This is a genomic window from Micromonospora sp. BQ11, from assembly GCF_052068135.1.
In the GTDB taxonomy this organism is placed as follows: domain Bacteria; phylum Actinomycetota; class Actinomycetes; order Mycobacteriales; family Micromonosporaceae; genus Micromonospora.
The window spans coordinates 112778-169285 of sequence record NZ_JBQHDB010000011.1; the positions used below are offsets into that span (position 1 = coordinate 112778).

A 56508-nucleotide genomic window follows, 5' to 3' on the forward strand; every position below is an offset into this window, starting at 1 on the left:
CCGCACGTACAGCGACGGCGGGGTGAGCAGGGTCCCGTCGGCGAACAGGCAGCGGGCGTCGTACCCGTCGTGGGCCAGTTCCCCGCCCACCAGCACCCGGCCGTCGGGCAGGTGTGCCGGGGTGCCCGGGATCGGCTCCACCCAGCGGGGGTCGGCCAGTTCGGCGTGCACCTGGGTCTCGCCGGTGCGCGGGTCCACCGCCAGCACCAGCCCGTGCTGCTGGGACCGGCGGAGCACGGTGATCAGCGGGCCGCCGTCGGCCCAGTGCGCGGCCGTCAGGTACGGGTAGGTCTCCCGGTCCCAGTGCACGTCCACCCAGCCGCCGTCGAGGTCGAGCAGGTGCAGGCTGACCTCGGCGTTCGGCCCGCCGGCCACCGGGTACGCGACGCTGACCGGCTCACTCGCCGGGTCGGCGGGGTCGTGCAGGTGCCAGCGCCCCAGCCGGGACTCGTCCACCCGCGCGGCGAGCACCGAGCGCCCGTCCGGCGCCCACCAGTAGCCCCGGAAACGGTCGAACTCCTCGGCCGCGACGTGTTCGGCGAGCCCCCAGGTCACCCCGGAGTCCTCGCCGGCCAGCAGGTTGTCGGTGCCGTCGGCCTCGACCACCCGGAGCTGCCCCCGGCGGACCCCCTCGGCGGCGTCGGTCACGTACGCCAGCCGTTGCCCGGTCGGATCGGGGCGCGGGTCCAGCACCGGGCCGACGGCGACGACCTCGACCACGTCGCCGTGCACCAGGTCCGCGCGGAACACCCGGCCGGCGAGCGCGAAGACCGCCACCCGGCCGGCGTCGTCCAGGGCGTACGAGCCGATGCCCGACGCGCTCAGCCGCCGCCGCTCGCGCAGCGCCCGCTCGCCGGGGCTCAGCGCGGCGGGGTCGCCGTCCGCGCCGAGCAGCACCGCCGGGTCGGCGACGAGCCGTTCCTCCCCGGACGCGACGTCGAGGAGCCAGAGCGCGTCGGCCGGGTCCTCCGGACCGGCCGAGCGCAGGAAGACCACCCGGGATCCGTCGTCGGCCACGGTGACGGCGCGCGGTGCCCCGAGCCTGAACCGACGGGTACGTGCGGCCAGCTCCGGAAAGTCCACAGCTGTAGATCGTAGGGCGACCGCCGAGGTGATGTGGGCGACCTGCGCGGACGCGTCGGCACGGGGTGCCACGGAACCGCCGGTTAGAGTGACGGTCGTGACGACGCTGCCCGACCGCCGGCTTCTGCTGGTCCACGCGCACCCCGACGACGAGTCCATCGGCACCGGCTCGACGATGGCGCACTACGCCGCCACCGGTGCACACGTCACGCTCGTGACCTGCACTCTCGGCGAGGAGGGCGAGATCCACGTGCCGGAGCTGGCGCAGCTCGCCGCCGCCGAGGCGGACCAGCTCGGCGGCTACCGGATCGCCGAGCTGGCCCACGCGTGCCGCGAGCTCGGCGTCACCGACCACCGCTTTCTCGGTGGGGCCGGCCGCTACCGGGACTCCGGCATGATGGGCCTGGCCACCAACGACCATCCCCGGGCCTTCTGGCAGGCCGACCTCGACGAGGCCGCCGGTCACCTGGTGGAGGTCATGCGTGAGGTCCGCCCGCAGGTCATGATCACGTACGACGGGAACGGCTTCTACGGGCATCCGGACCACATCCAGGCCCACCGGGTGGCGATGCGGGCGGTGGAGCTGGCCCGCGCCGAGGGCTGCGCGCCGGCGAAGGTCTACTGGACGGCGATGCCGCGCAGTGTCCTGGAGGCCGGCCTGATCCACTTCACCGAGTCGTCGGACAACCCGTTCGCCGGCATCGCCAGCGCCGACGAGCTGCCCTTCGGCACCCCCGACGAGCAGATCGCAGCCCGGATCGACGCCACCGAGCACCACGGCGCCAAGGAGGCGGCGATGCGGGCGCACGCCACGCAGATCCCCGCCACGTCCTGGCTCTACTCGATCGCCGGCAACTTCGGCGCCGAGTTCATGGGGGTGGAGTACTTCACCCTCGCGGTGGGGGAGAAGGGCCCCGGCTTCGGGCCGTACGGCTGGGAGGAGGATCTCTTCGCCGGGCTGTCATCCGTCGACGGCGCGGACCGGTCCCCGGTCGGCGCGGCCGGCGCCCGGTGACCCTGCCCGCCGCGCCGATGTCGGTCGTCCCGGACGAGAGCGCGCCGCCCGACCCCGGACGGTCGCGGGAGTCGCTCGACCTCGTCCTCCGAGTGGTCGGCGGGGCGTTCGCCGTGCTCGGCGGGCTGCTGAGCGCGGTCCTGGAACTGCTGCTGGCGCCGCTGCGCGTCGGCGGCCACCTGATCGGTGTCGCGGTGCTGGTGGCGGTCGGTGTGAACCTGCTGCTGGGCTGGTTCGCGCACCGGACGGTGTCCCGGCGCTGGGCGGTGGCGCTGCCCGCCGTGCCCTGGTTCCTCCTGGTCGCCATCGCCGGCCTGCGCACGGACGAGGGGGACCTGCTGCTCGCCGGCACCTGGGTCGACCTGGGGATGATCGTGGGTGGCGCGATGACCTTCGCGGTGGTGGGTTTCCGGCAGGTCCTCGCCGCCCCGCCACCGCCGCCGCGCCTTTCGTCGCCGCCGGCTCCGTGACGGGGTACTGACGACACACAGGTCGCGGTGGTACATATTCCTGCCAGGAGGCCCGCCAGCGGGGCGAGCGGTACGGCGGGAGGCGTGCGATGAGGGAGCGGTGGCGCGCGATCGGGGTTCTCGCGGTCGCGCTGTTCGCGGTCAACGTGGTCGCTCGGCTGATCATCCGGCTCGGCTTCGACGGCGACGAGGCTGCCGCCGACCGGGTGACGCTGGGAATGTTCGTGGTGATCGGGCTGATCCTGGCCACGGTCGCCTTCCGGTGGGGCCGGCAGCGGCCCGTCGCCGAGTGGAGCGGTGACCTGGTCGGCGCCGTCGGCGCGGCGTTGCTGCTGACCGTGCTGGTCGGGCCGCTGCTGGTCGGCAACGACCCGTTCGCCGGTGGCGCGGGCACGTTCTTCGCCCAGATCTGGCTCTACCTGGCCGCCGCCGGCGCGGGCGTGCTGCTGGGCTACCTGCTGCTCACCGCGCTCGGCCTCGACCACCGCTCGCAGAGCCTCAAGCGGTACACCGAGATCAGGGCCGCAAAACCCCGCCGCCCCGTCCGCCGCTGACCCCCACCCCCACCCCCACCGATGTCGATCAAGGAGTTCGCGTCAGCGAACGCGTTCCTGCTGACGCAAACTCCTTGATCAACGGGGCTAGCGGGTGGGGGAGGAGGCCGGGCCGGGTAGGGGTGGGGTGGCGACCGCCACGTCGGGCGAGCCGGATCCGGCGGTCAGGACGGTGCCCTCGGGGGTGACCACCTCGTCCACCGGGTCCATCTCCCCCGGCACCATCTCGGTGAGGACGCGGTCCGCCGTCTCCAGCGTCAGTGCGGGTCCCGACCCGGCGGGCCCGGGGGGCGTACGGACGGGCTGGTTGTCCGATCCGCCGGCGTCCCGGGCACGGGGAACCCGGGCCGTGCCCGACGAATCGGCCTGCGCGGGCCCGTCGGCGGGCGCGGCCGGTAGCGCGGGCGTGTCGGATGCCGGGTCCGCGGGCAGCGCCGTCCCGCCGGCCACGGCCGTCTCCAGCTCCGCCGCCCGCCGCTCGACGTCCTCCACCTCCGGAGCCTGCGGCGTCACGTCCTCCAGTTCCGCCGCCCGCCGTTCGAGGTCGGCCAGTGCCGCCACCGGGGGAGACTCCGCCCGCGCCGGTCCGCCGCCGTCCCGGCCGCGCGAGCCGGAGCCGCCACCGGAGTCCGAGCCGTCGCGTGACGCGGAGCTGCCGCGGCGCGAACGGGAGGCGTCGCCGCCCGTCACGGATCGCGAGCCGTTCTGCGACCGGGTGGTCTTCCGGCCCTCGCGGAGGGCCTTGATGAGGGCGTCGACCAGGTCGTCCTTGCGCAGGTCGGCGGTGCCGGTGACGCCGCGCCGGCGGAGGCGTCCGCGGAGCTGGTCGACCGTGAGGCGGCGGATCTCGCTCTCGTTGATGTCCGGGGTGTTCGGCGTCTGGTTACCGGGGACGTCCTTCGTCGCCGTCGAGCCGCTGGCGCGCCCGGAGGCGCTTCGCGTGGCCATCGGATCGCCCTTCCTTCCTGGGCCGGGGTCGGGGGTCGGCACGCCGCGCCGCGTGCCGCGTGCCCCCCTCCCGTACCCCGAAGGACCTGCGCAAACCCTTCCGCGCGGTCAGGCCGGCGGGGCCACCCGGGTCAGGTAGGTGTGGTGGGTGGTGAAGCCCAGGGCCCGGTAGAGGGTCACGGCGGGACTGTTGCGCTGCTCGACCTGCAGAAAGGCGTGGCTGGCACCCTCCGCGGCGCCCCACGCCGCCAGGCCCCGGACGACCCGCCCGGCCAGGCCCTGGCGTCGCGCCTCCGGCACCACCTCGATCAGGCTCAGCCCGAGCCACCGGCCTTCACCGGTCACGGTTCCCCGACCGATCGCGACGAGCGTGCCGTCGGCGTACACCTGGGCGAAGCGGACCCGGTCCACGGCGGTGAGCACGTGCCGGGCGGCGTCCGGCAGGCCGCCCTTGCGGCCGGCGGCGATCGCGAGCCAGTCCTCGGACGGCGCCGTCGCCAGCTCGATCGGCGGTGACCCGGCACCGACGGTGTGCGGTTCGACGGCCGGGGGGATCGCGGACAGCGGGACGGTCTGCACCAGCACCGGTGGCCGGGTGTCCCAGCCCCGGGCGTCCAGCTCGGCGCCGACCGGCGCGGCGAGCGGGAGCGGAGTGTTCACCATCGCCGGCTGACCCCGCTCGGCGTACCAGGACTCGATCGCGTCCACGGCGGCCGGCAGCGGCCGGTCCGGATCGCCGACGGGGAGCGCGGAGTTGGCCCGGCCGCTCCAGCCGGCCGCGGAACGCAGCAGCCAGTCGCCGAGCCGGCCCCGGACCGCGGCGGGCCACGCCTCGTCGGCGGCCAACTCCAGCGCGACCACCGCGGCGGCCGTCGGCCGTCGGGTCGGTGGCACCCGCTTGGCGCGGTGCACCTCGTCCCGGGGCACCCGGAGGCGGCCCTGCGCGGTGGCCAGAGTGACATGGGTCTCGCTGAGCTCGACCAGTTCGCCGAGGGCGTCCGAGAAGAGCGGTCGGCCTTCGCGAATCCCCACAATCCGGCGAACCACGATCCGGTGTCCCACATCCTGCTGTCGGAGCACGATCGACCCCCTCCCCGGCGAGATACTAGGCTCTTACCGTCGCGGTGATCGCGACGTGTCTTGCGGAGGAGAAGACCGGTGACCTACATCATCGCCGAGCCGTGCGTGGATGTGCTCGACAAGGCATGCATCGAGGAGTGCCCGGTCGACTGCATTTACGAGGGCAACCGGATGCTCTACATCCACCCCGACGAGTGCGTCGACTGTGGTGCCTGTGAGCCCGTCTGCCCCGTCGAGGCGATCTTCTACGAGGACGACGTCCCGGAGCAGTGGAAGGACTACACCGGCGCCAACTACGAGTTCTTCGAGGACCTCGGCTCGCCCGGTGGCGCCTCCAAGGTCGGCAAGGTGGAGAAGGACGCGACCTTCGTCGCCGCCCAGCCGCCGCGCGGAGAGGGTCACTGAACCGGTCCGCGCCGGTCTCGGCTCGGCTGCCCGAGTTCACCTGGGACTCCCTGGACGCCGCGGCCGCCCTGGCCGCGGCGCATCCGGAGGGCCTGGTCAACCTCTCGATGGGCACGCCGGTCGACCCGGTCCCCCCGGTGATCCGGGCGGCACTGGCCGACGCGTCCGACGCGCCGGGCTACCCGTTGACCGCCGGCACGCCGGCGCTGCGGGACGCCATCGCCGCGTGGGTGTCACGAGCCTGCGGTGCCCGCCCCGACGGCCTCGGCGTGCTGCCCACGATCGGCTCCAAGGAGCTGGTCGCCTGGCTGCCCACCCTGCTCGGGGTGGGTCCCGACGACGTGGTCGTGGTGCCCCCGATCGCCTACCCGACGTACGCGGACGGCGCCCTGCTGGCCGGTGCGACAGTGGTGCGCGCCGACTCGCTGACCGCGGTCGGCCCCACGTCCCGGGTCCGGCTGGTCTGGATCAACTCGCCGGGTAACCCGACCGGTCGGGTGCTGCCCGCCGCCCACCTGCGCAAGGTGGTCGACTGGGCCCGCGAGCGGGGCGCCTTGGTCGCCAGCGACGAGTGCTACCTGCCGCTGGGCTGGTCCGCCGAGCCGGTCTCGGTGCTCTCGCCAGAGGTGTGCGGCGGGTCGTACGAGGGCGTGCTCGCGGTGCACTCGCTGTCCAAGCGCTCCAACCTCGCCGGTTACCGGGCCGGTTTCGTGGCCGGTGACCCGGCCCTGGTCGCCGAGCTGCTGAAGGTGCGCAAGCACGCCGGGATGATCGTGCCCGCGCCGGTGCAGGCGGCCATGGTGGCCGCGCTCGGCGACGAGCGGCACGCCGACGCGCAGCGGGAGCGCTACCGGGCCCGGCGCGAGGCGCTGCACGCCGCGTTCACCGCCGCCGGCTTCACCGTCGAGCACTCCGAGGCCGGGCTCTACCTGTGGATAACCCGGGGCGAGGACTGCTGGGCGACCGTCGACTGGCTGGCCCGCCGCGGCATCCTGGTCGCCGCCGGCGCCTTCTACGGCCCCGGTGGCGGGCAGCACGTCCGGGTGGCGCTGACCGAGTCCGACGAGAACGTCGCGGCGGTCGCCGGCCGGCTGACCGCCTGAGGCCGGGCGGGGCGCGGCCATGACCGACGAGACCGGCTCCCCGAACGGGTACGCGGACCTGTCCGCCGCCGTCGTCGGCACCGGCCTGATCGGCGGCTCGGTCCTGCTCCGGCTGCGTGACGCCGGCCTCGACACGGCCGGGTGGGACCCGGACCCGGCGACCCGGTCGTACGCGCGGTCGCAGGGCGTCACCGCGCCGGACACGCTGGACGAGGCGCTGCGCGGGCGGGACCTGGTCTTCCTCTGCGGACCGCTGCCCAGCCTGCCGGAGACCCTGCTACGGGTGGCCGATGCGACGCCGCCCGGCTGCGTCCTCACCGACGTGGGCAGCACCAAGGGCGAGCTGACCCGCTTCGCCGCGCGGCACGGGCTGCTGGACAGGTTCGTGCCGGGGCACCCGATGGCCGGCGCCGAGTCCGCCGGTCTCACCGCCGCCGCGCCGACGCTCCTCGATTCCGCGGCGTGGGTGCTCTGCCCGTCGCCCGGGGCGGGCACGCTCGCCTTCCGGTGGCTCGCCGGGCTGCTCGTGGGCCTGTTCCGGGCCCGGGTGGTGCCGATGGACGCCGAAGACCACGACGATGCCGCCGCCCTGGCCTCGCACGTGCCGCACCTGCTCGCCGGTGCGCTGGCCGGAGCGGTGCACCGGGCGCGGCTGCGCGACGCGGTGCTCGCGCTGGCCGCCGGCAGCTTCTCCGACGGCACCCGGGTCGCCGGCACCCCGGCCCGGCGCACCGCCAGCATGCTGCTCGGCAACCGGGAGCGGGTGCTGACCGAGCTGGCCGGGGTGACCGCGTACCTGGGTGAGCTGGCCGACGCCCTGCGGGCCGGCGACGCGGACGCGCTCACCGCGCTGCACGCCGATGCGGGGGCCGCCCGGGCGGCGCTGTCCGGCCGGTCGTACGCGGTCGAGACCCGGGACTTCCCGGTGCGCGGGGAGCACGCCGACGAACTGGCGTGGCTGCGCGAACTGGGCGCCGCCGGCGGGCACCTGAGCGGCTGCGCGGTCGGCGCCGACACCGTCTCCTACACCGCCCAGCACCCGGTCCCGCTCACCACCTGACCACCCCGGTGGCCGGCACGACCGGCGGACGGGAGGCCACGCCGCTAGGGTGAGGGCATGGTGGACGGACCGGTGGTGTCGGTGCGCGGTGAGTCGTACCGGGAGGTCGACCCCGAGATCGCCCAGTTCACCGTGACCGCCCTGGCCCGGGACCGGGACCGGGAGGCCACCCTGACCCGGCTGGCCGAGCGGGCCGCCGCCGTCCGGGTGCTCCTCGACTCCCACGCGCCGGTGATCCACCGGCGGGAGACCGGTGAGCTGCGGGTCCGGCCGGAGACCCGGCGCTCCGGCGAGCGCGTCGTCGCGTACCACGGCAGCGTCTCCACCACCGTGACGGTCACCGACTTCACCGCGCTCGGCGAGCTGATGCTGCGCCTGGCCGACCAGGACCAGGTCGAGGTGGCCGGGCCGTGGTGGTCGCTGCGACCGGACAGCCCGGTCCACCGCGAGGCCCGGCGGGCCGCCATCGACGACGCGCTGTCCCGCGCCCGCGAGTACGCCGAGGCCCTCGGCGCCCGCGTCACCGCGCTGATCGAGCTGTCCGACACCGGCGACATGGACCGGCCGCTGTTCGCCCGGATGGCGTACGCGGGCGGCGCGGAGGCCGGTGGGGCACCCGAGCTGGAACTCGACCCCCGCCCCCAGGAGGTACGCGCGGCGGTGCACGCGCGGTTCGCGATCAGCGAGCCGGTCCTGCGCTGATGCCTCCCGCCCGTGTCCTCACCGTCGACGACCTGGTCGCGCGGGCCCGCGCGCTCGCCGACGCCGGTTCCCGGCACCTCCTCGGCATCGCCGGCGCACCCGGTGCCGGCAAGTCGACCCTCGCCGAGCAGGTCGTGGCGGCCGTCGGTCCCACCGCCCGGCTGGTGCCGATGGACGGCTTCCACCTGGCCCAGGCGGAGCTGGAACGGCTGGGCCGGACGGATCGCAAGGGCGCGGCGGACACCTTCGACGCCAACGGGTACGTCTCCCTGCTGCGCCGTCTGCGCCGGCTGGAGCCGACCTCGGTGTGGGCGCCGACGTTCCGCCGGGACCTGGAGGAGCCGGTGGCCGGGGCGATCGAGGTGCCGCCGGAGGTGCGGCTGGTGGTGACCGAGGGCAACTACCTGCTGGTGCCCGACTTCCCGTGGGAGGAGATCCGCTCACTGCTGCACGAGGCGTGGTTCCTCGACCTGGACGTGGAGCTGCGGCTGCGGCGGTTGACCGCCCGCCACGAGGCGTACGGCCGCTCGCCGGAGGACGCGCGACGGTGGGCGCGGGGCAGCGACGAGGCCAACGCGGCCCTGGTCACCGCCACGGCGGACCGCGCCGACCTCGTCGTACGCCTGGCGGAGCCACCGCCGGCCTGACCCTCGGACGCCCCGGCGGCCGGCGGTGGCCCTGCCCGGGGCACCACGGGTCAGTCGAGCTGTCGCACGGGCCGGGCCGGGTTGCCCACCGCGACGACGTTCGGGGGAAGGTCCTTCGTCACGACGGCGCCCGCGCCCACCACGGTGTTCTCGCCGACGGTGACGCCGGCCAGGACGATCACCCCGCCGCCGAGCCACACGTTGTCGGCCAGGGTGATCGGCCGCGCCGACTCCCACTTGGCCCGGCGGGGTTCCGGCTCCACCGGGTGCGTCGCAGTGAGCAGCTGCACGTTCGGACCGATCTGGACGTCGGCACCGATGGTGATGGCGGCGACGTCGAGGAAGACCGCCTGGTAGTTGACGAAGCTCCGCGGCCCGATGCGGATGTTGCTGCCGTAGTCGCAGTGGAAGGGCGGCCGGATCAACGTGTCCTCGCCCAACTCCCGGAGTAGCTCCCGCAGCGCGGCCAGCCGGCCCTGCGGGTCGTCCGGCGGGCTGGTGTTGAAGCGGTGCATGAGCCGGACGGCGCGATCGAGGTCGGCGATGATCTCGGGGTCGTCGGCGACGTACGGCTCGCCGGCCAGCATCCGTTCCTTCATGGAGGCCATCAGCCGATCCTGCCCGACGAGGCGGGCGGTCCGTTGGTGACTTCGTCATCTTCCCGACTTCCCTGTGCATACGCGGTACGTAACACTGACTTCCGTCAATGCAGATCACTCCTGACGAGGAGGCTCCGTTGCACAGGAGAAGACTGGCCGCGTACGGCCTGGTGGTCGGCCTGATCGTCGGCCACCCGGCGGCAGCCGTCGCCCGGACACCCGGCACGGCCCCCGCGAACCACCCCACCGTCGTCGACCAGGCGATCCGTCGCCCGGCCGGCACCGATCGGCCCACGACCGTCACCCTGCTCACCGGCGACCGGGTAACGGTGACGTCGACGGGGGCCAGCGTGCGCCCCGCCCCGGGCCGGGACGACATGCGCTTCCTGACCCGCCGCGACCAGGGACGGCTCAGCGTCGTACCCCTGGATGCCGTGCCGCTGATCCAGGCGGGCCGCGTCGACCGGCGACTGTTCGACGTGACCGGGCTGATCGCCGCCGGCTACGACGACGCCCACCGCGACGACCTGCCGGTGCTGGTGGACGCCGGTCCCCGCGCCGCGCGACGGGCGGCGCCCCCCACGGGCCTCGTCGTCACCCGGGAGTTGTCCGCCCTCGGCGTCACCGTCGCGACGGCACCCAAGCGGAGCACCGGCGACGTCTGGGCGGCGATCACCCGCCCGGGGAACGCCCGGGTCGGCGCGGCGGGGGACGCCGACCGGATCTGGCTCGACAGCCGTCGACGGACCACACTCGACCACAGCGTGGCGCAGATCGGCGCCCCCGCCGCGCACCGGGCGGGTCTCACCGGTCGTGGCGTCCGGGTCGCGGTGCTCGACACCGGTGTGGACACCGCCCATCCCGACCTGGCCGGGCGGGTCGCCGAGTCCCGCAACTTCACCGAGGAGGCCGAGCCGGGCGACGTGATCGGCCACGGCACCCACGTCGCCTCCATCATCGCCGGCAGCGGTGCCGCCTCCGGCGGTCGCTACCGGGGCGTCGCCCCCGACGCGACCCTGCTCTCCGGCAAGGTGTGCGAGGAGTTCGGCTGCACCGACTCGGCGATCCTCGCCGGCATGCAGTGGGCCGCGGTCGAGCAGCGGGCCGACGTGGTCAACATGAGTCTCACCGGCTTCGACACCCCCGAGGTGGACCCGCTGGAGGAGGCGATCGCGACGCTGACCGCGGAGACCGGTGCGCTGTTCGTCGTCTCGGCCGGCAACGACGGGACGTTCGCCCCGGTCGGCTCGCCCGGTACCGCCGACGCGGCGCTCGCCGTCGGCGCGGTCGACCGGGACGACCGGCTGGCCGGCTTCTCCAGCCGGGGCCCGCGGGTCGGGGACGAGGGACTCAAGCCGGACCTCACCGCGCCGGGCGTGGAGATCGTCGCCGCCCGCGCCGCCGAGGGCGTCATCGGCACCCCGGTCGACGACCGGTACGTCTCGCTCTCCGGCACCTCCATGGCGGCGCCGCACGTCGCCGGCGCGGCGGCGATCCTTGCACAACAGCGCGCGGACTGGGCGGCCGGGCAGCTCAAGGCCGCCCTGATGGGCTCGGCGCGGCCGCACCCCGAACTGACCGCGTACGAGCAGGGCGCCGGCCGGGTCGACGTGGCACGCGCCGTCACCCAGACCGTGACCAGCGACCCGGTCAGCGTCTCCTTCGGCCGGGCGCGGTGGCCGCACGGGGACGACACCCCGCTGACGCGCACGGTGACCTGGCGCAACACGGGCTCCGGCCCGATCACCTTGGACCTGGCCCTCGAGGTCACCGGGCCGGGTGGCGTGCCGGCCCCGGCCGGCATGTTCGTGCTGGGCGCCCGGCGGCTGACGGTGCCGGCCGGCGGCACGGCCCGGACCACCGTCACGGCGGACACCCGGGTCGACGCTCCAGACGGGCTCTGGACCGGCCGGGTCGTGGCCCGCTCCGGCACGGCCGTGGCGGTCACCCCGGTCGCCGTGCACCGGGAGGTGGAGAGCTACGACGTCACCGTCCGGCACCTGGACCGGGACGGCCGGCTCACCGGTGAGCACTTCGGAGCGCTGATCGACGCCGGCTCGTCCGAATCGATCGACGTGTACGACCCGGACGGCACGGCGGTGGTGCGGGTGCCGAAGGGTCGTTACGGTCTGGCCACCTTCGTCTCCGAGATCGAAGGCGGGGAGTACGTCGGGGCCAGCATGATCACGCGGTCGGAGCTGGTGGTCGACCGGGACCGGACCGTCACGGTCGACGCCCGGCAGGCGAAGCCGGTGCGGACGAGGGTCCCGCAGCGGTCCGCCACTCCGGTGCTGGTCGACGTCACGGCGAACTTCCTCACCGACCAGGGTGGACACTCCTTCACCCTGCTCGGCTTCGACTTCAGCGGTCTGACCAACCACCACTCCGGCCCGGTCCTGCCGGCGCACCGCTTCGTCGGCACGATCAGCAGCCAGTGGGCCGATCGGGAGGTGGCCAGCAGTCCCTACCTCTACGCGCTGGCCGAGGCGTTCCCCGGCCGCCTGCCGACCGGCTTCGACCGTCGATACCAGCCCCGCGACCTGGCCACCGTCACCCACCGATTCCACAGCGGGTACGCCGGCATGGTCGCCGAGCGTACCGTCTTCCCGCAGTTGCCGAACGACCTCGGCACCTGGGCCGCCATCCTGCCCACGGCCGCCCCCGGCCAGCGGATCGAGTACTACAACAGCGCCCCCGGCCTGCGCTGGGCGTCCGATCTGATCTTCGGCGTGCCCACCGACGAGGGCTGGACCGACGTCAAGACCGTCCTCGCTGCACCGGCGCGTGCCTACCGTGCGGGTAAGCGGTACGACGACACCTGGAACCGGGCCCCGTACGGACCGTCGTTCCCGGTGCCGGCGCAGCCGGGAACGGGGATCGCCCGGTACGGCGACCAGATCCTGGTCGACCTTCCCCTGCACAGCGACGCCGACAACCACCCCGGTGGGTCACTGCCGGACACCGCCCGCACGGCGCTGTACCGCGACGGGAAGTTGGTGGACGAGAACCCCTACCCGGGCTACGGCGAGTTCGAGGTGCCCGGTGCAAGCGCCGACTACCGACTGGAGGTGCTCAGCCGGCGGAGCTTCACCGACCTGAGCACGGAGGTGGCCGCGGAATGGCGGTTCCGGTCGGGGCACGTGTCCGGTGACGGGTTCACGGCACTCCCGGCGTCGGCGGTCCGGTTCGCGCCCCGACTGGACCGGGACAGCGCCGCGCCGTCGGGTCGGTGGTTCTCGATCCCGGTGCGGGTGCAGCGGCAACCCGGCGCGCCGCCCGCGCGGACCGTCGCGCTCACCGTCGAGGTCTCCTACGACGGCGGGAAGACCTGGCGGTGGGCACGGGTCCGGCACGGCGGTGACGGGTGGACGGCCACCGTCCGGCACCCCGCCGGTCCGGGTCACGTCTCGCTGCGGGCCACCGCCCGGGACAGCGACGGCGCCACGGTCACCCAGCGGATCACCCAGGCGTACCGCCTGCGGTGAGGCGTACCTCCTCCGGGTCCGCGCGCCGAGCGGACCCGGAGGAGGGGCCGTCAGTCGTTGGCGTGCAGGGCGGCGTTCAGCTCGATGCCCCGGCCGGTACGCGGCCTCGCCTCCAGCGCGCCGGTCACCGAGTTGCGCCAGAACAGCAGGCCGTCCACGCCGGACAGCTCACGGGCCTTGACCACCCGGCCGTCCGGCAGGGTGACCTTGGAACCGGCGGTGACGTAGCAACCGGCCTCCACCACGCAGTCGTCACCGAGCGAGATGCCGATGCCGGCGTTCGCGCCGACCAGGCTCCGCTCGCCGATGCGGACCTTGTCGGTGCCGCCGCCGGAGAGGGTACCCATGATCGAGGCGCCGGCACCGACGTCGGAGCCGTCACCGACCACCACGCCCTGCACGATCCGCCCCTCGACCATCGAGGTGCCCAGCGTGCCGGCGTTGAAGTTGCAGAAGCCCTCGTGCATGACGGTGGTGCCGGCGGCCAGGTGCGCGCCGAGGCGGACCCGGTCCGCGTCGGCGATCCGCACGCCGGACGGCACGACGTAGTCGGTCATCCGCGGGAACTTGTCCACTCCGTACACCGCCAGGTGGCGGCCGGCGGCCCGCTCGATCACCCGCAGCTCGTCGACCCGCTCCGGCGGGCAGGGCCCGGCCGACGTCCAGGCCACGTTGGCCAGCTTGCCGAAGATGCCGTCGAGGTTGAGCTCGTTCGGCCGCACCAGGCGGTGGGAGAGCAGGTGCAGCCGGAGGTACGCGTCGGGGGCATCCTTGATCGGGTCGTCCAGCGCGCCGATCACGGTCACCACCTGGACCGTACGCAGACCCGGCAGCGCCCGGTCGCCGACCGCTCCCGGTGGCAGGTCGAGGACGTCCGCCTCGTCCTCGCCGGCGACCAGCGGCAGGTCGCCGAGGCCCAGCTTGCCGGTCGGGTACCAGGTGTCGAGCACCTGGTCGTCGGCGGTCACGGTGGCCAGACCGATGCCCCAGGCGGATTCTGCAGTCGTCACGAGTCTGACGGTACCGTGCGATCCATGGAGAACCCGCTGACCCCCGAGGTCCTCGCCGATCCGGTGGCGTTGACCCGCGCACTGGTCGACATAGAGTCCGTCTCCCTCAACGAACAGGCGATCGCCGACCACGTCGAGCAGGCGCTGCGCGGCGTGCCGCACCTCACCACCTTCCGCCACGGCAACACCGTGATGGCACGTACCGACCTGGGGCGGGCCCAGCGGGTGGTACTGGCCGGGCACCTGGACACCGTTCCGCACAACGACAACTTCCCCTCCACGCTGCGCGGTGACCTGCTGTACGGCTGCGGCACCTCCGATATGAAGTCCGGGGTGGCGTACGCGCTGCACCTGGCGGTGACCCTGCCGGAACCTCGGTACGACGTCACGTACTTCTTCTACGAGGCGGAGGAGATCGAGTCGACGTACAACGGGCTCTTCCTGGTCTCCGAGGCGCACCCGGAGTGGCTGCGGGCCGACTTCGCGGTGCTGCTGGAGCCGACGTACGGCGTGGTCGAGGCGGGCTGCCAGGGCACCATGCGGGCGATCGTCACCACCCACGGCGAGCGGGCCCACTCGGCGCGGTCCTGGCGGGGCGTGAACGCCATCCACGGCGCGGGGGAGGTGCTGCGCCGGCTCCAGGCGTACGAGGGCCGGCGCGTCACCATCGACGGCTGCGCGTACCGCGAAGGGCTGAACGCCGTCCGGATCGTCGGCGGGGTGTCCGGCAACGTGATCCCGGACCGGTGCGAGATCGAGGTCAACTTCCGGTTCGCGCCCGACCGTGACGCGGCGGAGGCCGAGGCCCACGTCCGTGAGGTCTTCGCGGGCTTCGACCTGGCGGTGACCGACATGGCTCCCGGCGCCCTGCCGGGGCTGGACAACCCGGCGGCGCGGGAGTTCCTCACCGCCGTGGGCGCGGAGCCGGTCGGCAAGCTCGGCTGGACGGACGTGGCGCGCTTCGCGGCGATGGGCGTGCCGGCGCTGAACTTCGGCCCCGGCGACCCCAACCTGGCGCACCACCGGGACGAGCACGTCGAGATCGGCAAGATCCGCGACGGTGCCGCCACGCTGCACCGCTGGCTCGCCGCCGTCTGAGCCCGTACCGCCTCGTCGAGGGGTCCGCCGCCGTGCGGACCCCTCGACATCGTGCCACCGGAGCCGGCTGTCGTGCCGGAGCGACTCAGGACGTGGTGGGGTGGGACGCGCCGGCGCCGGCCAGGGCGTCGGTGTGGTCCGCGGACGAGGTGGTGGTGGACGGCTCCATCAGGCGGGCGCGGCGACGCTCGGCCACCACGTCCTGGATGCGGCGCTGCATCCGACGCCGGATCCGGATCATCTCGCTGTTACTGATCACGCTGGCTCCTCCCCCGAAGGCGCGTGCCCGGCCATACCGGGTATGTGAATGGTAAGACGTACGGGCGACCGAATTAGTTGCCCGTTCCGGCCAACTAATTCCTGGCTCGTCGCCCCGCGCACCCGATGGGTGCCGCTCCACTACGGTTGCTCCCATGAGCCAGAGCAACGGGCGGGAGAACGGACGCGCACCGGGGACGGAACGGCACCGGGGCGCCGTCACGCTGCGGCGACGGGCCGCCAGCGAGAGCACCGCGGACCAGCGCCTGCTGGACTCGCGCGGGCGCGGCGACTGGAAGACCCGGGACGCCTGGCGGGCGCTGCGGATCCTGTCCGAGTTCGTCGAGGGGTTCGACACCCTGGCCGACCTCCCGCCGGCGGTCAGTGTGTTCGGTTCCGCCCGCAGCCGCCCCGACAGCCCGGAGTGCCGGATGGCCGAGGCGCTCGGCGCGGCCCTGGCGCGGGCCGGCTACGCGGTCATCACCGGCGGTGGTCCCGGGGTGATGGAGGCCGCCAACCGGGGTGCCAGCGACGCGGGTGGGCTGTCCGTCGGGCTCGGCATCGAACTTCCCTTCGAGCAGGGCCTCAACGACTGGGTCGACCTCGCCATCGACTTCCGGTACTTCTTCGCCCGCAAGACGATGTTCGTCAAGTACGCCCAGGCGTTCGTCGTGCTGCCCGGCGGCTTCGGCACCATGGACGAGCTGTTCGAGGCGCTCACCCTCGTGCAGACCGGCAAGGTCACCCGCTTCCCGGTGGTGCTGATGGGCACCGAGTACTGGCGGGGCCTGCTGGACTGGCTCCGTGACACGATGGCGGCCGACGGCAAGATCGGCACGGTCGACCTGGAGCTGATCTGCCTCACCGACGACGTCGACGCCGCGGTCCGGCACATCGTCGAGGCGGAGGCCGCCCTCTCCGCCGAGCAGAAGGCGGTCGAGGAGGAGGCGGTCGCGGTGACCGCCGCCGAGCGGCGGGCCGCCGCCGACGAGGGCGGACGGGGCTGACGTGGCCGCGATCTGCGTCTTCTGTGCCTCCTCCCGCACGCTCGATCAGCGCTTCCTGGACCTCGCGGCCGAGGTCGGCGCGGAGATCGCCCGGCGGGGTCACACACTGGTCAGCGGCGGCGGATGCGTCGGCATGATGGGTGCGGTGGTGGACGGCGCCCGGGCCGCGGGCGGCCGGACCCTCGGCGTGATCCCGCAGGCGCTTGTCGACCTGGAGGTCGCCGACCTCGCCTCCGACGAGCTGCTGGTCACGGACTCCATGGCCAGCCGCAAGACGCTCATGATCGACAAGTCGGACGCGTTCCTCACGCTGCCCGGTGGCCTCGGCACCCTCGACGAACTCTTCGAGGTGTGGACCACCGCCACCCTCGCCCTGCACGCGAAGCCGATGGTGCTCCTGGACACCGACGGCTTCTACCGTCCCCTGCTCGACTGGCTGCACACCCTCGCCGACCAGCGGTTCCTCAAACCCGCGGGCCTGGACCTCCTCCTGGTGTCCGCCACGGTTCCCGCCGCCCTGGACACCCTGGAGTCCCACCTCACCTGACCCGACCCACTCCCGCCGCCGGAGCGTGCTCGGACGCGCGGTGGGTGGGGTGTGGGGCGCTGTCGTACGGGTCTGGTGGGATGGGGGGATGCAGGCGTACCGGCTGGTGCGTCGGCCGGTCGGGGCGGTCCGGGGGGACCGCCCGGTCGACGGGTCGGCGCTGGGGGACCGGCCGTCCGGCGGCGCGCACGGGCACGACCCGCGTTCCGGTCCGACGGCGGGCGATGGCGCGCACGTCGTCGACGGCGCGGGCGTGGTGGACGGCGCCGGGCGCGTGGATCCGCACCAGGCCGAGGCGGTCGCCCACACCGACGGGCCGATGCTGGTGCTCGGTGGCCCGGGCACCGGCAAGACCGGCACCCTCGTCGAGGCCGTCGCCGCCCGCGTGGCCGAGGGGGTCGACCCGGAGCGGATCCTGGTGCTCACCTTCGGCCGCCGGCAGGCCACTGCGCTGCGGCAGCGCATCGAGGCCCGCATCGCCTCCGACGGGCACCGGGTGCTGCGGGAGCCGCTGGTACGCACCTTCCCGGCGTACGCCTTCGGTCTGCTCCGCCGCGCCGCCGCCGAGCGCGGAGAGCCGTCGCCCCGGCTGCTCACCGGTCCCGAGCAGGACCTGATCATCCGTGAGCTGCTCGACGTGGTCGGGGAGGAACCGGGCGACGATCCGGTCGGCTGGCCGGAGGACCTGCGCCCGGCGCTGCGTACCCGGGCGTTTGCCGCCCAGTTGCGTGACCTGCTCATGCGCGCGGCCGAACGCGGCGTCGGCCCGCTGGAGCTGGCCCGGCTGGGCGAGAAGCTGGGCCGTGCCGACTGGCCGGCCGCCGCGCGGTTCCTCCGCGAGTACGTGGCGGTGCTCGCGCTGCGCGACGTCGCCAACCGGGGCTCGATCGCGTACGACCCGGCGGAGCTGGTCCGGGCCGCCACCGGGATGCTGCTCGACGACCCGGAGCTGCTCGCGGCCGAGCGCCGCCGGCTGGCGTACGTCTACGTCGACGAGCTGGCCGACACCGACCCCGCCCAGCAGGACCTGCTCGCCACCGTCGCCGGCGGTGGCAAGACCCTGGTCGCGTTCGCCGACCCGGACTCCTCCACGTACGCGTTCCGGGGGGCCGACCCGGCCGTCGTCACCGGCTTTCCGCACCGTTTCCGCACCGCCTCCGGGGCACCGGCCGCCCAGGTGGTGCTGACCACCTCGTACCGGGCCGGGTCCCGGTTGCTGGCGGCGAGCGGCCGGCTGGCCCGGCGACTGCGCGGTCCGGCGGCGCACCGGCGGCTGCGCCCGCTGCCCGACGCCCCGCCCGGCGCGGTGGAGGTGCGCACCTTCCGCTCGGCGACCAGCGAGGCGGCGTGGCTGGCGCACGTGCTGCGCGAGGCGCACCTGCTCGGCGGCGTGCCCTGGTCGGAGATGGCCGTGCTGGTGCGCTCCACCGCCCGGCAGCTGCCGTCCCTGCAACGCGCGCTGCACGCGGCCGGGGTGCCCACCGTCGTGCACGGCGAGGACCTGCCGCTGCACCTCCAACCGGCGGTCGCGCCCCTGCTGCTCCTGCTGCGCTGCGCGCTGGAGCCGGAGCGGCTCGACGAGGAGGCCGCCGTCGCGCTGCTGCACTCCCCGTTGGGTGGTGCCGACCCACTGGCCGAGCGGCGGCTGCGGCAGGGGTTACGCGCCCTCGCGCTGGCCGGGGGCGACCGCCGGCCGTCCGGCGAGCTGATCGTGGAGGCGCTGCGCGATCCGGCGGAGCTGGCCGGCATCGACCGGCGCTGGGCGGAACCGGCGCAGACCGTCGCCGGCCTGCTCGCGGTCGCCCGGGAGACGGCCGCCCGTCCGGGCAGCACCGCCGAGGACGTGCTGTGGGCCGTCTGGCGGGCCAGCGGGCTCGCCGAGCTGTGGTCCTCGGCGCTCACCCGGGGCCCGGCCGCCGCCGGGGAGGGGGACGTCGCCCGGCGCCGACGTGCCGAGGCCGCCGACCGCGACCTGGACGCGGTGATGGTGCTCTTCGACGCGGCCGCCCGGTTCACCGACCGGCTGCCCGGTGCGCGTACCGAGGTCTTCCTCGATCACGTGCTCGGGCAGGACCTGCCGGCCGACACGCTGGCGCCCACGGCCGACCGCGGGTCGGCGGTCCGCCTGCTCACCGCGCACGCCGCGAAGGGCCTGGAGTGGGACCTGGTCGCCGTCGCCGGGGTGCAGGAGGGCGTCTGGCCCGACCTGCGGTTGCGCGGCAGCCTGCTGGGGTCCGAGCGGCTGGTGGACGTGCTCGCCGGACGCGCGGTCGGCGCGGGGCGGGTCGCCACCGTGGTCGGGCAGACGTCGGCGCTGCTGGACGAGGAGCGGCGCCTGTTCCACGTCGCGGTGACCCGGGCCCGCCGCCGGCTGCTGGTCAGCGCGGTCGCCTCGGCGGCGGTGGGCGGCGACGACCACGAGGAGCAGCCCAGCCGCTTCCTCTACGAGCTGGGCCCCACCGACCCGCCGGCCGCAGGTGAGCCCGCCGGACCGGGCGACCCCGCCGGCCCGACCGGACCGGGCGACCCCGCCGGCCCGACCGGACCGGGCGACCCCGCCGGCCCGACCGGGTCGGACGGCCCCGCCGCTCCGGGCGCCGACGGCGACGGGAGCCCGTCGGGCGGGGAGGCGGACGGAACCGGCCCCGGCGGCGCCGAACCCCACGGACCGAGGACGTTGCCGGTGAGCCGGCCGCCCCGGGCACTGACCCTGGCGGCGCTGGTGGCCGAACTGCGTACCGCCGTCACCGACCCGGACGCACCGCACACCCGGCGGCGCGCGGCGGCGGCCGAGCTGGCCCGCCTCGCCGCCGCCGGCGTGGCGGGCGCGCACCCGGACGAGTGGTGGGGGCTGCGGCAGCTCTCCGACGACCGGCCCCTGGTCGCCGACGGCGAGCCGGTGCGGGTCACCCCGTCGGCGATGGAGAGCGCGCTGCGGTGCAGCCTGCGCTGGCTGCTCGAACGGCATGGCGGCAGCGCACCGACGAGCACCGCGCAGGGCGTCGGGAACCTGGTGCACGCCGCGGCGATGCTCGCCGAGGACGCCAGCGCCGACCGGGGAGCGCTGCTGGACTACGTGGCCGCGCGGTTCGACGCGATCGAGCTGGCCGCCCGGTGGATGGTCGGGCCGGAGCGGGCCCGGGCCGAGGCGATGGTGGACAAGCTGCTGCGGTGGCTGGCCGCCAACCCCCGGCGGCTGCTCGCCATCGAGCACGAGTTCGCGGTCCGGCTGGACGACCCGCAGCGGCCGGTCGAGCTGGTCGGGCGGGTGGACCGGCTGGAGGTCGACGCGGACGGTCGGCTGGTCGTCGTCGACCTCAAGACCGGCAAGTCGACCGCGGTGACCGCCGCCGACCTGGCCGAGCACCCGCAGCTGGGCGCGTACCAGGCCGCGGTGGAGGCGGGCGCGTTCGCCGACTTCGGGGAGGAGTCCGGGGGAGCCGCCCTGGTGCAGCTGGGCACCGGCGCGAAGGACGCCCGGGAGCAGAGCCAGCCGCCGGCCGGGGAGGGCCCGGAGGCCGGCTGGGCCACCGCCCTGGTCCGGCGCACCGCCGATACGATGGCCGCCGCCACGTTCGCCGCCGTCGCCAACTCCAAGTGCCGGGTCTGCCCGGTGCGGACGAGCTGCCCCGTCTCCGGGCAGGGCCGCCAGGTCGTCGAGCCGCCCACCGCGCGCTCCCCGGAGAATCTGTGAGCGCGAGGAGTGAGCTTGCGAGCCCCGCAGTCGCGAACGACGGAGGCACCTGTGAGCGCGAGGAGTGAGCTTGCGAGCCCCGCAGTCGCGAACGACGGAGGCACCTGTGAGCGCGAGGAGTGAGCTTGCGAGCCCCGCAGTCGCGAACGACGGAGGCACCTGTGAGCGCGAGGAGTGAGCTTGCGAGCCCCGCAGTCGCGAACGAAGAAGGCAGAGTGACCCAGCCGACCCTGTTCAGCTCGGCGACGCCGGCGCCCCGGACGGCCGACGCCGGTCCCCGGTACACGCCGGTCGAGCTGGCGCGGCTGCTGCGGCTTCCCGCGCCCACCCGCGAACAGGCCGCCATCATCGCCGCGCCGGTGGAGCCGCTGCTCGTCGTCGCCGGCGCCGGGTCCGGCAAGACCGAGACGATGGCCGCGCGGGTGGTCTGGCTGGTGGCCAACTCGTACGTCCGGCCCGAGCAGGTGCTCGGCCTCACCTTCACCCGCAAGGCCGCCGGTGAGCTGGCGCACCGCGTGCGTACGCGCCTCGACCAGCTCATCCGTCGTCTGGGCCGACGGGGGCGCGACCCGTTGGACGACCCCCTCTCGGGTGAGCCGACCGTGTCCACCTACCACTCGTACGCGGGCCGGATCGTCACCGAGCACGGGCTGCGCGCCGGCTACGAGCCGTCGACCCGGCTGCTCACCGAGGCGTCCCGCTGGCAGCTGGTGGACCTGCTGGTGCGGACCTACGACGGCGACATGTCCGAGGTGGACCGGATGCCGAGCACGGTCACCGACGCGGTGCTGGCGCTCGCCGGTGAGCTGGACGAGCACCTGGTCGACCCGGACGTCCTCGCCGCCTGGACCGGCCGCTTCTTCGCCGAGGTGCAGGCCCGCCCCGGCCGGGTGTACGCCGACGTGCGCAAGGCGCTGGCCCTCCAGCAGACCCGGCTGAAGCTGCTGCCGCTGGTGCGCGCGTACGCCCGGCGCAAGGAGGACTTCGAGGCGATGGACTTCGCCGACCAGCTCGCCCGGGCGGCCCGGGTCGCCCGGGACCACCCGGGGGTCGGCGAGATCGAGCGGGATCGCTACCGGGTGGTGCTGCTCGACGAGTACCAGGACACCAGCCACGCCCAGGTGGTGCTGCTCAACGCGCTGTTCGGCGGCGCGCACCCGGTGACCGCCGTCGGCGACCCGTGCCAGTCGATCTACGGCTGGCGCGGCGCCAGCGCGGGCACGCTGGACCGGTTCCCGACGGACTTCCTCCGCGCCGACGGCACCCCGGCCGACGTGCTCGGCCTCACCACCAGCTGGCGCAACCGCCCGGAGATCCTCGGCGTCGCGAACGCCCTGGCCACGCCCCTGCGGGCCGCGGGGGCCCGGGTGCCGGAGCTGCGCGCCGCGCTGAGCGTCCGCGACCCGATCCCGCACCGCAGCCCGCGTGGCGCGGCCGCCGGCACCGTGCACTGCGCGCTCCTTCCGACGTACGCCGACGAGGCCGACTGGATCGCCGAGAGCGTCCTCGCCGCCTGGCGCGGCGCGGCCGGTACGCCGCGGGCGCTGCCCGAGCACATCCCGGTGGCCGCCCGACCCACCACGGCGGTGCTGGTACGCCTGCGCAGCCAGATCCCGGCGATCGAGGCGGCGCTGCGCGAGCGCGGCCTGCCGGTCGAGGTCGTCGGGCTGGGCGGCCTGCTGGACACCCCCGAGGTGCGGGACGTGGTGTGCACGCTGCGGGTGCTGGCCGACCCGACCGACGGGGCCGCGCTGCTGCGACTGCTCACCGGTGCGCGCTGGCGGATCGGTCCCCGCGACCTGGTGGCCCTGCACCGCCGGGCCCGGGCCATCGCGTCCGCCCGCCGGCAGCGCGCCGACGACGAGCCGGAGATCACCCCGGACCTGCTCGACGAGGCCACCCTGGTGGAGGCGCTGGCGGACCTCGGGCCCGCGCAGGCGTACTCCGCCGAGGGCTACGCCCGCCTGCGCGCGTACGCACAGGAACTCGGCCTGCTGCGGTACCGGCTGGACCAGCCGCTGCCCGAGCTGATCGCGGACATCGAGCGGACCATCGGCCTGGACGTGGAGGTGGCCGTGCGGGCCGGCCGGGACGGTGCCGGCGACGCGGGCCTGGCCCGGGGTCACCTGGACGCGCTCGGCGACGTCGCCGCCCGGTTCAGCGGGGAGACTCCCGGTGCGACCCTGTCCGGGTTCCTCTCCTACCTGGCCGCCGCCGAGGACGAGGAGCGCGGCCTCACGCCGGGTGAGGTCGACGTGGTGGAGGGGGCGGTGCAGATCCTCACCGCGCACGCCGCCAAGGGCCTGGAGTGGGACGTGGTCGCGGTGGCCGGGCTGAGCCGGGGCGTCTGGCCGGGACCGGTCCGCAACTCCGACCACTGGCTCGGCGGGCTGGGCGTGCTGCCGTTCCCGCTGCGCGGCGACGCCGACGGCCTGCCCGAGCTGGGCCTGGACGAGGCCGAGGACCAGCGCGGGGTGGCCCGGGCCGTGGAGGACTTCACCGATGCCTGGCGGGCGCACGACGAGCGGGAGGAGCGGCGGCTGGCGTACGTCGCCGTCACCCGCCCGCGCCGCCTGCTGCTGTGCTCCGGGTACTGGTGGGGGGAGGGGACCAAACGACCGCGCGGGCCGTCGACGCTGCTGCGCGAGGTGCACGACGCCTGCCTGGACGGCGGTGCCGGGCACCTGGTCGACCAGTGGGCGCCGGAGCCGACGCCGGACGCGGCGAACCCGACGACCGAGGTGGTGCTGCGGGCGGAGTGGCCCGCCGACCCGCTGGGCGCCCGCCGGCCAGCCCTGGCCGAGGCGGCGGGCCTGGTCCGCCGCTTCCTCGGCGACGCTCCGGCCGACGACCCGAGCGGCGGAGTCGAGGACCCGGACGTGGTGCGGTGGCGGCGGGAGGCCGACCTGCTGCTCGCCGAGCGGGCCGAGCTGACCCGGCAGGCCGGTGGGGTCGAGGTCGTCCTCCCCGGCCAGCTGTCGGTGACCCAGCTCGTCGCACTGCGCCGGGATCCCACCGCCCTCGCCCGTACGCTGCGTCGACCTCTGCCCACCGAACCCAACCCGTACGCCCGCCGGGGGACCGCCTTCCACGCCTGGCTGGAGCAGCGGTTCGGCGCCGACCGACTGCTCGACCTGGACGAGCTGCCCGGCGCGGCGGACGCGGACGCCGCCCCGGACGAGGCGCTGGTCGAGTTGCAGGAGCGCTTCCTGGCCAGCGAGTGGGCCGACCGGGTGCCGGTGGAGGTGGAGGTCCCGTTCGCCACCGTGATCGCCGGGGTGGTGGTACGGGGTCGGATGGACGCCGTCTTCGCCCGTCCCGGGGGCCGCTTCGACGTGGTCGACTGGAAGACCGGTCGCCAGCCCACCGGCGTGGCCGCCGAGGCCGCCGCCGTGCAGTTGGCGGTCTACCGGCTGGCCTGGGCGGAGCTCGCCGGTGTGCCGGTCGAGCAGGTGGGGGCCGCGTTCCACTACGTCCGGGACGGGGTGAGTGTGCGCCCGGCGGACCTGCTGGACGTCGCCGGACTGACCGCCCTGATCACGTCGCTACCGGAAATACCGGCAGAGGGGTTCACAGCGACGGGATCCGTGATAGATTAGCCGCGTTGCAGTTATGGTTCCCAGAGACTCTGTGTGCGCCTGGTGGATTATGGCCCCAGGCGCTCTTTGTTGTGTCCGGAGCTCTCCGGGCGGGGCGACCAGAAGCGACAGGCGAGCCGCGCAGTTCCGCGCGGGGCGCTCCTCTTCGAGCCCGCAACACGTGCGGGTTCGACGTTCCGTCAAGGAGACGAAACACATGGCTATTGGCACCGTCAAGTGGTTCAACGCTGACAAGGGCTTCGGCTTCATCACCCCGGACGGCGGCGGCGCCGACGTCTTCGCCCACTTCTCGGCGATCCAGTCCTCCGGCTACCGGAGCCTGGACGAGAACCAGCGGGTCGAGTTCGAGATCACCCAGGGCCAGAAGGGCCCGCAGGCGGAGAACATCCGCCCGCTCTGATCTTCGGATCACCCCGTAACACCCACCGCGCCCTCCCGGGCGCAGTGACGGCCCGGCCCGCCCCGCCGTCGACCTGATCTTCAGGCGGCGACGCGGTGGCGGGCCGGCCCGTACCACCTTCGGTTCGTGCTTGTGAGTCCCGGCGGACGAGTCCTCCGGTCGACAGCGCCGCACCTGGCGCCCTCCCTCGACACGTGCCGCGTCGAGGAAGGCTTCTGCATGACCACCGTCACCCCGTCCTTCGCCCACACCGGTCTGGCTCCGGCGCTGCTCGCCGAGCTGACCGTGCAGGGCATCATCGAGCCGTTCCCGATCCAGTCGGCCACGCTGCCGGACTCGCTCGCCGGCCGGGACGTGCTCGGCCGTGGCCGTACCGGCTCCGGCAAGACCCTGGCGTTCGGCCTCCCCACCCTGTCCCGCATCGCCGGGCGGCGTGCCCGGCCCGGTCGGCCGCTGGCCCTCGTGCTGGTGCCGACCCGCGAGCTGGCCCAGCAGGTCACCGCGGCCCTCGCCCCCTACGCCCGGGCGGTCGGGCTGCGCTGCGCGACCGTGGTCGGCGGCCTCTCGCTCAACCGGCAGGCCGACGAGCTGCGCGCCGGCGCCGAGGTGGTCGTGGCCACCCCGGGGCGGCTGCACGACCTGATCAACCGCGGCGACGCACGCCTCGACCAGGTGGCGATCACCGTGCTCGACGAGGCCGACCAGATGGCCGACATGGGCTTCCTCCCGCAGGTCACCAAGCTGCTGGAGCAGGTCGCACCGGACGGCCAGCGAATGCTGTTCTCGGCCACCCTGGACGGCGGCGTGGACAAGCTGGTCCGTCGCTTCCTGACCAACCCGGTGACCCACTCGGTGGACCCGGGTACCGCCACGGTGACCGCGATGACCCACCACGTGCTGCACGTCGACGCGGCGGACAAGCCCGCCGCGCTGACCTGGATCGCCGCCCGCGAGGGCCGCACGATCATGTTCATGGGCACCAAGCACCGCGCCGACCGGCTCGCCCGCCAGTTGCTCGCCAAGGGCGTACGCGCCGCCGCTCTGCACGGCGGCAAGTCGCAGCCGCAGCGGACGCGGATCCTGGAGCAGTTCCGCAACGGACAGGTGACCGCGCTGGTCGCCACCGACGTGGCGGCCCGGGGCATCCACGTCGACGGGCTGGACATGGTGGTCAACGTGGATCCGCCGACCGAGGCGAAGGACTACCTGCACCGGGGCGGACGCACCGCCCGGGCCGGCGAGTCCGGCACCGTGGTCACCCTGGTCCTGCCGGAGCAGCGCCGGGACGTCTCCCGGCTGATGGCCGCGGCCGGCATCCGGGCCCGGTCCACCCAGGTACGCCCCGGCGACGAGGCGCTGACCCTGGTGACCGGCGCGCAGGAGCCCTCGGGCGTGCCGGTGACGATCGCCCCGCCCCCGCCGGCAGCGGCTGCCGCCGGTAACCGGGCCGCCCACCGGCCGTCGGGACGCTCGTCGGCGGGGCGTTCGCGCCGGCCCCGGCGGCCCCAGGCCCGCTGACCGGCCCGCCGACGGTCCGCTGACCGCCGGCCACTCACGGCCTACCACTCACCGCTCACCGCCCGGCGCTGTCCGTCAGCGCCGGGCGGTTCCGGTTGGGATGGTTCCGGCCACGCTGTCTCCACCCGGGCCGCCGGTACCCCGCTCTGGGCTGGTCGACGGGTCGCGCCCGCTCGACGGGTCGCGCCCGGTCTGCGCGCTGGCCCTGGTTCCGCGTCGAGCGGTCGCCGCACCGGGTCCCGGCCGGCTGCGGCGCCGGTCCCGGCATCGTCGGAGGACGTTATTCCTGTCTGGCATAAATATGCCAGACAGGAATAACGCTCAGGAGTTTCCAACCGCCGGTCGCGGAGGCCGACCGCCGGCCGCCGGACCCGAGCCGGAGCGCTCACCATCGAGCCCGACCGCCGAGTCCGAGCGCCGTGCTGAGTCGGGAATCAGCGGTCCACAGTCCGATCCGTGACAGTGCCCGTCCGGCACGTCGACCAGGCTGTCCGGTGGGGGGACGAGCCGGGCGGACCGTTCGGCGCGGGAGGAGCGACCATGACGGCGGACACCGGCTCGGGGGCGGTGCGGGAACTGTTGCTGGTGGTGGCGTTGGCGGCAGCGGGCGTACTGCTCGCGCTGATCGTGGTTTTCACACCGTGGCACGCGACGCCCGACGGGGCAGCGCCGGCCGGCCCGGTCGAACTCCGCAGTCCGACCGGGCCGACGGACGGCACCGCGGGCTGACCGGTCAGCTCGGCAGCGGATCGTCCACGGGCGGGCGGTGCGGCACCCGCAGCAGGTCGGCGAGGGTGGTCTGGTCCACCACCAGGGCGATGGCCCCGTGCACGGCGAGCCACACGTCCTGCAGCCCGGTGGCCACGCCCTGGTAGCCGGCCCGTTCGGCGGGCAGCCCCCGTACCGTCGTCAGCGAACCGCCGACGGAGCGGAGCACGTCGCCGACGGTGATCTCCTCGGCGGGTCGGGCCAGTGCGTACCCGCCCTCGGTGCCCCGGTGGCTGACCAGCAGGCCGGCGCGGCGCAGGTCGACCAGGATGCCCTGGAGGAAGCTCAGCGGGATGTCCTGGACGTCGGCCAGCGACGCGGCCTTGACCAGCTCGCCGCCGCCGGCGGCGACGGCGAGCATGGCCCGGAGCGCGTAGTCGCTGCGCGCGGAGACGTACACGTCACTGACCGGCCGGGTCCAGCACGCCCCAGCGCCGCCGGATCGCCCGGTCCGCGGCACCGAAGGCGGCGTCCACCACGAGACCCACCACCAGGATCACGATCATGATGGCGATCAGCCGCTCCGCGTCGGAGAAGTCCCGGGCGTACGTGAGTTGGGCGCCGATCGACGTGCGGGTGGCGATGACGACGAGCAGTTCACCCGCCATGAGGCTGCGCCAGGCGAACGCCCAGCCCTGCTTGAGCCCGGCGACGATCGCCGGCAGCGCGGCGGGTGCGATCACGTACCGGTAGAGGTTCAGCCGGCGGGCGCCCAGGTTGCGGCCGGCCCGCAGCAGCAGCGGCGGTACGTAGTCCACGCCGTAGATGACGCCGTTGGCGATCGACGGGGCCGCCCCCAGCACCACCACGAAGAAGATCGCCTGCTCGGTGAGCCCGAAGAGCAGGATCGCCAGCGGGAACCACGCGATCGACGGCATCGTCTGCAACGCCGTGATCATGGAGCCGATGGCCGCGCGCAGCACCCGCACCCGGGCCACCGCGAGGCCGAGGGCCAGCCCGATGACCAGAGCGGCGGCGAAACCGAGAGCCGCCCGCCGACCGGTGGTGAGCAGGCCGTCCCAGAGCGCCGCGCTCAGCATGTACTCACCGAGGTCGGCGAAGACCGGCCCGGGCGGCGGGAGGACCCACGGCTCCTTCCAGCCGGTCCACGCCACCACCTGCCAGATGCCCACCGCCAGCGCGAGCGCCGCGACCTTCGGCCAGGTGGCGGCCCAGAGCCGCGCCGCACGGGAGGTCTCCTTGTCCCGTCCGGCGATCTCCAGCGCGTCCAGCCCGGAGATCTCGGCGTCGCTGCGCTGGGCGGTGGTGAGGGTGTCACTGGCCATGGCGGCCCACCTCCGTACGGAGCCGGTCGGTGACCTCGGCGGCGATCGCGGAGACCTCCGGAGAGTCGATGCGTCTGGGCCGCGGCACGTCGACCCGGGTGGAGTAGATGATCCGACCGGGGCGGCTGGACAGCAGGATGATCCGGTCGGCCAGCCGGGCCGCCTCCCGGACGTTGTGCGTCACGAAGAGGACGGTGAGCTTCCGCTCGGTCCAGATCCGTTCCAGCTCGTCGTGCAGGATGTCGCGGGTCATCGCGTCGAGCGCGCCGAACGGCTCGTCCATCAGCAGCACCGGGGTGTCCAGCGCGAGGGTCCGGGCGAGCGCGACACGCTGCCGCATGCCGCCGGACAGCTCGTGCGGGCGCTTGCGGCCGAAGTCGGCGAGGTGCACCGTGCGCAGCAGCTCGGCCACCCGCTCCCGGCGCTCGGCCCGGGGCAGCTTGCGCAGCTTCAGCGGCACCTCGACGTTGCCCTCGACGGTCGACCACGGGAAGAGCGCCGGCTCCTGGAACATCAGCCCCGGGTTGACTCCGTCGGGCAGGTCGATCCGCCCGCCGGTCGGCCGGTCCAGCCCGGCGACCAGATTCAGCAGGGTGCTCTTGCCGCAGCCGGACGCGCCGACGAGGCAGACGAACTCACCCGGCGCGACGTCGAGCGAGACTCCGTCCAGGGCGAGGACGGCGTTCGCCCCGCGCCCGTACACCTTGGTCACACCGTGCAGCGCGACCGGAGCGGTCGCGCTGCACGGCGTCGTCGTGGTCGACGTCATGGCTGGACGACCTCGGGCTTGCCCTGGTTCTTCAAGGCCTTGTTGAGGTAGCTGAGGTCGTAGAGGCCGTTCAGGTCGACCGGCTGGGTCAGCTCGACGGCGACGGCGTGGTCGAGGCCGGCCTTCAGCGACGAGGCGATCGGGTCGTTGGTGAACTCCAGCGTGGGCCACGCCTGCTTGATGAGCTTGAGGTCCAGCGGCTTTCCGGTGATCTTGCCGATGTGGTCGGCGATGGCCTGGTGCGCCTCGTCCGGCTTGGTGTTGACGAACTCGTTCGCCGCGACCTGGCCGTCGACCAGCTTCTGCACGACGTCCGGGTGCTCCTTGAGGAACTTCGTGCTCACGATCAGGTTGGTGATGACGAACTTCCTGTCCGGCCAGAGGTCCCGCTCGTCGACGAGTACCTTGCCGCCGGCGTTGACCAGCCGCGAGACGAACGGCTCCGGCACCCAGGCGCCGTCGATGGCGCCGGTGTTGAAGGTCTCCACCGTCTGGGAGTTCTCCTGGGGGACGATCTGGACGTCGCCGCCGCCCTCCTTGGTGGTCTTGAGGCCCTTCTCCTTGAGCCAGTAGCGGATCGCCACGTCCTGGGTGTTGCCGAGCTGCGGCGTGGCGATCTTCTTGCCGCGCAGCTGCTCCCAGGAGGTGATCTCGGGCTTGACCACCAGGGCGACGCCGCCGGACGCGGCGCCGGAGACGACCCGGACGGCCTGGCCCTTGGACTTGGAGTGCGCGTTGATGGTCGGGTTCGGACCGATGTACGTCGCGTCGAGCGCGCCGGAGAACACTGCCTCGATCGCCGAGGGGCCGGCGTTGAAGGTGGTCGTCTCCAGCTTGACGCCGGTGCCCAGCTTCTCGGCGAAGATGCCCTTCTCGACGCCGACCACGGCGGGGGCGTGGGTGATGTTGGGGAAGTAACCGAGGCGCAGGGTGACCGGGCCGGACCCGCCGCCCGCGCTCTCGCTGTCGTCGCCGCAGGCGGCGGCGGTGCCCAGGGTCGACACGCCGACGGCGGCGACGGCGGCCAGGGAGACCAGCCGACGCAGGGGGGAGCGTCTCATCATCCATCCAATCCGCAGTATTCCTACTTAGTTGGTAGGAAGACTGGGTCAGGACCCGACCACGGTCAAGACCCGTCCGAATGGCGGGACGATCCATCTCAGGCTTGACGTCTATTCCTACCGACTTCATAGGTTCTGCGGCGGTCGGCGGCGGCGCAGAGCCGACCGTGCGGTGGCGGTGCGCCGTCGCTCGGTCGGCGGCCCGCGACGGGTGGCGGGAGGTCGGGGGTACGGAAGGTGCCGACGCGCTAGGGTCGATCCCGTGCCGACGCGGAGAGCCAAGATCCCAGCGACGAAGTATCCGGTCGAGCGGTTCACCCTCGACAACGGCCTGCGGGTGGTCCTCACGCCCGACCGGAGCGCCCCGGTCATCGGGGTGGCGGTCGTCTACGACGTCGGCATCCGCTCCGAGCCGGAGGGACGCACCGGCTTCGCCCACCTCTTCGAGCACCTCATGTTCCAGGGCTCGGAGAACCTGGAGAAGCTGGCCCACTTCCGGCACGTGCAGGGCGCCGGGGGCACCTTCAACGGGTCCACCCACCTCGACTACACCGACTACTTCGAGACCCTGCCGAGCAACGCGCTGGAGCGCGCGCTGTTCCTCGAGGCGGACCGCATGCGCGGGCCCCGGCTGACCGAGGAGAACCTGCGCAACCAGGTCGACGTGGTCAAGGAGGAGATCCGGGTCAACGTGCTGAACCGGCCGTACGGCGGGTTCCCGTGGCTGACCCTTCCGCCGGTCATGTTCGACACGTTCCCCAACGCGCACGACGGCTACGGCTCCTTCGACGACCTGGAGTCGGCAACGGTCGCCGACGCCGCCGACTTCTTCAAGCGCTACTACGCCAGCGGCAACGCCGTCCTCGCGGTCAGCGGAGACATCGACGTCGCCGAGGCGACCGCACTGGTCGAGCGGCACTTCGGCGACGTGCCGGCCCGCCCCGCCCCACGGCGGCCGAGCTTCGCCGAGCCGGACCTGACCGCCGAGCGGCGCACGTCGTACACCGACCGGCTCGCTCCGCTGCCGGCGATCGCCTCGGCCTGGCGGGTGCCCGACCCGGTCACCGACTTCGCCGGCTACCTGCCGTACGTGGTGCTCGCCGAGGTGCTGACCGACGGCGACGCGTCCCGGCTGGTCGAGCGGTTGGTCCAGCGGGACCGGTCGGTGACCAGCCTGGGCGGCTACCTGGGCTTCATGGGCGATCCGTTCGACGTGCGGGACCCCACGGCCCTGCTGCTCCAGGCGCACCTGCCCCCGGGCGGCGACGTCGACAAGGTGCTGCGCACGATGGACGAGGAACTGGACCGGCTCGCCACCGACGGCCTCACCGAGGGCGAACTCGCCCGTACCCAGGCCCGGATGGCGACCCACCTGCTGCGGGACACCGACGCGGTGCTGGGCCGGGCCCTGCGGATGGCCGTCCTGGAGCAGCAGCGCGGCGAACCCGGCCTGCTGAACGAGCTGCCCCGGCTGGTCGGCGAGGTCACCGACGAGCAGGTACGCGCCGCCGCCGCCACCCTGCGGCCGGAGCGCCGCGCGTCCATCGAGGTCATCCCCGGAGGCGCCCGATGAGTGCGACCGTCCCCACCGCGCCGCGCACGCTGCCGCCGCTCGGTCCGACCCGCAAGCTCAAGCTGCCGAAGCAGGCCGAGCGCACGCTCGGCAACGGCCTCACCGTGATCGCCGTACGCCGGCCGGCGGTGCCCCTGGTCGAGCTGCGGCTCTGGATGCCGTTCGGTCGTGCCCCGCTGGCCCGGGGCGCGATGCTCGCACAGACCCTGCTCTCCGGCACCGAGTCGATGACGGCCGTGCAGATCGCGGCCGAGTTGCAGAAGGTCGGCGGCGGGCTGTCTGCGGGCATCGACCCGGACCGGTTGATGCTCTCCGGCGCCGGTCTGGTCACCGGACTGGACCGGATGCTGGAGATCCTCGGCGACGTGCTGACCGGAGCGACGTACCCGGCCGACGACGTGGCCACCGAACGGGACCGGCTGGTCGACCGCATCCAGGTGGCGCAGAGCCAACCCGCGCACCTGGCCCGCACCGCGCTGCTCAAGCGGATCTACGGCAAGCACCCGTACGCGGTGCAGACCCCGGAGCCCGACGCGATCCGGGCGGTCCGGCCGGGCGTGCTGCGCACACTGCACGCCCAGCGGGTGCACCCCGCCGACGCGGTGCTGGTGCTGGTGGGCGACGTGCAGCCGGAGCGGGCGCTGGACGCGGCCGAGAAGGCCCTGTCCGGCTGGAACGGCGCCGGGCACACCGCCGACCTGCCGCCCGCTCCGCCGCTGGAGCCGGGCCCGCTGCTGCTGGTGGACCGGCCCGGGTCGGTCCAGTCGTCGCTGCGGGTGGCGCTGCCCGCGGTGCCGCGTACGCACCCGGACCACGCCGCCCTGCAACTGGCCAACCTGATCTTCGGCGGCTACTTCTCCTCCCGCTGGGTGGAGAACATCCGCGAGGACAAGGGCTACACCTACGGCCCGCACTCCCTGGTCGAGCACTCGGTGGCGGGCTCCGTGCTGGTGGCCGCCGCCGAGGTGGCCACCGAGGTCACCGGCCCGGCGCTGCTGGAGACCACGTACGAGCTGGGCCGGCTGGCCTCGATCCCGCCGAAGGAGGACGAGCTGGAGCAGGCCCGCCAGTACGCCCTGGGCACCCTCCAGCTCGGCATGTCCACCCAGGCCGGCCTCGCCTCGCTGACCAGCGCGTACGCGGGCAACGGCCTGCGTCTGGACTTCCTCGCCGAGCACGCCGCGCGGCTGGCCAAGGCGACCGCGGCCGACATCGCCGAGGCGGGGGCCCGCTACCTGGCGCCGGCCCGGGCGGTCACCGTCGTGCTGGGCGACGCCGAGCGGATCGGCCCGCAGCTCGCCGCGCTGACCCCGGTCGTCACCGAGCCGGTGTCGGCGTGACCCGTCGGGTCGGTGGCGGTGTCGGCCGTCCTTTCGGCGCGTGCGCGTACCCGCCCGGGGAGTCGGCGTGACCGGCGGGGAGACACCGCCACTGGCCCGCAGCACACTGGACCGGGCGGCGCACCGGCGTACCGACCCCGGGTGGCTGGCGCAGGCGTGGACGCGGGCCCGGGTGCTCGTCGTCGACACCGGCAACGAGGGACGGGCGTTGATCCGGACCGGTGCCACTCCGCCGGAGCTGGTGCTGGTGGAACCGGAGGACGTGCCGGCGCCCGCCGTCGCCGGGGCGATGTTCCTCGGTGTCGAGCCGGACGGCGTACCGGTCTTCCTGGTGGACGCCCCGCTGCCCGCGCTGCCCGGCACCCGGGCGGTGCACCTGCGCGAGGTCGGCCACCTGTTCGCCGATCGGGACGCCGGCCTCTTCACCACCGCTCTGGCGCTGCTCAACTGGCATCGGCGGCACGTCTACTCCTCGGTCACCGGCCGGCGCACCGAGGTGGACGAGGCCGGCTGGTCCCGGGTCGACCCGGAGGGGGACCGGATCTGGCCGCGTACCGACCCGGCCATGATCGTGCTGGTGCACGACGGCGTCCGGGGTCCGGAGGGGCGGTGCCTGCTCGGCAGTAACGCCACCTGGCCGCGCACGCCGGGGGAGCGGCGCTACTCGTGCCTCGCCGGGTACATCGAGCCGGGGGAGTCGGCCGAGGCCGCCGTCCTGCGCGAGGTCCGCGAGGAGGTCGGCGTCCCGGTCGCCGACATCGCGTACGCGGGCAGCCAGGCCTGGCCGTTCCCCGGCTCGCTGATGCTGGGCTTCCTCGCCACGGCCGACCCGGAGCACCCGGTGCACGTCGATCCCGCCGAGATCGCGTACGCCCGCTGGTTCTCCCGCACCGAGATCGGTGCGGCGCTGGCCGGGCGGACGGTGCCGGTGGGCGGCGGTGACCGGCTGATCCTGCCGCCACCGTCCTCGATCGCGTTCTTCCTCGTCCACCGCTGGCTCGACGGCGCCGGCGAGGCCGGTGTGCGTCCCGGTCCGTGACCGCCGTTGCCGCGGCGATCACGGACCGGGAACACGGGCCGTCGTGGTCGGATGGGGCAAGGAACGCGGCGGGGGAGCCGGTCCGACCACGACGGACATCTCGGGTCAGCTGCCGCGGTCGTCCGTGAGACCGCGCCAGTGGTGGTGGGGTGCGTCGAGCGGGAGGACCTTCACCCGTTGCCGGCCGGAACGCACCGCCCCGACCGAGGCGAGGGCCCGGGCCAGGTGCAGTGCCGCCTCCCGGTCCTCGGCGTGCACGACCTGGCGGCGCGGCTCGGGCGCGGTGGTCTCGTCCCGGAGGTGACCGCCGCCGGCCCAGGCGGCGGCGATGTCCACGTCGGCGGCGGCGCGGACGTCGGTGCGAACGATCAGGAACCGCATGGGGGTCTCCGGATGTGTCGCGACGGTCGGGAACCGGGTGGAAGTTCCACGTCACTCTGTCGTCATGTTACGCCCGGTAGCGATCCCAGCAAGTGAAACGCGACCATCGGTTCCGAGCCTCGACCGATCAGGCGACCCCTGGTCGGCGTGGTGGAGCGGCCATCGGCGCGTGTCGCTCCCCACCACCCCCGGCGGGTGGTGTCGGACATGCGACGGGGCCGCCGGCACCTGCCGACGGCCCCGCCCGTGTAGCGGCTCAGTCGAGGTCGAACTCTCCGCTCTTGGTGCCGGCGAGGAAGCCGAGCCAACCTGCGCGGTCGAAGAGCAGGACCGGGCCGCTGCGGTCCTTGCTGTCCCGCAGGGCCACCGCCACCGGGCTGTCGCGGAGCGGGGCGACCTCGACGCAGTTGGAGGTCTGGCTGCGCGTGCTGGTACGCCACGGGGCGTCCGCCAGCTGCGCGAGAACGGACGGCGTGTTGCGGATGTCCTTCATCGTGTCACTCCTGAGATGTGAACGGACCGATGGAACGAGTGGCGAGGCACGACCCGGCGACGGATCCCCCGTGGATCACCGTTCCGTCAGCCGCCCGGAGTGCCGGCGGCGTTGGGGCGGCGCCGTTGCCGCCCCGTACGCCACTGTGGACGGGGCCGCCGCGTCGGGCAGCCGCCCCGTGGCCTCGATCAGCCAGGAGAGGGTGTCCGATTCGGAGAGCGCCGCCGTGCATAGCCACTCGAACACCACTTTATAGCGATTTAGCGCGTTTACCTCGGTCGACATGACGTCGGTGAACCCACCTTCGATCGCCACCGTCTCCGGGTCCTGCGGATCGGCGAACCGGTAGAGCGAGAAGGCGGTCGGCGGCAGGTACCAGCTGCCTATCCGGGTGTCCCGGGGCAGCACGTGGAGCGTGACGTTCGGCAGCATCGCCAGGTCGCAGAGCTGCACCAGCTGCTCGCGGAGCACCCCTGGCGGGGCGGTCCGGCCGCCCAGGGCCGCCTCCTCCAGCACGGCGGTGTAGCGGGGCGCGTCCGGCTCACGGCTCAGCAGCGTCTGGCGGGCCAGCCGCGCCTGCACCTCCGTGTCGATGTCCCCGGCCGCCTCGGGGTCGCCGGCCTCCTCGTCGACCTCGTGCGCCGAGGCGATCCGGATCCGCGCGTACTCGGCCGTCTGGAGCAGGCCCGGCACCAGGACCGGGTTGTACTCGGAGATCACCGAGCACCCCGCCTCCAGCTCGGCGAAGCCGCGCTGCTGCTGGGTCATCACGGGGAAGTTCTTCAGCCAGCCGCGCATGTCGCCGGCCTCCTGGGTGATACCCAGCAGCTCGTCGCGCAGCGTACCGTCGGCCCGGTAGAGGTCGAGCAGGTCACGGACGTCCTGCGGGTCCGGACGGCTGCGGCCGTTCTCCAGCCGGGACAGCTTGGACGCGGACGCCCAGCCGATCCGCTCGATGACCTGGTCCCCGGTGAGACCGGCGGCCTCGCGCAACCGGCGCAGCTCGACGCCGAGCCTGCGCCGCCGCAGGATCGGGCTCGGTGAGGCAGGAGGCACGATGTCCTCTTTCCCGTCGACCGCCGCAGACGCGACGGTAACTGTATGAAATTCGGCCCCCACCGTCAGTATGGACGGCGCGACCCGTGCAGGAGGTTCCCGCGCAGGGCGTGTCTCGCAGAAAAGCGGAGGCGGAAGGGGCGGTGACCACCGCCGACCGCGCCTCCTCCCCCGACCGCGCCCGTGACGGCGCGGACCACCCCCCGACGGAGGGACCCCATGCGCACCGTCCTGTGCCGCCCCGACTTCCGTCTGCTCTTCGGCGGACTGGTGGCCAGCATGACCGCGGAGTCGATCCTGCTGCTCGCCCTCGCCATCTGGGTCAAGGAGCTGACCGGATCGGACGGGATGGCCGGCGCCACCATCTTCGCGATCATCGCGCCGATGACGCTGGCGCCACTGGTCGGCTGGTTCGTCGACCGGTACCCGCGCCGCCCGTTCTTCGTGGTGACCAACATCGTCACCGCGGTGCTGCTCACGCCGCTGTTCCTGGTCTCCGACCGGTCCGAGGTGTGGATCATCTACGCCGTGGGGGCGCTGTACGGCCTGTCGTACATCACCCTCAGCGCGGTGCTCAACGGCCTCATCCGGCAGCTCGTGCCCGTCGAGCTGCTGGCCGAGGCCAACGGCGTGCTCCAGACCGTCCGGCAGGGCCTGCGGCTGGTCGGGCCGCTGGCCGGTGCCGGCCTGTACGCCGCCGTCGGCGGGTGGATGCTCGCGCTGGTGGGGATGGCGGGCTTCCTCGCCGCGGCCGCCGTGGTCGGCGCCCTGCGCGTGACCGAGACGCCCCCGTCCGGACGGGAACTGCGCTGGCCCGCCGAACTGGGCGCCGGCATCCGGCACCTGTCCCGGGAGCCGGCGCTGCGCCGGGCGCTGGTCGGCTACGGCCTCGGCTCCCTGGTGATGGGCTTCAGCGAGTCGCTCATCTTCGCGTACGTCGATCAGGGGTTGCGCCGGGACGCCGCGTTCGTCGGGGTGCTCGTCGCCGTGCAGGGGATAGGGGGCCTGGTCGGTGGCCTCGTCTCACCGGCCGTGGTCCGCCGGGCGGGTGAGGTGGGCACGCTCGCCGCCGGGGTGGCGTGCTTCGGGCCGGCCGCGCTGGCGCTGACGTACCCGACCCTCTGGCTCGGTTTCACCGGGGTGCTGCTGGCCGGGGTGTCCCTGCCGTTGACCATGGTCGGGCTGCACACGCTGATCCAGCGGCGTACGCCCCCGGGCCTGATCGGCCGGGTGGCCGCGGCCGGCGAGGCCGTGGTCAGCGGCCCGCAGGCCTTCTCCATCGGCGCGGGCGCCCTGCTGGTGGGCTTCCTCGACTACCGCCTGCTCCTCGTGGCGGTGGGCGTGGCCGCCCTCCTGGCCGGCGCCTACCTCTGGCACGGCCGCACCCTCAGCCCACCCCCCGCAACCCCCATCCCGTCCCCCCACATCCCGTCCCCCCGCCGCCCCACCCCCACCCCCACCCCCGCCCCCGCCCGCGTCGATCATGAAGTTGTCGCCTCGACACGCCGACGGCGTGGACAACAACTTCATGATCAACGGGGTTGAGGCGGGAGCGCCGGAACGCGACGAGCGGCCGGCCCCGGGAGGGGACGGCCGCTCGTCGGCGGTGCTGCGAACGGTCAGGCGGCCAGGTTGGCCAGGTGCTGCTTGACCTGCTTGATCGAGGGGTTGGTCAAGGCGCTGCCGTCGGCGAACCGCAGCGTCGGGACGGTCTGGTTGCCACCGTTGACGCTCATCACGAACTCCGCGGACTTCGGGTCCTTCTCGATGTCGACCACCTCGTACGCGATGCCCTCCCGGTCGAGCTGCGACTTCAGGCGGAAGCAGTAGCCGCACCAGGAAGTGGAATACATCGTCAACATGGTCAGATCCTCCAACGGTCCGGTCGCGCGGCTTGCCGATCAAGCCCAGGCTATGCGGCATGCTTTCCGACACTCGGGCCGCATGCCCCAGGTGCAACGTCCGGCGGAGCTGAGACAATTCCTCGCTGTGGCTCACTCGACGTCCGAACGCGTGCTCGCCGGTCTGGATCCGGAGCAGCGGTCGGCGGTGACCGCCCCGGCCGGCCCGGTCTGCATCCTCGCCGGCGCCGGAACCGGTAAGACCCGGGCCGTCACCTCCCGGATCGCCCACCGGGCGCTGACCGGCGAAATCTCGCCCCGGCACGTGCTCGCGGTCACCTTCACCGCCCGGGCCGCCGCGGAGATGCGCAGCCGCCTCGCCGCGCTCGGTGTGCCGGGCGTCCAGGCCCGCACCTTCCACGCCGCGGCGCTGCGCCAGGTGCGCTACTTCGCGCCCCGGCTGCTGGAGGGCCGGGCCATGCCGGAGCTGCTGGACAGCAAGGTCCGCCTGGTCACCCTCGCCGCCGCGAAGGTCGGCCTGCGGACCGACCGGGCGGCCGCCCGGGACCTCGCCGGTGAGATCGAGTGGGCCAAGTCGTCCCTGGTCGAGCCCGCGGAGTACGTGGTCGCGGCGGCCAAGGCGCTGCGCGACACCCCGCACGAGGCGGGGCGGGTCGCCGAGGTCTTCGCCGCGTACGAGAGGCTCAAGCGCTCCGGCGGTGTGATCGACTTCGAGGACATGCTGCGCGCCGCGGTCTGGGGCATCGAGGAGCACCGGGACGTCGCCGAGCAGGTCCGCGCCCAGTACCGGCACCTCGTCGTCGACGAGTACCAGGACGTCAACCCGCTCCAGCAGCGCCTGCTGGAGGCGTGGCTGGGCGGCCGGGACGACCTGACCGTGGTCGGCGACGCCAGCCAGACCATCTACTCGTTCACCGGCGCCACCTCCTCGTACCTGGTGGACTTCCCCCGCCGCTACCGGGGCGCCACGGTGGTCCGGCTGGTCCGCGACTACCGGTCCACCCCACAGGTCGTCGGGCTGGCCAACGCGGTCATCTCGCAGGCACGGGGCGCCGAGGCGCGACTGCGCCTGGAACTGGTCGGCCAGCGACCGTCCGGCCCCGAGCCGGAGCTGCGCATCTTCACCGACGAGCCGGCCGAGGCCAACGCCGTCGCCGTGCGCTGCCGCGCGCTGATCGACGCCGGTACCCCGGCCCGGGAGATCGCCGTGCTGTTCCGGACCAACGCCCAGTCCGAGGCGTACGAGAAGGCGCTGACCGAGGCGCAGGTGCCGTACGTGGTGCAGGGCGCCGAGCGGTTCTTCGAACGGGTCGAGGTGCGGCAGGCGATGGTCGCGCTGCGAGCGGCCACCCGCTCGATCCCGGGGGAGACCCCGCTGCCGACCGCCGTGACGGAGGCGCTCACCGCGGTCGGCTGGGCACCCGACGCCGCACCGGCCGGTGGCGCGGCGCGCGAGCGTTGGGAGGCGCTCGCCGCGCTGGTCCAGCTCGCCGAGGAGTACGCGGCCACCCCGGAGGTGCTGCCGATCGGGCCGGCGGCCTCCGTGGAGCGCGCGGTCACGCTGGCGGACTTCAACGAGGAGTTGGCCCGCCGGGCCGCCGCCCAGCACGTACCGACCGTGGACGGGGTGACCCTGGCCTCCCTGCACTCGGCGAAGGGCCTGGAGTGGGACGCCGTCTTCCTGGTCGGTCTCTCCGAGGGCACCCTCCCGACCACGTACGCGAAGACCGTCGAGCAGGTCGAGGAGGAGCGCCGGCTGCTCTACGTCGGTGTCACCCGAGCCCGGGAGTGGCTCTGGCTGTCGTACGCCGTGGCGCGCTCACCGGGCGGACGGGCCCGGCGGCCCTCGCGGTTCCTGCCGCAGCTCGACCGCTCGGGTGGGACGGAGCGGGCCGGCGGCGGCGCCGCGCCGGGTCGTCGGCCCGAGCGGCGCCGCACCCAGATCGTCTCCTGCCGGATCTGCGGCGCGACGCTGCTCGCCGGACCGGACCGCAAGCTCGGCCGCTGTCCCACGTGTCCGTCCGACATCGACGAGGAACTGCACGAGCGCCTGCGGGACTGGCGGGCGCGGGTGGCCGGCGCGCAGAAGGTTCCGGCGTACGTCGTGTTCACCGACGCGACGCTGGTCGCGCTGGCCGAGCGCCGTCCCGGCCGATCCGAGGACCTCGTCGCGATCGCCGGTATCGGGCCCCGGAAACTGGGCCTGTACTCCGAGGCGGTGCTGGCGCTGGTGGCGGGCGCGGCGGTCGACGATGTCTGCCCGGAGAAAACTTTCGAAATCTCGTCGTAAATTCGTTTGCCCTCGCCCCCGGACGAGGAATAGCCTCAGGACACACCTTGGGAGCGGCGGTATTCCGGCTGCTCACAGGGGTTCGGACATGTCGGCACGAGTGCACGCAGAGGAGGTGGTTCCGGTGGAGATCTACAACATGTACGAGCGCCCGGCGGCGCCGCTGACTGCTGCCTGCGCTCCGCTGACGGCTGTCCGGGTGGCCGTCGCCGCTGCGCGACCGTCGGTTCCGCAGGTGCTTCAGGTCGAGACTCAGGCCGAGCTGATTCTCGCGCCGGCGCCGCAGTGGACCCAGGGGACCAGTGGCTTCACGGGCAAGGGTGTCGATGTCGCCAAGCGGCACATGGACGTCCGCGGAGTTCCACCTCGAGGTAGACCGGTCTGATACCAGACCACCGGCTCACCTCGAGGCCGCGGAACCCGCATACCGGGATCCGCGGCCTTAGTTTTTTGCCCCGCCGTAGTACGTCGGAAAAGCGATCCACGAGATCGAAGTGAGAGAGAGGTGACCGGGAGATGAGTCTGGCGTTGGCCCCACTCGACGTGAGCGTCGAAGTGGAGGCGAACCTGCCCTGCCGGAAGTTCGACCCCGACCTGTGGTTCTCCGACTCGCCCGCCGAGCTGGAACTGGCCAAGTCGCTCTGCGGGGACTGCCCGCTGCGCGTCGAGTGCCTGGCCGGCGCGGTCGAGCGGGCCGAGCCCTGGGGCGTCTGGGGCGGCGAGATCTTCGAGCGTGGCGCGGTCGTTCCGCGCAAGCGGCCCCGTGGCCGTCCGCGCAAGGAGGACGTCGCCCGTGACGCCGCACTCCGGGTCGAGGCCGAGGTGCGCCTGGCGGCCAGTGGGCTGTCCACGCGCGCTGCGGTCCGGCTGGCAGCCTGACCTACCCGATCCGTTCCACCAATCCCCCGCCGGTCCCGACCGGCCGCGAGAAAGCTGATGACCATGCTGCACCTGCCCAACGGCGCCAACCTGCAACTACTCCACGAAGCGTTGTCCCGGGCCCGAATGCTCCGGCCTCAGGCCGCACGCACCACGAGCACTGAGGCAACCCGACCCGCCCGTTCCGTCGCCATGGCCGGTCGTAACCGGTCCGCTCGGGACCTGGGAGCGCTGTAGTACCACCTGAACACCAGGGGCGGGCGACCATCCGGTCGCCCGCCCCTGCTGCGTAAGGAAGGGCCCCTTCTTAACGCCTCGTGTAGAGGAAGGGCCCCCTTTTAACACCAGATGCGCGGGTCGTGGCGCGCGGACGCGCGATGCGAGCGGGTCAGGCGACCGGGGCGAAGCCGGGCAGCCAGCGCTCCAGGATGGCCCGGTAGGGCGCCTTCGCCTCCAACTGGCACAGCACCCCGATCGAGCCCAGCGTCACCCGGTGGATGAGCAGGTACGACGGCGGGAGGTTGAGCTGCCGGCTCAGCTGGAACGCCGGTGACTTCGGGCTGGCCAGACGCGTCGCCTCGGCGCGCAGCCAGGCCCGGGTGAACCGGAACTCGTCCTCGGCGACGGGGGCCAGCATCGGCTGGAGGTAGTCCAGCAGCGCCTGGCCGTCGATCGGCTCGGTGGGGCTGAGGAAGCCCTCCTCGCGCAGGCCGGCCACGACCTCGTCGGCCTCGCCACGCAGGGCGAGCCCGGCCAGCCGGCCGATCGGCTCCGGCGTGCCCTCCGGCATCCGGGCCACCGCACCGAAGTCGATCACGCCGAGCCGGCCGTCCGGGAGCAGCCGGAAGTTGCCCGGGTGCGGGTCGGCGTGCAGCAACCCGGCGCGCATCGGCGCGGACAGGTGCAGCTCCGCCATCAGCCGCCCGGCCCGGTCGCGCTGCTCCTCGGTGCCCTCCCGGATGATGTCGGCCAGCGGGACGCCCTCGACCCACTCGGTGACCAGAACCCGGGGCGACGCGGAGACCACCGCCGGGATATAGATTTCCGGGTCGTTCGCGTACGCGGTGGCGAAGGCCCGCTGCGACTCGGCCTCCAGCTCGTAGTCCAGTTCCTCCGTGATCCGCTCGCGCAGCTCGACGAGCAGCGGCTTGACGTCCAGCCCCGGCTGGATCGCGCGGAACATCCCGCCGAGTCGGGAGAGCTGCTTGAGGTCGGAGAGCAGCGCCTCGCCCGCGCCCGGGTACTGGATCTTGACAGCGACGTCGCGGGTGTTCGGCGCGCCCGACGGGCCGTAGCCCTCGTCCCGCCAGAGGGCCCGGTGCACCTGACCGATGCTGGCCGCGGCGGCGGGGGTGTCGTTGAACTCCACGAACCGGTCCCGCCAGTCCGGGCCGAGCTGCTCGGCGAGCACCTTGTGCACGCTGGCCGCCGGCAGCGGCGGCGCCGCCTCCTGGAGTTTGGTGAGCGCCTGCCGGTACGGGGCGGCGATCTCCTCCGGCAGCGCGGCCTCGAAGACCGACAGCGCCTGACCGAACTTCATGGCACCGCCCTTGAGCTGCCCCAGCACGCTGAAGAGCTGCTCGGCGGTGCGCTGTTGGATCTCCGCGGAGATGACGTCGGACGCGAGCCCGGTGACGCGCTTTCCCATGCCGAGGACGGTCCGACCGGCGAAGCCGAGCGGCAGTGAGGCGAGCTTGGCGGTCCGGGACACGGCCCGGCGCGGGATGTCGGTCACTCGGCCATTGTTACCGACTCGGCGGGTCCGCTGCTGCCGTGCGGCGGTGCTGGACGTCACCGTCCGCCCCCGCCGGGCGGCGGGCGCGGCTCCGTCCGGGTCAGCGGCGGGCCCGCGAGCAGGCACAGGACGGGTGCGGCGGCCAGACCCGACGGCGTACGCGTCCGACACCGCCGACCTCGACGGTGCAGCCGAGGGTCTCCGGTGTGCCCCCGTCCAGGTGGGTCAGCGCCTCGGCGGTCCCGTACGCGCCGGCCGCCAGGAGCGTTGCGGCGGCACACGCCCCGTCGGCGGTGTCGGTGGCGAGTTGGGCGGCGAGCGCCGGCCAGTCCGGGTCACGGTCGGTGCGGTGCAGGTCGAGGCAGTGCAGGCAGGGGCCCAGGGGCGGGCGGACCAGCGGCCCGATCACCGGGACGCCCTCGCGGAGGGTGACGAGCAGGTGTGGCTGGCGCCGCTGGGCGTGACCGGCCGCGACCAGGGCGGCCGGTCGGGGCGTACCGAGCTGGATCACCAGGTCGGCGCGGCCGCGGCGCAGCGGGCCGGTGCCGGTGCCCGGAGCGGCCCGGCCGACCGCATCGCGGACGGCCGGCCCGAGTGGTCGCCCGAGCTCGGTGGCCGGGATCCCGGTGCCCACCAGGTCGGCCGGCCGGACCGGGCCGATGAGGTCGGGATGGAGATGACCGACGCCGGCCTGGGCCAGCGCGAGTGCGACCGCCGCTCCCAGACGACCGGTGCCGGTCACCACCACCCGCGCGGCGCGGCGTCGGCGGAGCACCTGCGCGGGCGTGCCGGGCAGTCGCGCGGCGGTCAGGGCGAGGGCGGCGGCCTCCGCGGCGAGCCGGGCCCGCGCCGGTTCGGCCAGGTCGCGCGGCAGCAGGGTGTGCGCCGGTACGACCAGGCCCGCCGCGCGCAGCACCGCCAGCAGGTCACGGGCCTCGTCCGCTCGGACGTCGGAGTGGGTCGCGTGATCGAGGACGCTGCGCTCGCTGCGGGTGCCGTCGAGCAGGTCGAGCAGTCGCGCGGCGCGGGGATTGGCGATCTCCAGCAGGACGGCGCGACCCGGTTCGAGGCCGAGCTGGAGGGTGTGGCGGTCCCGCCACAGTCGGCTGAGTCCCGGCAACAGGGTGGGGCGGGAGAGCGGAGGGGACGTCATGATGACGAATCGTGACCGCTTCCGTGCTGTCCGTCGATCGTTGTCCACAGGTGGCCGGTCCCCTACCCAGCGTTGTCCACAGGAAATTCGGGGATATCCACAACTGCTCGGTAACCGTGTCGGTCAGCGGACAGTACGCCGGCTGGGGGAGCGGAGACGGCGGAAGGGGTGGCCACCGGCCACCCCTTCCGCGCGACCCGGACGGGTCAGACCTTCGCCTTGCCCAGGATGCGGTTCACTGTTGTGCCGCAAACCGGACACTTGCCCTTGGCCATGTTCATACCGGTCTTCGAGACCTCGACATGCCCCTCGAAGTCCCGCTTCTCCTTGCACTTGACGCAGTAACCGTTGTAGGTCTTCTCGGCCTGGTCGGCCACGGTGCCCTCCTCGTCTCGTCCGCCGGCGAACGCGTACCGGCGGTTCTCCCGGCGGCGGGCCACGGCGGGCGCCGGCGCTCGGTCTTTCGTCGCGGCCACCTTCGTGACCGCTGGTCCGCGGACCCTACCCAGGTACGGGCAGTTCCATGTCAGCTGTGCATCGCCACTGTGAGCAAGTCGACGTCGAGAGTGTGCATGGCGAATTAGGTCGGATAAGTGAGTTTGGCGGGGACACGCCGACCAAATGCCGGAGGAGGGGCCGATCGGCGCCCCCGGAGCTGACGAAAGCCGGGATGATCACCTACCGTGAGGACGGGAAGCGGCAGGACCCTCGACCGTCGACACGGGGTGTGACGACGACGCTGCTCCATGATCAGTCAAAGAATTTTCGGGACTCCTGGCGACCAATCAGCATTTTCCGGGCGCGTGTCATCGTGTTGACTCTTGCGGACCCCTGGTCAGTACGCATTAGCTTTCCTTCGTGACAGCTTCCCGAGGCTGCGCGGTCCGCTGATGGCCGCGGCGCGCAAGCCGGTCGTCGAGGTACGGCGCAGCCAGCGCCGGCGACGGACGGTGTCCGCCTATCGCGACGGCGAGCGGGTCGTCGTCCTCATCCCCGACCAGTTCTCCCAGACCGAGGAGAGCGAGTGGGTCGACCGGATGCTAGCCCGGCTCGCCGCCCGTGAGGGACGCCTGGCCCGATCCGACGCCGAGCTGCTCGACCGGGCCGGTCGGCTGATCAAGCTGTACCTCGCCGAACACGGCGCCGAGGCCGTCCCGGCCAGCGTCCGGTGGGTGAGCAACCAGAACGGCCGGTGGGGTTCGTGCACGCCGGCGGACCGGACTATCCGCATCTCCCACCGGGTGCAGGACATGCCGGACTGGGTGATCGACTACGTCCTCCTGCACGAGTTGGCGCACCTCATCGTGCCGAGTCACAACGCCCGGTTCTGGGCGCTCGTCGCCCGGTACCCCAGGGCCGAGCGCGCCCGCGGCTACCTGGAGGGCGTGGCCGCCGTCTCCGGCACGTCCCTCTCCGACTGACGCTCCCGACCGGGTCACCCCGGCCGACCCCGCACGTCCGCCGTGGTCCTCGATGAGCCGTGGTCCTCGAATGTTAGGAAGGGGCCCTTCTACAACGCCAGGCGTTAAGAAGGGGCCCTTCCTTGCACAGCGGTTAGGGTCGGGGGATGGCTCGACGTCTGGTGGTGGCGCTGCTCGCGCCGGTGTCCTGGTCGCCCCCGGGCATCGACCCGGTCGACTGGCGCACCGCGCTGGCCGAGGACGTGGTCGATCTTCTCGCCACCCTCCAGGAGGTCGAGACCGCCGTGGCGGTCACCCCGGCCGACCGGTGGCTGGCCGACGCGGTGGTGTGGCCGGGCACCGCCGTCCACGAGGTTTCCGAACCGACCCCGACCGCCGTCCTCGCCGCGCTCGCCGCCTCCGGTGATGCCCGTCCGGCACCGGGCGTCGTGCCGGGCCACCGTGCCGGATCGGAGGCGGGGGCCGGCGTCCCGACGGCGTACGACCAGGTGGCCGTCATCGCCGGCGACGCCCCGGACGTGCCGGGGCTGACGATCGGCAAGCTGCTCCGCCCGCTCACCACCCGGCCGGTGGCGGTCGCGCCGGTCGAGGGCGGCGGGCCGGGTCTGCTCGGCGTGGCCGTGCGGCTGCCCGTACCGGCGTGGCTGCCGCCGCTGGACCTGGACACCGTGCTGCCCACGGCGGTGCGCGCGGCGGCGCCGCAGCCCGGCGACCTCGCGGTCACCCCGGCGTGGCGACGCCTGCGCGGGCCGGCCGACCTCGCCGGTCTCGACCCGGCCGTGGAGGGCTGGGAGGCGACCCGCGCGTTGCTCTCCGGCGCCGGCCGCCCCGGCTGAGCGGCGCGAACCCCGCGGGAGGGTCTACGCCGACGTCGAGCGGTGCGGTACCCGCTTCTCCGGGCGGGCCGCCCAGGGAAGAGGCCGGCCCGCCCGGGAGCGGCGGTGCGGTCAGGCGCGCTTGTCGTCGCCCTCGTCGTCGTCCGGCGTGCCCGGCGCCTTCTCCTCCGGACCGCCGGGCGCGGTGAAGTCGAAGGTCTCCAGCTCGCCGAGGTCGACCTCCGACCGCGCGAACGCCACCGGGTCGGCGAAGTCGTCGTCGGAGGGCAGCAGGTCGGGGTGGCCCCACAGGGCGTCCCGGCCGGCGATTCCCCGGTGCTCGGTGAGCGCCGCCCAGAGAGCGGCGGCCTCCCGCAGCCGGCGGGGGCGCAGCTCCAGGCCGACCAGCGCCGCGAAGGTCTGCTCGGCGGGTCCGCCCGCGGCCCGACGACGGCGGAACGCCTCGCCGAGGCGTACGACGTTGGGCAGCCGGCCACCGGCGGCGCTGTCCACCACGTGGCAGACCCACCCCTCGACCAGCGCCAGGGCGGTCTCCAGACGAGCCAGCGACGCCTTCTGGGCCGGGGTGTCCTCCGGAGTGAAGATGCCCTCCAGGGCGATGGCCTGCATCGACTCCGGGTCGGTCGGGTCGACCCGGCCCATCGCCTCCTCGATCGCCTCCCGGTTGACGCGGATACCCGAGGCGTACATCTCCACGGCGCTGAGGACGTGCCCGCGCAGCCACGGCACGTGCTGGAAGAGGCGCTGGTGCGCCGCCTCGCGCAGGGCCACGTAGAGGCGGACCTCGTCCTCGGGCAGCTCCAGGCCGGTGCCGTACTCCCGGATGTTGGCGGGGATCAGCGCGGCCGTGCCGGCCGGGCCGAGCGGCAGCCCGATGTCACCGGCGGAGAGCACCTCCGCGGCGAGGGAGCCGAGGGCCTGGCCGAGCTGACCGCCGAAGAGGGCGCCACCCAGGGTGGCGACCATCGACTGCATCGGACCGAGCTGGGCGCGCGCCTCCGGCGGCACCAGGTCGCCCATCGCGCCGACCATTCGGCTGGCCACCGGATCGCACAGCTTGCGCCACACGTCCAGCGTCCGGTAGATCCACTCGTTCCGGTTCCAGGCCAGCGAGGTCTGGATGCCGGACGGCAGGTCGGAGGCCGGCTCCAGCCAGAGGTCGGCGAGCCGCAACGCCTCCTCCACCGCGTTGCGCTCGAACGGCGAGACCGCCGGGTCGCCCGAGGCGGCGAGCTGGCTGGCGGCCACCTGGCGGGCCAGGTCCCAGTTGACCGGCCCGCTGCCCGGCGCGGAGAGCAGGTGCTGCAACTGCGACATGAACTGCTGCATCTGCGCGGGATCGTTGGGGTCTGGTGGTTGCCCACCCGGGAGCGCGAAACCGAACGGAATATCAGGCACGACGTCTACGGTACGCGCGCCGCGCCCCGGGTAACCGCTGCCCGCGTTCCGCTCAGGGCGAAGTCACCGGTTCGTCCGCCGGAGGCCACCACCCTGATCGGTACGCTCTGGCGCATGAGACGTCGCGGCGTGACCGTCCTTCTCGGTGCCCTGCTCACCACCCTGCTCAGCATCGGCGTGCTGGCGGCACCCATCCCGTACGTGGTGCTCGGGCCCGGGCCGACGGTGAACACGCTGGGCACCTCCGACGGCAAGGAGGTCATCCAGGTGTCCGGCCGGGAGACCTCCGCCTCGGCGGGGCAGTTGCGGCTGACGACCGTGGGGGTGCAGCCGGAGGTGAAGCTCCGGTCGGCGATCCAGGCGTGGTTCTCCGACGACGAGGCGGTCGTGCCCCGGGAACTGGTGTACCCGCCGGGGGAGAGCCGCGAGCAGGTCGAGGAGCGCAACGCCCAGGACTTCGAGGTCTCGCAGACCAGCGCGGAGACCGCGGCACTCGTCGAGCTGGGCTTCCCGGTGCAGGTGGTGGTCAAGACCGTGGCCGCCGACGGGCCGGCGTCCGGCCGGCTCCGGCCCGGCGACGTGGTCACCTCCGTCGACGGGCAGCCGCTTCCGGCGGCGAGCCGTCTCACCGAGATCATCCGGGGCAGACCCGCCGGAACCACCTTCACCGTCGGCTACACCCGCGAGGGCGCGGCCTCCACCGTCCGGATCGCCAGCCGTGAGCAGGACGGCCGGCCGCGGATCGGTATCGAGATCGACCAGCAGCAGCCGCACCCGTTCACCCTGAGCATCGACCTGGACGACATCGGCGGTCCGAGCGCCGGGCTGATGTTCGCGCTCGGCATCGTGGACAAGCTCACCCCCGCCGACCTGACCGGCGGCAAGGTCGTCGCCGGTACGGGCACCATCGACGACTCCGGCCGGGTCGGGCCGATCGGCGGCATCGCCCAGAAGCTGGTGGGCGCGAAGAGCGCCGGCGCGACCGCGTTCCTCGTGCCGGCGGACAACTGCGCCGAGGCGGTCCGCAACCCGCAGCCCGGCCTGCCGCTGATCCGGGTGGCCACCCTGGACGACGCGCTGACCGCGTTGGAGAAGCTGCGCACCGGGGCGGAACCGACCCGCTGCTGACCGCTCCCGATCATGGTCGGAGGGCTGGTGGGCAGGGGCGGGCCGTGGGCGCGCCGCCTCGGGGTGACCGTGGACCGTCGCGTTCAGGAACACCCCGTACTCTGGGTGCCTGGTCGGAGCCGATCACATCGAGCGTGCGGAGCCAACAGTGGTCATGCGTAGCAGCAGCCCCCTGCCGAGGATGAGCCGACGCGGGCGCGTCACGATCGGCGTCCTGGTCGGGGTGTTCGTGCTTCTCACCCTTCTCGGGTGGGGTGTGCAGGCGTGGACGGACTGGCTGTGGTTCGAGGAGGTCCGCTACACCGACGTCTTCACCAATGTGCTCGCCACCCGACTGCTGCTCTTCCTCGCCGTCGGCCTCGGCATGGCGGTGATCATCGGCGGCAACCTCTGGCTGGCCCAACGGCTGCGTCCGAGGATGCGCCCGCACTCGCCCGAGCAGGTCACCCTGGAGCGCTACCGGATGCTGCTGAGCCCCCGGCTCGGTCTCTGGATCGCCCTGACCGCCGGCGTGATCGGCCTCTTCGCCGGGCTCTCCGCGCAGGGCCGGTGGAGCCAGTGGCTGCTGTTCCGCAACGGCGGCGACTTCGGCGTCAAGGACCCCGAGTTCGGGGTCGACGTCGGGTTCTACGTCTTCGAGCTGCCATTCTGGCGCTACCTGCTCGGGGTCGCCTTCACGGCTGTCGTGCTCGCGGTCATCGGCTCGCTCGCCGTGCACTACATCTTCGGCGGCGTCCGGCTACAGGGCGTCGGGGACCGCATGAGCAACGCCGCCCGCGCGCACCTCAGCACGCTCGTCGCCGTCTTCGTCCTGCTCAAGGCCGTCGCGTACGTGCTCGACCGGCGGGCGATGCTGCTGGAGTACAACGACACCGCGAACACCTACGGCGCCGGCTACTCCCAGGTCAACGCCCTGCTGCCGGCGAAGGAGATCCTCGCGTACATCTCGATCGTGGTGGCGATCGCGATCATCGTCTTCTCCAACGCCTGGATGCGGAACCTGGTCTGGCCGGGCATCTCGCTGGCCCTGCTCGGCGTGTCGGCGGTCGCGATCGGCGGCGTCTACCCGTGGGCCGTGCAGAACTTCGAGGTCAAGCCCAGCGCCCGGGAGAAGGAAGCGCCGTACATCCAGCGCAGCATCGACGCGACCCGCAACGCGTTCGGGCTGGCCACCGCCGAGACGATGCCGTACGCCGCCAACAACCTGATCCCACCGGCCACGCTGGCCACCGACACCAGCGTGGTGCCCAACGCCCGGCTGCTCGACCCGCAGTTGGTCTCCGAGACGTACACGCAGCTCCAGCAGGTCCGCGGTTTCTACGACTTCGGCCCCAAGCTGGACATCGACCGCTACACGGTGGCCAACAAGACGCGGGACTACGTGGTCGGCGTCCGGGAGATCAACTACAACGAGCTGACTGCTCAGCAGAGCAACTGGATCAACCGGCACACGGTCTACACCCACGGCTACGGGCTGGTGGCCGCACCGGCCAACCAGGTGGTCTGCGGTGGGCAGCCGTTCTTCGTCTCCGGCTTCCTCGGTGGGGAGAAGTCGGCGGAGGCCTGCGGCTCGCAGACCGAGCAGATCCCGGCCAGCCAGCCCCGCGTCTACTACGGCGAGCGGATGGAGGCCGACGACTACGCGATCGTCGGCAAGGCCAACCCGGACGCCAACCCCTCGGAGTTCGACCGCCCGGTCGGCGAGGGCGACAACGGCGCCGAGTCCTACTACACCTACACCGGTGCCGGTGGCGTCGAGATCGGCTCGTTCCCCCGTCGGCTGCTCTACGCCATCAAGGAGCAGGAGTCGAACTTCCTGCTCTCCGGCGCGATCAACGAGAACTCGAAGCTGCTCTACGTCCGTAACCCCCGCGAGCGGGTGGAGAAGGTCGCCCCGTTCCTGACCGTCGACGGCGACCCGTACCCGGCGGTGGTCGGCGGCCGGGTGCAGTGGATCGTCGACGGCTACACCACCGCAGCGACCTACCCGTACGCCGAGCGGGTGAACCTCCAGCAGGAGACGACCGACGAGCTGACCGGTCGGGGCACCTTCCAGCTGGCCCGGGAGAACGTCAACTACATCCGCAACTCGGTCAAGGCCACCGTCGACGCGTACGACGGCACCGTGACGCTCTACGAGTTCGACGAGACCGACCCGGTGCTCAAGGCGTGGAACAAGGCCTTCGGTGGGGACCTGGTCAAGCCGAAGGGGGACATCCCCGCCGAGCTGGCCCAGCACCTCCGCTACCCCGCCGACCTGTTCAAGGTGCAGCGCAACCTGCTCACCCGCTTCCACGTCACCAACCCCGGCGACTTCTACTCCGGCCAGGACTTCTGGGAGGTCCCGAACGTGCCGGACGCCCCGGACACCGGCCAGAAGCAGCCGCCGTACTACCTGTTCACCCAGTTCCCCGGTCAGAACGAGCCGCGCTTTCAGTTGACCTCGGCGGTCACCCCGAACGGGCGGCAGAACCTGGCCGCGTTGATCTCCGGGTCGTACGTCGACGGGAAGCCGGAGCTGAAGGTCCTGGAGCTGCCGGACCAGACCCGGATCTCCGGCCCCGTGCAGGTGCACCAGCAGATGACCAACAACGCGACCATCCGTACCGAGCTGAACCTGCTCTCCTCCAACCAGGCGCAGGTCCAGTACGGGAACCTGCTGTCGCTGCCGTTCGGCAACGGCATGCTCTACGTCGAGCCCGTCTACGTGAAGAGCAACCAGCAGGACGCGTACCCGCTGCTGCAGAAGGTGCTCCTGTCCTACGGCGACGGCGGCTCTTACGTGGTGCTCGCCAACAACCTGACCGACGGCATCAAGCAGCTCGTCGAGCAGGGCAAACGTGCCGGTGCCCCGGCCACTCCGCCGCCGCCCGGCGGGGTCGACCCGCCCCCGCCGCCCGGGGACACGCCGCCGCCCGCCGTCACCGGCGAGCTGGCCGAGGCCGCCAACCGGGTCCAGACCGCCATCGCGGAGGTGCGGGCCGCCCAGACCTCCGGCGACTTCGAGCGGTACGGCCGGGCGCTCAAGGCCCTGGACGAGGCGATGGCTGCCTTCCAGGCCGCGCAGGGGACGAACGCCCGGCCGACGCCGACTCCCTCGGGTACTGCCAGCCCGACGGCGCGCGGTACCGCCGCACCGACACCGGGCGGCTGACCCGCCAGGAACGCCGACAGTGCCCCCGCATCCGCCAGGACGCGGGGGCACTGTCGCTTTACCGACGTACGGGGTGCAACCCGCCGGACCGTTGCCCCGTCCTTCCTGCGACAGCATCGAGGAGCGGAAACACGTGGTGGGAGCATGAGAGACGCAACCAGTTTCGACGAGTTCTACCGGAGTACCGCCCGACGGATGCTCCGGTACGGCTACGCGGTCGTCGGCGACTACACCGAGGCGCAGGACCTGGTGCAGGAGGCGTACGCGCGAGCCTGGCGGCAGTGGGGGCGGCTGACCACCCACCCCGCCCCGGAGGCGTGGTTGCGACTCGTGATCGCCCGGCTGGCCACCGACCGGTGGCGCCGTCTGACCGGGTGGCGGACCGCGCTCAGTCGTACCGGCCCACCAGGGGTGGTGGCGCCGCCCAACGAGGATTCCGTCCTGCTGGTCGCCGCGCTGCGCCAACTGCCGGCCAACCAGCGGCAGGCGCTCGCCCTGCACTACCTGTTCGACATGTCCGTGGAGGACATCGCCCGCGAGACCGACGTCGCGACCGGCACCGTCAAGTCCTGGCTCTCCCGGGGTCGTACCCGGCTCGCGGCACTTCTGCCCGACCTCGACACGCAGCGACTGGAGGCCACCGATGTCGCGTGATCTGTCCGACCTGTACCAGTCGCTCGCGGCCGACGCCGACCAGGGAGGTGTGGCGGTTCCGGAGTCGATCCGCCGGTATGCGGACCGCCGCGCCCGGGTTCGTGCCGTCGGTGGCGCGCTCGCGGTGGCGCTGCTCGTCGGTGGCGTGGTCGCCGGCGTGCAGGTGGGGCTGCCCGGTCAGCGGGACGGCCTCGCACCGCCGGCCACCACGCCGACCCCGGTGGTGACCACCAGCCCGACCCTGGCGCCGAGCCCGACTCCCTCACCGTCGGCGACGTCCCCCGCGGGTACGCCGTCCGCCCCGCCGACCACCGCCACCTCCGCCGGGCCGCGCACTCCCACGTCGATCCCCGACCGGGCGTTCTTCGCCCCGCCCGCGGCGTACCTCAAGGGTGAGCCGACCTTCACCGAAGGCGACCACGTGCCGGACCTGTGCGGGGCCGATCTCGAGGACCAGATGGTCCAGCGCAGGATCCGGCTGATCCTCTACAACCTGATGCCCCACCAGCCCGAGGACTGGACCCCGTACGGCAGCTACTACCACACGATCACGATCCACCGGGCGGGCACGGCGGACGACTGGATGGCCGACCTGCGCCGGGCGGTGCGGGACTGCCCCAGCGAGGAGATCGCACCGGGGCTGGTCTCCCGTCAACGCCTGCTGGACAGCGCCGAGTACGGCGACGAGGCGGTGCTGTTCGAGATGCGGTCGCCGGCGCGTACCGATGCGGGCGAACCCGCCAGCGGGGAGCGCATCCAACTCGTCCGCGCGATCCGGGTCGGTGACGTGGTGACCGTGCTGTGGGAACGGGGCTGGGAGAGCAGCGGGAGCACCGACCGCGACCAGTTCAACGACTACAGCCGCCGGGCCGCGCAGGCCGTCGAGGACTGGCTGGACTGACCGGGCGAGGGGCGGGGCCACGTCGCTGGTCCCGCCCCGATTCCCGTGCTGCCGCGTCGTCGCAGGTGGCGGGCCGGTCGCCCGGTTTCGGCGGGGTCGTTTTGCGGTGCCGACCACGGGTGCGCTAGTGTGGAGAAACCGACGCGGGGTGGAGCAGCTCGGTAGCTCGCTGGGCTCATAACCCAGAGGTCGCAGGTTCAAATCCTGTCCCCGCTACCACATCGAAAAGGTCCCGAGGAATTTCCTCGGGACCTTTTCGCATCTCGTATCCGTGCGTGGTGGCCCGGGCGGGCCCGGCGCGGCGTCTTCCGGGCCGGGGACCCGCGCTGCCGGTGGGGCCGGGAATCGTGGTGCGGGCACCGCGGGCGGCGGAATCCGGGGTCGCCGATCATGGCTGCGGGGGATGCGATAGAGTGGTGAAGCCGACGCGGGGTGGAGCAGCTCGGTAGCTCGCTGGGCTCATAACCCAGAGGTCGCAGGTTCAAATCCTGTCCCCGCTACTGACGCGAAGGGCCCCGGGAAATTGTCCCGGGGCCCTTCGTCATGTCCGGCCTGATCCCGGTCGCGGCCCGTTGTCGCAGGTCCGAGCAGTTGCTGAGCGGTTCCGGCCGCCCCGGAGCCGGTCCGGCGGCAGGAAACGCGGCGCGTTCTCCCGGGCGACCGCCCTGCCGAACTTGCACTTCTCGGCGAGGATGGGGGCATGTCATCTTTCGGGAAGTGGTGGGGCCGGCTCAGCGCGGTCCTCGGTGCGGTCGTGTTGTCGGTGTTCGTACCTGTGGCGGCCTGGGCGTCCACCGGCCCGGGCGAGCTGGTGATGGAGGCCGCTCGCCGACGTCGGGGCGGCGGTGGCTTCGGCATCCTGGGCCTGCTGTGCTGCCTGGTCGTGGTCGGGTTGATCGTCTTCTTGGTCCTGCGCATGATGCGCAACCGCCGAGGCGGCCCGCCGCGCTGAGCGGGTCGTTCCGGCCGTGGCGCCCGGCCGCGCCGGGTGCCACGCCGGGGCGGGTCAGGTGGCCAGCGCGGCGTCGGCCCGGAGGAGGAAACGGTCCACGGCCTGCCGGTTTCCCACCGTGCCGGAGCGGACGCTCTCGGCGGCGGCCAGGAGCAGGTTGCGTACCTCGGGGTGGCCCTTCGGCGGTGGGTTGGGGGCCGGCCCGAGCTTGTCCGCCAACTCCGCCCCGAGGGCTGCGGCGCGCCGCTGCGCGGCGTCGGTGAGGCTGCCCTCGGTGTAGCGGCGCACCGCGAGACTCGGGTTGAGGCCCCGCTCGTGGCCGAGGACGATACCGGCCTCGCCGTTCGAGGTGAGGAAGTTGATCACGTCGACGGCCACGGCCGGATGCCGGGTGCCCCGGAAGACCGTCCAGTACATGGACGCTCGGGCCCACTGCACGGCGGCCGGCCCGGGGATGCCCGCGACGCCGAGTTCGTCCTCGGTGAGGCGCTGAAGGGCCGGCAGCTGGTGGGCCCACGCGAAGGACGCCGCGGCCGCCCCGGTGATCACCAGTTGGCGGGTCAGGTTCTCGTTGTCCGCCTGCTCGATCAGGGCGGCGCTGGGGGTGGCCCGGTCCCGGCGGGCGTCCTGCCAGAGGCGGAACCACTGGAGCAGTTGCTCCCTGTCGAACGCCAGATCGCGTCCCCGGTAGAACTCCGCCCCCTGGGCCCGTAGCCACATCCACAAGGCGCGGTAGTCACCGGAGGGGTCCATCGTCCCCGCGACCCGGCGCCCGCTGGCCTCGGTGACCTGCTGCGCCCAGTCGACGTACTCGGGCCACGACATCCCGGTGCGGGGCTCGGGCAGGCTCAGTCGGCGCAGAAGGTCGCGGTTGAAGACCACCGCCGCGACGGTCTGGCCCGCGGCGACGCCCATGGTCCGTCCGCCGACCTGGCCGTAGCGCACCAGGCCGTCCGGCAGCGCCCGCAGGTCCAGCCGGTTGTCGGCGGTGTAGGGGCTGAGGTCGAGAATGATCTCGCGGAGCCCGTACTCGGTCAGCACGCCGTCGTCGAGCTGGATCAGGTCCGGAACGTTGCCGCCCGCCGCCTGGGTGGCCAGCCGGTCGTGGTAGCCGTCGGCACCCTGCCAGGTGACCCGGAAGCTGACCTGGGGGTTCCGCTCCGAGTAGAGCCGCAGCGCCTTCTCGGTGATCTCGGCCCGCTTCCGGTCGCCGTACCAGAAGACCGACAGTTCGACCGGCCCGGTCGCCACCGGACCGGTGGAATCGTCGCTGCACCCGGTGAGTCCGCCGGCACCGAGCAGTGGCGTGCCGAGCAGCGCGGCGAGGACCCGACGTCGACCCGGGTCCGCGCCGGGGCGAAAGGCGGACGGGCGGGGTGCGGGCACGCGGGTCTCCTGGCGGGTGCTGCGGGGAGGGGCCGGATAATTCACGCAGGTGACGCGGGAGGGTGTCAACGTCCGTCCGGGGCGGTGCCGCACCCGGTGGGTGTACGCATCGACGCCCGCGCCACCGGCGGTGGCCGTACGCAGGCAACGTGGTGTACTAGGGCGCGTGGAACTTCTGCACTCCGGCAAGGTCCGGGACCTGTACGCCGACGGCGACGACCTGATCCTGGTCGCCTCCGACCGCATCTCGATCTACGACGTGGTGCTGCCGACGCCGATCCCGGACAAGGGCAGACTGCTCACCGCCCTCTCGCTGTGGTGGTTCGAGCAGCTGGCCGACCTGGCACCGAACCACGTGGTCTCGGCGACCGACGTGCCCGAGGAGTTCGCCGGGCGGGCGATCCGCTGCCGTCGGCTGGAGATGGTGCCGGTGGAGTGCGTGGCCCGGGGCTTCCTGACCGGCGGCGGCCTGAAGGAGTACCAGGCCACGGGCGCCGTCTCCGGTGTCGCGCTGCCGCGCGGGCTGGTGGAGGCGTCGATCCTGCCCGAGCCGATCTTCACCCCGTCGACCAAGGCGCCGGTCGGGGAGCACGACGAACCCATCAGCTTCGACGACGTGATCGACAAGGTCGGCGCGGAGACGGCCGAGCGGCTGCGCCGGATCACCCTCGACGTCTACCGACGCGGCGCCGAACTGGCCGCCGACCGGGG

The 56508-nt window shown here is 73.5% G+C and carries 51 protein-coding genes and 2 tRNA genes (2 of these 53 only partly in view); 34 read left to right on the top strand and 19 right to left on the bottom strand.

All coding sequences use genetic code 11. From position 1 onward, the window contains the following. A protein-coding gene (locus tag ACTMSW_RS22560; RefSeq protein WP_441182665.1) for a prolyl oligopeptidase family serine peptidase crosses the window boundary here: on the bottom strand, positions 1-1083 show its 5' portion. It extends 1062 nt beyond the left edge of the window; the window shows 1083 of its 2145 coding nt (coding positions 1-1083); its start codon is at positions 1081-1083; its stop codon lies off the left edge, out of view. Between the two features lie 88 nt (positions 1084-1171). Between ACTMSW_RS22560 and mshB the strand changes: the two genes are divergently transcribed. The 3 genes from mshB to ACTMSW_RS22575 all read left to right on the top strand — a co-directional run bounded on the left by mshB (position 1172) and on the right by ACTMSW_RS22575 (position 3122). Next, complete coding sequence (mshB, locus tag ACTMSW_RS22565; RefSeq protein ID WP_441182666.1) at positions 1172-2098, top strand: N-acetyl-1-D-myo-inositol-2-amino-2-deoxy-alpha-D-glucopyranoside deacetylase; 927 nt, start codon at positions 1172-1174, stop codon at positions 2096-2098. A gap of 17 nt (positions 2099-2115) precedes the next feature. After that, the gene (locus ACTMSW_RS22570) at positions 2116-2568 is read left to right on the top strand and encodes a hypothetical protein (RefSeq protein WP_441182667.1); all 453 of its coding nucleotides are present in this window, start codon (positions 2116-2118) and stop codon (positions 2566-2568) included. An 89-nt stretch (positions 2569-2657) separates the two neighbouring features. Then, on the top strand, positions 2658-3122 hold the full coding sequence (locus tag ACTMSW_RS22575) for a hypothetical protein (protein ID WP_441182668.1): 465 nt from the start codon (positions 2658-2660) through the stop codon (positions 3120-3122). 87 nt (positions 3123-3209) lie between these two features. Here ACTMSW_RS22575 and ACTMSW_RS22580 read toward each other — a convergent pair whose 3' ends face one another. Then, complete coding sequence (locus ACTMSW_RS22580) at positions 3210-4070, bottom strand: hypothetical protein (protein WP_441182669.1); 861 nt, start codon at positions 4068-4070, stop codon at positions 3210-3212. 108 nt (positions 4071-4178) lie between these two features. Beyond that, positions 4179-5150 carry a GNAT family N-acetyltransferase gene (locus tag ACTMSW_RS22585; protein WP_441182670.1) on the bottom strand — a complete coding sequence of 324 codons (972 nt, stop codon included), beginning with the start codon at positions 5148-5150 and terminating at the stop codon, positions 4179-4181. 78 nt (positions 5151-5228) lie between these two features. On the opposite strand from ACTMSW_RS22585, the gene fdxA reads away from it, so the two are divergent. Genes fdxA through ACTMSW_RS22610 form a run of 5 tightly spaced genes read left to right on the top strand, consistent with a single transcriptional unit; the run spans position 5229 to position 9067 of the window. Beyond that, positions 5229-5555, top strand: coding sequence for a ferredoxin (gene fdxA / locus ACTMSW_RS22590; protein ID WP_030490464.1), 327 nt, complete (start codon positions 5229-5231; stop codon positions 5553-5555). Next, the gene (gene dapC, locus ACTMSW_RS22595) at positions 5552-6658 is read left to right on the top strand and encodes a succinyldiaminopimelate transaminase (protein WP_441182771.1); all 1107 of its coding nucleotides are present in this window, start codon (positions 5552-5554) and stop codon (positions 6656-6658) included. The genes fdxA and dapC overlap by 4 nt, the downstream gene beginning before the upstream one ends. 19 nt (positions 6659-6677) lie before the next feature. Beyond that, a complete protein-coding gene (locus ACTMSW_RS22600) occupies positions 6678-7718 on the top strand; it encodes a prephenate dehydrogenase (RefSeq protein WP_441182671.1) in 1041 nt (346 codons plus the stop codon). A 57-nt stretch (positions 7719-7775) separates the two neighbouring features. Then, positions 7776-8420 carry an SIMPL domain-containing protein gene (locus ACTMSW_RS22605; RefSeq protein ID WP_441182672.1) on the top strand — a complete coding sequence of 215 codons (645 nt, stop codon included), beginning with the start codon at positions 7776-7778 and terminating at the stop codon, positions 8418-8420. After that, entirely contained in the window at positions 8420-9067 is a 648-nt protein-coding gene (locus ACTMSW_RS22610) for a nucleoside/nucleotide kinase family protein (protein WP_441182673.1), read from the top strand. Before ACTMSW_RS22605 ends, ACTMSW_RS22610 begins: the two co-directional genes overlap by 1 nt. Positions 9068-9117: 50 nt before the next feature. On the opposite strand, the gene ACTMSW_RS22615 is transcribed toward ACTMSW_RS22610, so the two are convergent. Then, on the bottom strand, positions 9118-9675 hold the full coding sequence (locus ACTMSW_RS22615; RefSeq protein ID WP_441182674.1) for a sugar O-acetyltransferase: 558 nt from the start codon (positions 9673-9675) through the stop codon (positions 9118-9120). Between the two features lie 128 nt (positions 9676-9803). Here ACTMSW_RS22615 and ACTMSW_RS22620 point away from each other — a divergent pair, with 128 nt between their 5' ends. Further along, positions 9804-13151 carry a S8 family serine peptidase gene (locus ACTMSW_RS22620; RefSeq protein ID WP_441182675.1) on the top strand — a complete coding sequence of 1116 codons (3348 nt, stop codon included), beginning with the start codon at positions 9804-9806 and terminating at the stop codon, positions 13149-13151. Between the two features lie 50 nt (positions 13152-13201). Here ACTMSW_RS22620 and dapD read toward each other — a convergent pair whose 3' ends face one another. Further along, the gene (dapD, locus tag ACTMSW_RS22625) at positions 13202-14161 is read right to left on the bottom strand and encodes a 2,3,4,5-tetrahydropyridine-2,6-dicarboxylate N-succinyltransferase (protein ID WP_441182676.1); all 960 of its coding nucleotides are present in this window, start codon (positions 14159-14161) and stop codon (positions 13202-13204) included. Between the two features lie 24 nt (positions 14162-14185). On the opposite strand from dapD, the gene dapE reads away from it, so the two are divergent. After that, the gene (gene dapE / locus ACTMSW_RS22630) at positions 14186-15259 is read left to right on the top strand and encodes a succinyl-diaminopimelate desuccinylase (protein WP_441182677.1); all 1074 of its coding nucleotides are present in this window, start codon (positions 14186-14188) and stop codon (positions 15257-15259) included. Positions 15260-15344: 85 nt separating this feature from the next. On the opposite strand, the gene ACTMSW_RS22635 is transcribed toward dapE, so the two are convergent. Then, a complete protein-coding gene (locus tag ACTMSW_RS22635; protein ID WP_441182678.1) occupies positions 15345-15518 on the bottom strand; it encodes a hypothetical protein in 174 nt (57 codons plus the stop codon). A 154-nt stretch (positions 15519-15672) separates the two neighbouring features. Between ACTMSW_RS22635 and ACTMSW_RS22640 the strand changes: the two genes are divergently transcribed. The 7 genes from ACTMSW_RS22640 to ACTMSW_RS22670 all read left to right on the top strand — a co-directional run bounded on the left by ACTMSW_RS22640 (position 15673) and on the right by ACTMSW_RS22670 (position 27011). Continuing rightward, positions 15673-16524 carry a TIGR00730 family Rossman fold protein gene (locus tag ACTMSW_RS22640; RefSeq protein WP_441182679.1) on the top strand — a complete coding sequence of 284 codons (852 nt, stop codon included), beginning with the start codon at positions 15673-15675 and terminating at the stop codon, positions 16522-16524. Between the two features lies 1 nt (position 16525). Beyond that, a complete protein-coding gene (locus ACTMSW_RS22645; RefSeq protein ID WP_441182680.1) occupies positions 16526-17071 on the top strand; it encodes a TIGR00730 family Rossman fold protein in 546 nt (181 codons plus the stop codon). Positions 17072-17159: 88 nt separating this feature from the next. After that, positions 17160-20765 carry an ATP-dependent helicase gene (locus ACTMSW_RS22650; protein WP_441182681.1) on the top strand — a complete coding sequence of 1202 codons (3606 nt, stop codon included), beginning with the start codon at positions 17160-17162 and terminating at the stop codon, positions 20763-20765. Between the two features lie 215 nt (positions 20766-20980). Further along, positions 20981-24364, top strand: a complete 3384-nt coding sequence (locus ACTMSW_RS22655) for an ATP-dependent helicase (RefSeq protein ID WP_441182682.1) — start codon at positions 20981-20983, stop codon at positions 24362-24364. Between the two features lie 196 nt (positions 24365-24560). Then, the gene (locus ACTMSW_RS22660) at positions 24561-24764 is read left to right on the top strand and encodes a cold-shock protein (protein WP_007072850.1); all 204 of its coding nucleotides are present in this window, start codon (positions 24561-24563) and stop codon (positions 24762-24764) included. Between the two features lie 219 nt (positions 24765-24983). Next, positions 24984-26282, top strand: coding sequence for a DEAD/DEAH box helicase (locus tag ACTMSW_RS22665; RefSeq protein WP_441182683.1), 1299 nt, complete (start codon positions 24984-24986; stop codon positions 26280-26282). Positions 26283-26822: 540 nt separating this feature from the next. Then, entirely contained in the window at positions 26823-27011 is a 189-nt protein-coding gene (locus tag ACTMSW_RS22670; protein ID WP_441182684.1) for a hypothetical protein, read from the top strand. A 4-nt stretch (positions 27012-27015) separates the two neighbouring features. Here ACTMSW_RS22670 and ACTMSW_RS22675 read toward each other — a convergent pair whose 3' ends face one another. Genes ACTMSW_RS22675 through ACTMSW_RS22690 form a run of 4 tightly spaced genes read right to left on the bottom strand, consistent with a single transcriptional unit; the run spans position 27016 to position 30166 of the window. Then, positions 27016-27450: an RrF2 family transcriptional regulator gene (locus tag ACTMSW_RS22675; protein ID WP_441182685.1), complete on the bottom strand. Its 435-nt coding sequence runs from the start codon at positions 27448-27450 to the stop codon at positions 27016-27018. A 1-nt stretch (position 27451) separates the two neighbouring features. Next, complete coding sequence (locus ACTMSW_RS22680) at positions 27452-28336, bottom strand: ABC transporter permease (RefSeq protein WP_441182686.1); 885 nt, start codon at positions 28334-28336, stop codon at positions 27452-27454. After that, positions 28326-29105, bottom strand: coding sequence for an ABC transporter ATP-binding protein (locus ACTMSW_RS22685; RefSeq protein ID WP_441182687.1), 780 nt, complete (start codon positions 29103-29105; stop codon positions 28326-28328). The genes ACTMSW_RS22680 and ACTMSW_RS22685 overlap by 11 nt, the downstream gene beginning before the upstream one ends. Beyond that, on the bottom strand, positions 29102-30166 hold the full coding sequence (locus ACTMSW_RS22690) for an ABC transporter substrate-binding protein (RefSeq protein WP_441182688.1): 1065 nt from the start codon (positions 30164-30166) through the stop codon (positions 29102-29104). Before ACTMSW_RS22690 ends, ACTMSW_RS22685 begins: the two co-directional genes overlap by 4 nt. Before the next feature lie 262 nt (positions 30167-30428). Here ACTMSW_RS22690 and ACTMSW_RS22695 point away from each other — a divergent pair, with 262 nt between their 5' ends. The 3 genes from ACTMSW_RS22695 to nudC all read left to right on the top strand — a co-directional run bounded on the left by ACTMSW_RS22695 (position 30429) and on the right by nudC (position 34118). After that, entirely contained in the window at positions 30429-31739 is a 1311-nt protein-coding gene (locus ACTMSW_RS22695) for a M16 family metallopeptidase (RefSeq protein ID WP_441182689.1), read from the top strand. Beyond that, complete coding sequence (locus ACTMSW_RS22700) at positions 31736-33079, top strand: M16 family metallopeptidase (RefSeq protein WP_441182690.1); 1344 nt, start codon at positions 31736-31738, stop codon at positions 33077-33079. Before ACTMSW_RS22695 ends, ACTMSW_RS22700 begins: the two co-directional genes overlap by 4 nt. 67 nt (positions 33080-33146) lie before the next feature. Continuing rightward, on the top strand, positions 33147-34118 hold the full coding sequence (nudC, locus tag ACTMSW_RS22705) for an NAD(+) diphosphatase (protein WP_441182691.1): 972 nt from the start codon (positions 33147-33149) through the stop codon (positions 34116-34118). A 105-nt stretch (positions 34119-34223) separates the two neighbouring features. Here nudC and ACTMSW_RS22710 read toward each other — a convergent pair whose 3' ends face one another. From ACTMSW_RS22710 to ACTMSW_RS22720, 3 genes are all read right to left on the bottom strand, one after another. After that, a complete protein-coding gene (locus ACTMSW_RS22710) occupies positions 34224-34499 on the bottom strand; it encodes a hypothetical protein (protein WP_441182692.1) in 276 nt (91 codons plus the stop codon). Positions 34500-34755: 256 nt separating this feature from the next. Then, positions 34756-34992 (bottom strand): DUF397 domain-containing protein, encoded by a 237-nt coding sequence (locus ACTMSW_RS22715; RefSeq protein ID WP_441182693.1) that lies wholly within the window; start codon positions 34990-34992, stop codon positions 34756-34758. 75 nt (positions 34993-35067) lie between these two features. Next, complete coding sequence (locus tag ACTMSW_RS22720; RefSeq protein WP_441182694.1) at positions 35068-36048, bottom strand: helix-turn-helix domain-containing protein; 981 nt, start codon at positions 36046-36048, stop codon at positions 35068-35070. Positions 36049-36267: 219 nt separating this feature from the next. Between ACTMSW_RS22720 and ACTMSW_RS22725 the strand changes: the two genes are divergently transcribed. Beyond that, positions 36268-37593 (top strand): MFS transporter, encoded by a 1326-nt coding sequence (locus ACTMSW_RS22725; protein ID WP_441182695.1) that lies wholly within the window; start codon positions 36268-36270, stop codon positions 37591-37593. Between the two features lie 74 nt (positions 37594-37667). Here the strand turns inward: ACTMSW_RS22725 and ACTMSW_RS22730 are convergent, their stop codons facing one another. Then, a complete protein-coding gene (locus ACTMSW_RS22730; RefSeq protein ID WP_441182696.1) occupies positions 37668-37910 on the bottom strand; it encodes a mycoredoxin in 243 nt (80 codons plus the stop codon). Between the two features lie 127 nt (positions 37911-38037). Here ACTMSW_RS22730 and ACTMSW_RS22735 point away from each other — a divergent pair, with 127 nt between their 5' ends. The 3 genes from ACTMSW_RS22735 to ACTMSW_RS22745 all read left to right on the top strand — a co-directional run bounded on the left by ACTMSW_RS22735 (position 38038) and on the right by ACTMSW_RS22745 (position 41079). Then, positions 38038-40200 carry an ATP-dependent DNA helicase UvrD2 gene (locus tag ACTMSW_RS22735; RefSeq protein ID WP_441182697.1) on the top strand — a complete coding sequence of 721 codons (2163 nt, stop codon included), beginning with the start codon at positions 38038-38040 and terminating at the stop codon, positions 40198-40200. A 124-nt stretch (positions 40201-40324) separates the two neighbouring features. Then, on the top strand, positions 40325-40585 hold the full coding sequence (locus tag ACTMSW_RS22740) for a hypothetical protein (RefSeq protein ID WP_441182698.1): 261 nt from the start codon (positions 40325-40327) through the stop codon (positions 40583-40585). A 131-nt stretch (positions 40586-40716) separates the two neighbouring features. Beyond that, positions 40717-41079 (top strand): WhiB family transcriptional regulator, encoded by a 363-nt coding sequence (locus ACTMSW_RS22745; protein ID WP_441182699.1) that lies wholly within the window; start codon positions 40717-40719, stop codon positions 41077-41079. 388 nt (positions 41080-41467) lie between these two features. Here ACTMSW_RS22745 and ACTMSW_RS22750 read toward each other — a convergent pair whose 3' ends face one another. From ACTMSW_RS22750 to ACTMSW_RS22760, 3 genes are all read right to left on the bottom strand, one after another. Continuing rightward, on the bottom strand, positions 41468-42814 hold the full coding sequence (locus tag ACTMSW_RS22750) for an ABC1 kinase family protein (RefSeq protein ID WP_441182700.1): 1347 nt from the start codon (positions 42812-42814) through the stop codon (positions 41468-41470). 100 nt (positions 42815-42914) lie between these two features. Next, positions 42915-43967, bottom strand: coding sequence for a hypothetical protein (locus tag ACTMSW_RS22755; protein WP_441182701.1), 1053 nt, complete (start codon positions 43965-43967; stop codon positions 42915-42917). Between the two features lie 206 nt (positions 43968-44173). Continuing rightward, a complete protein-coding gene (locus tag ACTMSW_RS22760; protein ID WP_441182772.1) occupies positions 44174-44344 on the bottom strand; it encodes a DUF5679 domain-containing protein in 171 nt (56 codons plus the stop codon). 513 nt (positions 44345-44857) lie between these two features. Here ACTMSW_RS22760 and ACTMSW_RS22765 point away from each other — a divergent pair. Both ACTMSW_RS22765 and ACTMSW_RS22770 read left to right on the top strand, forming a co-directional pair. After that, positions 44858-45388 carry a M48 metallopeptidase family protein gene (locus tag ACTMSW_RS22765; RefSeq protein ID WP_441182702.1) on the top strand — a complete coding sequence of 177 codons (531 nt, stop codon included), beginning with the start codon at positions 44858-44860 and terminating at the stop codon, positions 45386-45388. A gap of 146 nt (positions 45389-45534) precedes the next feature. Continuing rightward, a complete protein-coding gene (locus tag ACTMSW_RS22770) occupies positions 45535-46224 on the top strand; it encodes a hypothetical protein (protein WP_441182703.1) in 690 nt (229 codons plus the stop codon). 111 nt (positions 46225-46335) lie between these two features. On the opposite strand, the gene ACTMSW_RS22775 is transcribed toward ACTMSW_RS22770, so the two are convergent. Beyond that, the gene (locus ACTMSW_RS22775; protein ID WP_441182773.1) at positions 46336-47553 is read right to left on the bottom strand and encodes a zinc-dependent metalloprotease; all 1218 of its coding nucleotides are present in this window, start codon (positions 47551-47553) and stop codon (positions 46336-46338) included. 183 nt (positions 47554-47736) lie between these two features. On the opposite strand from ACTMSW_RS22775, the gene ACTMSW_RS22780 reads away from it, so the two are divergent. From ACTMSW_RS22780 to ACTMSW_RS22810, 7 genes are all read left to right on the top strand, one after another. Then, the gene (locus tag ACTMSW_RS22780; protein ID WP_441182704.1) at positions 47737-48750 is read left to right on the top strand and encodes a YlbL family protein; all 1014 of its coding nucleotides are present in this window, start codon (positions 47737-47739) and stop codon (positions 48748-48750) included. Between the two features lie 154 nt (positions 48751-48904). Next, complete coding sequence (locus ACTMSW_RS22785; protein WP_441182705.1) at positions 48905-51904, top strand: UPF0182 family membrane protein; 3000 nt, start codon at positions 48905-48907, stop codon at positions 51902-51904. Positions 51905-52048: 144 nt separating this feature from the next. Further along, complete coding sequence (locus ACTMSW_RS22790; protein ID WP_441182706.1) at positions 52049-52558, top strand: SigE family RNA polymerase sigma factor; 510 nt, start codon at positions 52049-52051, stop codon at positions 52556-52558. Beyond that, a complete protein-coding gene (locus ACTMSW_RS22795) occupies positions 52548-53459 on the top strand; it encodes a hypothetical protein (protein ID WP_441182707.1) in 912 nt (303 codons plus the stop codon). The genes ACTMSW_RS22790 and ACTMSW_RS22795 overlap by 11 nt, the downstream gene beginning before the upstream one ends. 142 nt (positions 53460-53601) lie before the next feature. Then, a tRNA-Met gene (locus ACTMSW_RS22800) sits at positions 53602-53678 on the top strand. A 207-nt stretch (positions 53679-53885) separates the two neighbouring features. After that, a tRNA-Met gene (locus tag ACTMSW_RS22805) sits at positions 53886-53959 on the top strand. A gap of 200 nt (positions 53960-54159) precedes the next feature. Further along, positions 54160-54411, top strand: a complete 252-nt coding sequence (locus ACTMSW_RS22810; RefSeq protein ID WP_441182708.1) for a hypothetical protein — start codon at positions 54160-54162, stop codon at positions 54409-54411. Between the two features lie 54 nt (positions 54412-54465). Here the strand turns inward: ACTMSW_RS22810 and ACTMSW_RS22815 are convergent, their stop codons facing one another. Continuing rightward, positions 54466-55797, bottom strand: a complete 1332-nt coding sequence (locus ACTMSW_RS22815; protein WP_441182709.1) for an ABC transporter substrate-binding protein — start codon at positions 55795-55797, stop codon at positions 54466-54468. A 166-nt stretch (positions 55798-55963) separates the two neighbouring features. Between ACTMSW_RS22815 and ACTMSW_RS22820 the strand changes: the two genes are divergently transcribed. Then, positions 55964-56508: the 5' portion of a phosphoribosylaminoimidazolesuccinocarboxamide synthase gene (locus ACTMSW_RS22820; RefSeq protein WP_441182710.1), read on the top strand. The gene runs 289 nt beyond the window's last position; 545 of the gene's 834 nt are visible here — the first part of the coding sequence; it begins with the start codon at positions 55964-55966; its stop codon lies beyond the right edge, outside the window.

Bases quoted from the DNA above. Each gene is read 5' to 3' on its own strand.
- ACTMSW_RS22570 (WP_441182667.1), top strand. From the start codon at position 2,116: ATGTCGGTCGTCCCGGACGAGAGCGCGCCGCCCGACCCCGGACGGTCG.
- ACTMSW_RS22575 (WP_441182668.1), top strand. From the start codon at position 2,658: ATGAGGGAGCGGTGGCGCGCGATCGGGGTTCTCGCGGTCGCGCTGTTC.
- ACTMSW_RS22580 (WP_441182669.1), bottom strand. From the start codon at position 4,070: ATGGCCACGCGAAGCGCCTCCGGGCGCGCCAGCGGCTCGACGGCGACG.
- ACTMSW_RS22600 (WP_441182671.1), top strand. From the start codon at position 6,678: ATGACCGACGAGACCGGCTCCCCGAACGGGTACGCGGACCTGTCCGCC.
- ACTMSW_RS22605 (WP_441182672.1), top strand. From the start codon at position 7,776: ATGGTGGACGGACCGGTGGTGTCGGTGCGCGGTGAGTCGTACCGGGAG.
- ACTMSW_RS22610 (WP_441182673.1), top strand. From the start codon at position 8,420: ATGCCTCCCGCCCGTGTCCTCACCGTCGACGACCTGGTCGCGCGGGCC.
- ACTMSW_RS22615 (WP_441182674.1), bottom strand. From the start codon at position 9,675: ATGGCCTCCATGAAGGAACGGATGCTGGCCGGCGAGCCGTACGTCGCC.
- dapE (WP_441182677.1), top strand. From the start codon at position 14,186: ATGGAGAACCCGCTGACCCCCGAGGTCCTCGCCGATCCGGTGGCGTTG.
- ACTMSW_RS22640 (WP_441182679.1), top strand. From the start codon at position 15,673: ATGAGCCAGAGCAACGGGCGGGAGAACGGACGCGCACCGGGGACGGAA.
- ACTMSW_RS22650 (WP_441182681.1), top strand. From the start codon at position 17,160: ATGCAGGCGTACCGGCTGGTGCGTCGGCCGGTCGGGGCGGTCCGGGGG.
- ACTMSW_RS22660 (WP_007072850.1), top strand. From the start codon at position 24,561: ATGGCTATTGGCACCGTCAAGTGGTTCAACGCTGACAAGGGCTTCGGC.
- ACTMSW_RS22665 (WP_441182683.1), top strand. From the start codon at position 24,984: ATGACCACCGTCACCCCGTCCTTCGCCCACACCGGTCTGGCTCCGGCG.
- ACTMSW_RS22670 (WP_441182684.1), top strand. From the start codon at position 26,823: ATGACGGCGGACACCGGCTCGGGGGCGGTGCGGGAACTGTTGCTGGTG.
- ACTMSW_RS22680 (WP_441182686.1), bottom strand. From the start codon at position 28,336: ATGGCCAGTGACACCCTCACCACCGCCCAGCGCAGCGACGCCGAGATC.
- ACTMSW_RS22685 (WP_441182687.1), bottom strand. From the start codon at position 29,105: ATGACGTCGACCACGACGACGCCGTGCAGCGCGACCGCTCCGGTCGCG.
- ACTMSW_RS22690 (WP_441182688.1), bottom strand. From the start codon at position 30,166: ATGAGACGCTCCCCCCTGCGTCGGCTGGTCTCCCTGGCCGCCGTCGCC.
- ACTMSW_RS22700 (WP_441182690.1), top strand. From the start codon at position 31,736: ATGAGTGCGACCGTCCCCACCGCGCCGCGCACGCTGCCGCCGCTCGGT.
- ACTMSW_RS22710 (WP_441182692.1), bottom strand. From the start codon at position 34,499: ATGCGGTTCCTGATCGTTCGCACCGACGTCCGCGCCGCCGCCGACGTG.
- ACTMSW_RS22715 (WP_441182693.1), bottom strand. From the start codon at position 34,992: ATGAAGGACATCCGCAACACGCCGTCCGTTCTCGCGCAGCTGGCGGAC.
- ACTMSW_RS22725 (WP_441182695.1), top strand. From the start codon at position 36,268: ATGCGCACCGTCCTGTGCCGCCCCGACTTCCGTCTGCTCTTCGGCGGA.
- ACTMSW_RS22730 (WP_441182696.1), bottom strand. From the start codon at position 37,910: ATGTTGACGATGTATTCCACTTCCTGGTGCGGCTACTGCTTCCGCCTG.
- ACTMSW_RS22745 (WP_441182699.1), top strand. From the start codon at position 40,717: ATGAGTCTGGCGTTGGCCCCACTCGACGTGAGCGTCGAAGTGGAGGCG.
- ACTMSW_RS22755 (WP_441182701.1), bottom strand. From the start codon at position 43,967: ATGACGTCCCCTCCGCTCTCCCGCCCCACCCTGTTGCCGGGACTCAGC.
- ACTMSW_RS22765 (WP_441182702.1), top strand. From the start codon at position 44,858: ATGGCCGCGGCGCGCAAGCCGGTCGTCGAGGTACGGCGCAGCCAGCGC.
- ACTMSW_RS22770 (WP_441182703.1), top strand. From the start codon at position 45,535: ATGGCTCGACGTCTGGTGGTGGCGCTGCTCGCGCCGGTGTCCTGGTCG.
- ACTMSW_RS22775 (WP_441182773.1), bottom strand. From the start codon at position 47,553: ATGCAGCAGTTCATGTCGCAGTTGCAGCACCTGCTCTCCGCGCCGGGC.
- ACTMSW_RS22780 (WP_441182704.1), top strand. From the start codon at position 47,737: ATGAGACGTCGCGGCGTGACCGTCCTTCTCGGTGCCCTGCTCACCACC.
- ACTMSW_RS22785 (WP_441182705.1), top strand. From the start codon at position 48,905: ATGCGTAGCAGCAGCCCCCTGCCGAGGATGAGCCGACGCGGGCGCGTC.
- ACTMSW_RS22790 (WP_441182706.1), top strand. From the start codon at position 52,049: ATGAGAGACGCAACCAGTTTCGACGAGTTCTACCGGAGTACCGCCCGA.
- ACTMSW_RS22795 (WP_441182707.1), top strand. From the start codon at position 52,548: ATGTCGCGTGATCTGTCCGACCTGTACCAGTCGCTCGCGGCCGACGCC.
- ACTMSW_RS22810 (WP_441182708.1), top strand. From the start codon at position 54,160: ATGTCATCTTTCGGGAAGTGGTGGGGCCGGCTCAGCGCGGTCCTCGGT.